Origin of the sequence: Streptomyces sp. NPDC032472, from assembly GCF_040636955.1 — a bacterium.
Taxonomy (GTDB): domain Bacteria; phylum Actinomycetota; class Actinomycetes; order Streptomycetales; family Streptomycetaceae; genus Streptomyces.
The window spans coordinates 1-45,268 of record NZ_JBEZVK010000053.1 but is presented as its reverse complement, the minus strand read 5'-3'; the positions used below and the strand labels follow the sequence as shown (position 1 = coordinate 45,268).

The window sequence follows — 45,268 nt, the reverse complement described above, 5'->3', positions numbered from 1 at the left end:
CGGGCGGGGGGGTAGGGGGGCGCCCCCCCGCCACCGCGCCGCCGGCGCCCAGCGGCCAGCCCCCCCCCCCGCGCCTCAAACGCCGGCGTGGCTGGATCGGCCGGACCCGGCTTCGAATGGCCCGGCTTCGAGGGGAGGGGCGGCTGGATCGGCCGGGGCCCGGCGGCGGGTCAGGTGCGGAGGTAGGAGGCGCCGTTGAGGTCCAGGATGGTGCCCGAGGACCAGGTGGCCTCGGGGGAGGCGAGGTAGAGAACAGCGGAGGCGACTTCCTCCGGCTCCGCGACCCGCCCGAACGGGCTCTGCGCGGTGATCGCCCCGCCCTCGGCGGAGGCGAGCCGGTCCGCGACCCGCTCGGTGGCGACGAAGCCCGGCGCCACCGAGGCGACCGCGATCCCGTGCGGCGCGAGCGAGACGGCCAGCGACTGCCCGAACGCGTGCAGCGCCGCCTTGGTGGCCCCGTACGCGGGATGGTCGGGCTCGCCCCGGAACGCGCCGCGCGACCCGACGTTGACGATGCGGCCCGCCCGCCCCTCGTCGATCATCCGCCGGGCGGCGCAGTAGCTGACGTTCACCGCACCGAAGAGGTTCACCGCCGCCGTGCGCTGCCAGGCCTCCTGCCATGCGGCGTACGAGGTGGTGGGCAGGGGGTGGGGCACCATCACCGCGGCGTTGTTGACCAGCACGTCCACCCCGCCCAGCGCGTCGGCCGCCTCGTCGACCAGGGCCTCGACGCGCACCGGGTCGGTGAGGTCGCCCTCGACGAGCACGTGCCCGTCCCCCTCCAGCGCCGCCAGTGTGTCCAGCGCATCCGCGCGCCGGGTGGAGCAGTGCACGGCCACCCGGTCCCCGCGCCGGGCGAACGCGGTGGCGATCGCCCGCCCGATGCCCCGGGACGCACCGGTCACCAGGACGCCCCGGTGCGGGGGTCCGACGTCGTCGGGTCGGCTCGTCGCGGCCATCGCGGTCTCCTTCCGCTCGCTGAACCGACTTTGACCGCACCAGCCGAGGAATGTCAACATTCGACATATGGACATCAACACGGCCGGCATGGGCCGCGCCCGCCGCCGCGGCCTGGCCGAGGAGGCTGCCGACCGGATCCGCGAGGCGATCCTCGCCGGGCACTTCCCGCCCGGCGCCCCGCTGCGCGAGGTCGAGCTCGCCCAGTCGCTGGACATCAGCCGGGGCTCGGTGCGCGAGGGCCTGGCCGTCCTCGCGCGCGAGGGGCTCACCCGCAGCGCCTGGCACCGCGGTACCAACGTCATCGAGGTCACCGCCCAGGAGGCGGAGGAGCTCTACGCGGTCCGTGCCGCCCTGGAACGCCTCGCCGCCCGCCTCGCCGCGGAGCGGGCTGGGGCGCAGGACACCGCCGAACTCGACGCGCGGGTCGACGAGATGGCGGCGGAGCTCGCCCGCGGCGCGGACGGCCCCCGGTTGCTCGCCCTCGACCTGGACTTCCACGACCGGATCCACCGCCTCGCCGGCAACCGCCGCCTGTACGACGGCTGGGCGGGCATCCGCTCGCAGGTCCACCTCTACCAGCTCACCCGCGTCCGCCTCGGCCACGAGGACTACCGCGCGGCCGTGGTCGAGGAGCACCGCGAGCTCGTACGGCTCCTGCGCGCCGGCGACGGGCAGGCGGCCCAGGAGGCCGCCGAGGAGCACGTGCTGTCGGCCTGCCGGGTGCTGTGCCGGCAGCTCGCCGGAACCGAGGCCGGAACCGAGGCCGGAACCGAGACCGGGCGGGAGGCCGGGACCGAGGCCGGGCGGGAGGCCGGGCGGGAGGTCTGAACACCGCCCGCCGGCCCGCCCGTGCAACGTCAGCGGCCGCCGCGCAGCCCCTTGCCGGCCACGGTGTTGCCGGTGACCGTGCCGTCCTCACCGGACAGCGTGACCGCGTGCCGCACCCCGTCGGGTCCGATCACCACGGCCAGCCAGCCGCTCTTGCCGCCCTCCTGGGGTATCGGCCGCAGCGCCTCGACCTTGCCGCCCTCCACGGCTGCGGCCGCCTTCTCCAGGGCCTGGGCCGCCGGCAGGGACGGAAGCGGCGCCGGGGCCTTCAGGCCGCCGCCGCCCGGCCGCTGCCCCGGAGCGGCCGGCGCCGGCCAGCCGCGCTTGCCGTCGACGATCGCCGGCTTGCCGCTCTTGTGCCGCTTGCCCGCGAACGGGCCGTCCCCCGGCTTCCCGCCGTGGCCGTGCTCCCGGCCCTCGGCCGCGAACCGGGCGGGGCCGCGCCCGCCGTGGTGGTGCTCGGCCACCGCCACCGCGGCGGCCCCGCCGCCGACCGCGACGACCAGCCCGAGCGCAACCCAGCGGGTACGGCCCTCGCGGACCAGCCGCACCACGCGGGCACGGCCCTGGCCCGCCGGAGCGGCGGCCTTCGTCTCCTCCGCGTCCGTCGCGGATTCCGAGGGCTGGGGACTGGACTGAGTCATGTGACTCCTCCTCGCGTTCTCCGGACACCGTGCCCGGCCCGCGCGATCCTGCCCGCCGGAAGCTGAAGCCCCGCTGAAGGCGGCTGAAGACCTCTTCAGCAACCCGGCCGCGCGACCTGAGACCCTGGTCCCCATGCGCGTACTGGTGGTCGAGGACGAGAAGCGGCTCGCCGCAGCCCTGCAGCGGGGGCTGCAGGCGGAGGGCTTCTCGGTGGACGTCGCCCACGACGGCCTGCAGGGCCTGTGGCTGGCCGCCGAGCACGACTACGACGCCATCGTCCTCGACATCATGCTGCCCGGCCTCAACGGCTACCGGGTCTGCGCCCGGCTGCGCGCGAGCGGCTGCGAATCGGGGATCCTGATGCTCACCGCCAAGGACGGGGAGTACGACGAGGCCGAGGCCCTCGACACCGGCGCCGACGACTTCCTGTCCAAACCGTTCTCGTACGTCGTCCTCGTCGCCCGGCTGCGCGCCCTGATCCGGCGCACCGGCCGGCGCAGCCCGCAGGTCATGGAGTTCGGCGACCTGGTGATCGACCCGGCCCGGCAGCTGTGCACCCGCGGCGCCGTCGTGGCCCGGCTCACCTCCCGCGAGTTCGCGGTGCTGGAGTACTTGGCCCGGCGCGCCGGAGAAGTCGTACCGAAACGGGAAATACTGGAGAACGTCTGGGACTCGGCGTACGACGGCGACCTGAACGTGGTCGAGGTCCACGTCAGCGCACTGCGCCGGAAGATCGACACGCCGTTCGGGCGCTCCGCGGTGGAGACCGTCCGCGGCGCGGGCTACCGGCTGGCGGCCGACGGTGGCTGAACCCCGCCCCCGCCCGGCCGCGGCCCTGCGCCGCCTCACGGCCCGGGCCCTGAGGGCACTCCGCCGACTGCGCCCCCGCTCCGTGCGCGCCCGGGCCACGCTCGGCGCCACGACCGTGGTGGCCCTCGCGCTCGGGGCGGCCGCCTTCGCCCTGGTCGGCGCGCTCGACGGCAACCTGGTGCGCGGTGCCCAGGCCGATGCCGAACAGCAGGCCCTCGCCACCGCCGCCCTGGCCGCTTCGGGCCGGCTCGAACCCGTACTGACCCCGGGGCGCGGCGCCGACTTCCTCCAGGTCGTCGACGCCAAGGGCCGCGTCCTGGCGGCCAGTCCCGACCTGCTCGGCCGGCCCGCCCTCACCCCCGTCCGCCCGGGCAAACCGGGCACCGTACGCGGCACCTGGAAGGCCGCACCCGCCCGCGGCGAGCACCGCCACCGCGTCGTGCAGGTCACCACCGTCACCGGACAGGGGCTGGTCACCGTCTACGCGGGCACCTCGCTGCGGCAGGCCGACACCGCGGACGAGACCATCACCGCCGCGCTGGCCGTCGTCGTACCGCTGCTCGTCCTCACGGTGGGCTTCGTCACCTGGCGGGTCACGGGCTGGGCGCTGCGCCCCGTCGAGGCGATCCGCGCCGAGGTCGCCGAGATCAGCGAACGCGACCTGCACCGGCGCGTGCCCGTCCCGCGCAGCCAGGACGAGATCGCCCGGCTCGCCGCCACGATGAACGCCACCCTGGACCGGCTGGAGGCCGCCGGGATCCGCCAGCGCCGGTTCATCGCCGACGCCTCGCACGAGCTGCGCAGCCCGATCACCGTGCTGCGCACCCAGCTGGAGGTCGCCCAGGCCCACCCCGATCCCGCCCTGTGGGGCGAACTGGTGGGCGGCGCCCTGGAGGACACCGTCCGGCTCCAGGACCTCGCCTCCGACCTGCTCCTGCTGGCCCGCCTCGACACCTCGGAGCCCGCGCCCGCCGAGGCGGTCGACCTCGCCGACGTGGCCCGGGAGGCCGCCCGGGCCCGGCGCGGCGACCGGATCCCCGTCGAGCTGGAGATAGCCGACGAGGCCACCGTACGCGGCAGCACCCTCTGGCTCTCCCGTCTCGTCACCAACCTCCTGGACAACGCCCAGCGCCACGCCGCGCAGCGCGTCCGGCTCTCGCTGCGTGCCGACGCCGCGCGGGGCACGGCCGTCCTGGAGGTCCGCGACGACGGCCCCGGCATCGCCCCCGAGGACCGCGAGCGCGTCTTCGAACGCTTCACCCGCCTCGACGACGCCCGCAGCCGCGACGAGGGCGGCACCGGCCTGGGCCTCGCCATAGCCCGCGACATCGCCACCCGCCTCGGCGGCACCCTCGACGTCGCGGACTCCCCGCAGGGCGCCCGCCTGGTGGCCCGGCTCCCGCTGGACGCCTGAGCCGGCACCGGCAGGCCGTTCCCCCCTCGTCACCTCGTCACCTCGTCACCTCGTCACCTCGTCACCCGGTCAACTCGTCACCCGGTCACCTCGGCATGCCTCGATTTGACGTACCCTCACCCATCGCTGCACCATTCCACTAACACATTAGTGGAATGGTGCAGGAGTAGGGCGGGCGATGATCGAGTTTCAGGTGGACCGGCACAGCGGGGTCGCCACGTACCTGCAGCTCGTCAACCAGGTCAAACAGGCGCTCAGGCTGGGCGTGCTGGAACCGGGGGACCGGCTGCCCACGGCCCGGGCCGTCGTCGAGGCGACCGCGATCAACCCCAACACCGTGCTGAAGGCCTACCGCGAGCTGGAGCGCGAGGGACTCGTCGAACCGCGCCCCGGCCGGGGCACGTTCGTCACCCGTTCCCTGTCGCGCCCCGAAGCCGCGGCCGACTCGCCCCTGCGCGCCGAGCTCCTCGCCTGGACGGCCAGAGCCCATGCGGCAGGACTGGGGCGCGCCGACATCCTGGCCCTCGTCGAGGCGGCACTCGCCGAGACGACGGCCCCCGCGCCCGCGCCCCGACCAGGCGCGGACGCACCGTCACGAGAGGACACCACGTGAACGACCCGACCGCCGTTCCGGCGCTCCGGGCAACGGCGACCGAACACGCCTACCGGGGGAAGAAGGCCCTGAGCGACTGCACGTTCGAGCTCCCGCCGGGCCGCATCGCCGCGCTCGTCGGCCCCAACGGAGCGGGCAAGAGCACCCTGTTCCACCTGATGACCGGTCTGCTGCGGCCCACCGGCGGCGAGATACGGGTCTTCGGCGCCGCCCCCGGCAGCCGTGAGGCCCGCGACCGTACGGCCTTCGTCGCCCAGGACCGGCCCCTCTACCCGACGTTCACCGTCGAGGACACCCTCGCCGTGGGCCGCAGGCTCGGCGGTCGCCGCTGGGACCAGGACAAGGCCGAACGCCTCGTCCGCGACGGCGGCATCCCGCTGACCGCCCGCGTCGGCACCCTCTCCGGGGGCAAGCGCACCCGCGTCGCCCTCGCCCTCGCCCTCGGCAAGCAGGCCGACCTCCTCCTGCTCGACGAGCCGCTCGCCGACCTGGACCCGCTGGCGCGCCACGAGGTGATGGGCCTGCTCATGGCCGAGGTCGCCGACCGCGGCATCACCGCCGTGATCTCCTCGCACGTGCTGCCCGAGCTGGAGCACGTCTGCGACCACGTCCTGCTCCTCCAGGACGGCCGCATCCGGCTCGCGGGCGACACCCAGGACCTCCGGGAGGCCTACACCCGCCTCACCGGCCGCGCCGACCCCGACACGTCCGACGGCCTGCCCCCCGGCGCCGACCGCTCCGCCGTCGTCCAGGCGACCACCACCGGCCGCCAGGTGACCGCCGTCATCCGCAACGCACCCGGCTCCGCCCTCCCCGCCGGCGCCGACGGGCGCTGGGTCACCGCCACCCCCTCGCTCGAGGAACTCCTCCTCGCCCACCTGCGCTCCACACCCCGTACGGACCCACCACCGTCGGCCGCGGCCCAGGCCCGGCCCACTGCGCAGACGGGAGCCGCGGCATGAACGGCACCCTCTGGCTCGCCTGGCGCCAGCAGCGCCTGCTGATCCTGGCCGGCCTCCTGCTCGTCGCGGGCTGCGCGGTCTGGGTCGTCCTGGAACGCGCGGACCTCATGGCGGCGGTCGGCGGCTACGACCTCTCCTCCTGCAAGGGCTGGAACGGCGCCTGCCGCTCCTCCACCGAGGTGGCCGTCTTCGAGCACACCCCGGGCATCCGGGTCCTGGGCACCGCCTCCGTGCTCCTGCCCGCCGTCATCGGCATGTTCGGGGGCGCCCCGCTGATCGGCCGCGAACTGGAACGGGGCACCGTCAAGGTCGCCCTCACCCAGGGCGTCGGCGCCCGCAGCTGGTTCGCCGCCCGCTTCGGCCTCGCCGCCCTCTGCGCCGCCGTCGTCTCCGCCGCCGTCGCCGCCCTCCTCGCCTGGTGGTGGGCGCCGATCTCCAACATGCAGAACGGCGTCTACTGGCACGACCCGTACATCCTCAACGGGTCCGGCCCCGCCGCCGTGGCCTGCTCCCTCTTCGCGCTGTCCGCCGGCACCGCGATCGGCCTGCTCGTCCGCCGCACCCTGCCGGCCATGGGCCTGACCGCCGTCGCGGTCCTGGGCACCACCGCCTTCCTGACCCTCTTCCGCCGCGACTTCGTCAGCCCCACCGACCGGGTAACCCCCGGCACGACGCCCAAGCAGCTCATCGGCAGCGCCTGGTCCGCCGGCTACCGCTACCTCACCCCCGACGGCGTCCAGCACCCGCTGGAGAACTGCACGTTCTCGGGTGAGGAACTGCGCGCCTGCATGGCCGAGCACGGCTACGTCGGCCGCGTCCACAAGGTCTACCCGAGCTCCGACTTCTGGACCTTCCAGGCGCTCGACACCGTGGTCTACCTCGGCCTCGCCGCAGCCCTGGTCGCCCTGACGGCCGTTCTGCTGCACCGCCGCCGTCACCTCGTCTGAGACCCGCCGCCCGACCGGCGCCCCACCCCCGTGGAGGCGCCGGCCGTCAGGCCCGTGCGGCGGGGTGCCTCAGCCGCGTTCCGGCAGGTCCGGCTCCGCCCGGACCGCGAAGCCGCGCCCGGCTGCCGGGGCCGCCGCGGCCCGAGTCCCGCAGAACGCCGCCTCCAGCGTGCCGCCCAGGGCGGTGTTGGCCTCACCCCGGTTGGAGGTGTTGGCCATCGCGGCCAGCGAGCGCCGGCCGTCCCGGGTGGCGAAGGCGTAGGTGTAGTAGCCCTGCACCGTGCCCGTGTGGCCGTACACCGACACCCCGCACGACAGGTCGTACCGGCGCAGGCCGAGTCCGTAGAACCGGGTGCCGGCGGCATCGGTCGGGCTCATGGCGAGCATCGCGTCCATCAGGCGCGCCGGCAGCAGCCGGCCGCCGAGCAGCGCGGACACGAAGGTGTTCAGGTCGGCGGGGTTGGAGATCATCGCTCCGGCGGCCTGCGCCCAGGACGCCGTCTGCTCGGTCGAGTCCACCAGCGGGGCCCCGGCCTCGTCGGGGTGGAGGTAGCCGCGCACGTGCCGGCCCCGCACGGCGGTGGCCGGGTGCACGTACGAGGTGTCGCGCAGCTTCAAGGGCCTGATGATGCGGTCCTCGTACTCCCGGCCCACCGGGTGCCCCGTGACCTTCTCGATGAGCATGCCGACCACCATGAAGTTGGTGTTCGAGTACCCGTACGCGGCGCCCGGCTCGGAGGTCCTCGGCTCGCGCAGCGCGAGGTCCACGAGCTCGCGCGGGGCGAACACCCTGGTGCGGACGGCCTCGAAGCCGGGAACGGTGCGCGCGAACATCGCCTCCGTGTAGTCCGCGAGCCCGCTGCGGTGGGTCAGCAGGTGGCGCACCGTGATCCGGTCGTCGCGCAGCAGCCCGGGCAGGTGGCGCACCACCGGGTCGTCCAGCCCCAGCCGGCCCTCGGCCACCAGCTGGAGCAGGACGACGGTGGAGAAGGTCTTGGTGACGCTGCCGATCCGGAAGCGGGCCTGCGGGTCCATGGGGGCGCCCGTGGACCGGTCCCGTACGCCCACCGTCCGGGCCAGCACCCGGCCCGGACCGGTGAAGCGGGCCATGGCGCCGGGCGCCCCGGCCGCGGTCGTGCTGCGCAACGCCCGGACGAGGGCCTCGGCATCGGGCGCCGGGGCCGGCACCGGGGCCGTGGCCGCGGCGGGTGGGGCGACGGCGTGGGCGGTGGCCGCCGGCGCCAGGGCGGCCGTCACGGCCAGCAGGACGGCGCCGATGGTCGGACGGCGGTGGGGGGACGGGCGCAACGGTGCTCCTCGACTGCGGTGAACTATGGGGAAAGGGGCAGAAGGTGGGGGAGGAGGGCGAAGTGGGGAGAAGGACAAGAGAGGGGAAGAGAGGGGGAGAAGGGGGATCGTACGGCCTGCCCGGCGGCCGCCCGGGCATCCGCGCCGGGTCAGAAGGTGCAGGTGGGTACGCCGTCCAGCCAGGCCGGCCCCTGGATGTAGATGTTCGTCACCCAGGCCCGGTAGTCGGGCAGGTACGACCAGGCGTCGTTGGTGTAGCCGTCCGAGGTCACGGTTTCCGCGTGCTTCTGGCACTGCACCCGGATCGTGGTCGGCCCCGGGAAGGCGTACACCCGCGCCGCCGCGGTCGACGGCAGGGCCTTGGTCCACACGCCCGTGCCCCACGTCCGGAAGAGGGACCCGGTCACGGGACCGGTGTTGACGCGCACCGCCCCGTAGTAGTCGCCGCCCAGCCGGACGTCACTGACCATCAGCTTCGTCCCGGACTGCCGGGCCTCCGCCATCCGGCCCGCCCCCAGGTAGAGGGCGATGTGGTGCAGGTCCTGGGAGGTGCCCCACACCAGCAGGTCGCCCGGCAGCAGCGGGGCGAGCCCCCGGTCGGCCGTGAAGCGTTCGGCCGCGCGGTGCGTGTAGTACTGGGCCGAGGCCGTCCCGTCGAGGAGGTCCGAGCCGGCGGCCTGCGCGTAGGCGTACCGGATCAGGCCCGAGCAGTCGAAGCCGAGCCGTTCGGGATCGTGCTCGCTGGCCGGGTCGGTAGGGTCCACCTGACCGTAGGTGGCGCCGGGTTGGGGGCCGTGGCCTCCGCCCCAGGTGTACCAGATGCCGGCCGCGACCTGCTCGCACGCGGCGGCGACGGCTCGTTCGGCCGCCGCGGAGGCGCCCGGCGCCAGGACCCGGCACGAGCCGTCGGCCGCCGCCGGGGCCGAGGCGGGCGCCGACGGCGCGCACAGCAGGAGGGCCAGGAGGGCGATGAGCGTGCCGAGGACACTGGATCGGCGCAGCATGGAGAACCCCGTTTCGTTCGCGCGGCGGTGACGCGCCGTCACCGCCCGTGCAACGAGAGCCTGGCGCGGCGGCGCCCGGCGCGTCGAGATCCCGAAGGCGCACCACTCGTACGGGCAACGGGAAACCCTGCGGGAAACCCCCGCAGATCAGGACCGCTCGCCACACTCCGCCGCCGGCGACGCAGGCACCGTCGGCGTGCGCAGCCGGCAGATCTGCGCGAGCCGGGCCCCCGGATCGGTGTTCCACAGCCGTACCGTGCCGTCGCCGGCGCTGCTGGCCACCGTCCGGCCGTCGGGGGAGAAGGCCACACCCCACACCGCGTTCCCGTGGCCCGCGAGCGCGGCCCACAGCCGCCGCCCGGGCACGTCCCACAGCCGTACCGTGCGGTCGTTGCCGCCGGCGGCCAGCATCCGCCCGTCGGGGGAGAAGGCCAGGGCGCGTACGGAGCCGGCGGGGCCGGCCAGCACCGCGAGGGCCCCGTGCCGCCGGGCGTCCCACAGCCGTACGGTGCCGTCGTTGCCGCTGCTGGCCAGCGTCCGCCCGTCCGGGCCGAAGGCGACGGCCCGGACCGCGCCCGCGTGGCCGGTGAGCGTGGCCAGCGGCCGGCGCCCCGCCACGTCCCACAGCCGTACGGTCAGATCGTCGCCCGCGCTGGCCAGGGTGGTCCCGTCGGGGCTGAACGCGACGTCGTTGGCGAAGTCCGTGTGGCCGGTGAGCGTGGCCAGCGGGGCGCGTGCGGCCACGTCCCACAGCCGTACCGTGCGGTCGGAGGCGGCCGAGGCCAGGGTCCGGCCGTCCGGGGAGAACGCCACCGCGAACACGATGCCGCCGTGGCCCGGCAGCGTGGCCAGCGCCCGGTGCGCGGCGACGTCCCACAGCCGGACCGTGCCGTCCGAGCCCGCCGAGGCCAGCACCCGCCCGTCCGGCCCGAACGCCACCGAGTAGACCGTGCCCGTATGGCCCTCCAGCGCCGCGGCCGGCCGCCGCCCGGCCACGTCCCACAGCCGCACCGTGCGGTCGCCGCCGGCCGTGGCCAGCAGCCCGCCGTCCGGGCTGTACGCGGCGTGCCGGACCTCGGTGAAGGGGCGGGCGGTCAGCGCCGCACCGCGCAGGTCCCACAGCACCACCGACTGGTCGAAGGCGGCGGTGGCGAGCGTCGTGCCCGTCGCGTCCACGGTGAGGGCGAGCACGTAGTCGGTGTGGCCGGACAGCGTCGACACCAGGCGGCCGCTCGGGACGTCCCACAGCCGGGTGGTGCCGTCGCCGCCGGCGCTGAGCACCATGGTGCCGTCCGGGGTCCAGGCGACGGCGTTGACGTCGTCGTTGTGCCCCGTCAGCGTGGCCGTCGTACGCCGCCCGGCCACGTCCCACAGCCGCACGGTCCGGTCGCCGCCGCCGCTGGCCAGGCTCCGCCCGTCCGGCGAGAACGCCACGCCCAGCACCTCGCCGGCATGGCCCCGCAGGACCGCGAGCTCCTCGGCCGTGGCCGGGTCCCACAGCCGGACGGTGCCGTCGGAGCCCGCCGAGGCGAGGGTGCGGCCGTCCGGCGCGTACGCCAGCGCGTCGATCCTGCCGGTGTGGCCGGCCAGGACCGTGGCCGGGGCGGGCCCGCCCTGCCCCGCTGTGCTGCCCGCGCCGCCCGTCGGATCGTGCAGCCGTACGGTGCCGTCGGCGGCCGCGACGGCGAGGGTGCGCCCGTCGGGCGAGAACGCCACGGCCCGGGCGTCGGCGGTGTCCGGCGCCGGCACGGCCGCGGGGCGCCCGGCGGTGTCCCACAGCTGTACGGGACCCTCGGTGGACGTCGTCGCCAGGGTGCGCCCGTCGGGGGCGAAGGCGACCGCGCGGACCCGGCCCGGGACCGACAGCGTCGCCGTCGTCCGGCGGTCGGAGACCCGGCGCAGCAGGACCTTCCCGTCGGAGCCGGCCGTCGCCAGCAGCCCGTTGCCGGGGCCGAAGGCCACCGCGTTGACCGGGCCGCTGTGACCGCCGAGGCGGGTGAGGAAGGGCTGTGCCTGTGTGCTCAGCAGGGCCCCGCGCGCCGCCGCCGTGGTCTGGGTGCGGTACGCCTCCTGCGCGAGCCGCATCGACTCCTCGGGCCGGCCGGCCGCCAGGGACGCCGACTGCGCGGCCAGCGCCTCCGAACGGGCGGCGCGCTCCTGGCCGAGCGCCCCCGCCCGCTGCCGGTACGCGACGGCGCCCGCGGTCACCGCGAGGGCCAGCAGGACCAGGAGCATGGCCAGCATCCGCTGCCGGATGCGGACCTGCCGTCGGGCCTGCGCCCGCCGGGCGTCCTCCGCGGCCCGCCCGGCCCGCAGGAACGAGGCCTCCAGCGGCGTGAGCGGGCTGCGGCCGCCGAGGCCGTCCGCCCAGGAGCGGGCGTTCTCCAGCCGGGTCCCGCGGTACAGGACCGACGGGTCGCGGCCCTCCCGCTCCCATTCCTCGGCGGCCTCGGCCAGGTGGCGGTGGACCAGCAGCCCGGCCCTGTCGGCGTCGATCCAGCCGCGCAGCCGGGGCCAGGCGTGCAGCAGGGCCTCGTGCGCGATCTCCACGGTGTCGCGGTCCGCGGTGATCAGCCGGGCCTGCACGAACGCGTCGAGGGCGTGTGCGGCGGGGGCCGCGTCGGAGAGCTGTTCCAGCAGGGCGGCCCGTTCCAGCCGGCGCCGGGTCGCCGCCGCGCCGTCGGCGACGTGGACCAGCGCCACCAGGATCCGGCGGAGCATCCGCTGCTCCGCCGGGTACAGCCGGGCGAACACGCTCTCGGCGCTCTGCGCGACGGCGCCCCGGATGCCGCCGGTGTGCTCGTAGCCCGCGACGGTCAGGGCTGCCCCCTCGCGGCGCTCCCAGGTCGCCTGCAGCGCGTGCGACACCAGCGGCAGCGCGCCGGCGGGTGCGGAGCCGGATCCGGGCGCGCCGTCGGGGCCGACCCCGGCATCGCGCAGCAGCAGCGGGACCAGGCCCGGTTCGAGGGTGAGCCCGGCGAGCTCGGCCGGGCGCGTGACGGCCTCCCGCAGCTCCGCCACGGACATCGGCGGCAGGACGAAGAGCCCGTCGGTGAAGGCGGGGACCAGCTCGGGCAGGTCCAGGCAGCTCCCGGAGAAGTCGGCCCGTACGCCGATCACGACGACGGCCGGATCGTGCCGGGGCGCCGGATCGTGCCGGGGCCCCGGAGCGTCCCCCGGCCGGGCCGCGGCCAGGGCGCAGAGCACCCGGACGAACGCGCACCGCTCGTCCTCGTCACCGCAGAGGGTGAAAACCTCCTCGAACTGGTCGACGAGCAGTACCGGCCGCACGCCGGGCCCCCGCGGATGCCCGGCGCCGGCGGGCGTACCGTCCGACAGGCGGTGTACGGCCTCCAGGAGCCGCTCCGGCCGCTCTCGTACCTCCTCGGCGGTGAGGCCGAGGTCGCCGCCCAGCGCCTTCGCGGTGCAGTCCAGCAGCTCCTGGAGCGGATGCGCCGTCGGGGTGAACCGTACGACCGGCCAGCCGTCCGCGCCGGCCATCGGGAAGCCGCCGCCGCGCCGCAGCGCCGGTACCAGGCCCGCGCTCAGCAGCGAGGACTTGCCGGCGCCGGACCTGCCGACCAGGACCAGCGGGCCGCTGCCGATCCGTTCGAAGACCCGCTCCACGAGCGCGGCCGTGGCCCGCTCCCGCCCGAAGAACCGGCCCGCGTCCTGCGGGGTGAAGGCCGCCAGCCCCCGGTAGGGGCACTCGCCCTCCGCCTGCGGACCGCCGTCCGGCGCCTGCGCCGCGGTCCGGCCCGCCCCGGCGCGGGCGGCCTGCGCCTCCGCCTCCCGGGCCAGCCGCACCAGCGCACCCTCCGCCTCCAGCACCCGGTCGCAGCGCAGCGCCACGTCGAGGGTGACGCGCTTGGCGCCGGTCTCGATCTTGCTGAGGTAGCCCTTGCTGTAATGCGTCTGCCGGGCCAGGGCCGCCAGCGACAGGCCGCGCTGCACCCGCAGCCGCCGTAACCGGGCCGGGAACGAAGGAACTTCGGCCGACGTCGGCTCCGACGGTGGGTCCCCTACGGCATCCCCCACGGCATCCCCCATGGCAGTGCGCGACCGGGTCGTGAGATGGCGGGCCCAGGCTACCGCGGGGGTCGGACGGCGGAACGCGCGCTGCGCACGGCATGGCGGAAAACAGCGCAGGACGGCAGCCTTCCGGACCCCGCCGGGCGGCGGATCCGGAAGGCTGTCCGAACGGGTGGGCGGCTACGGCCGGTTGAGGGTGATCGAGTTGATCGGGCCGAGGTCGGCGTAGACACCGGTCTGCTGGGCTATGGGGGCGCCGCAGCCCGTGCCGTTGGAGCCGGTGCACAGGCTCGCGGTGGCGCCGCCGTACTGGTTGTTGAGGACCCAGTGGTTGCCGTACTGGTCGAAGAGCTTGTGCGCCCCGTAGCTGTAGAAGATCTGGCTCGGAGCCACGGCCGGGTCCTGGTTCTGCGGGTAGATGCACACCGCTCCGTAGGGGCAGCCCGCCCAGTCGTCGGTCGGCCTGGCGTCGGCGGTCCCGGCCAGGGCCACGAGGGCCGCGGCGGCGGTGGCGAGTGCGGCGGCGCCGCGGATCGTCTTGCGCATGGTGTGTCCCCCTGAAGGCTGTGTTCCCGCGGTCGCGGTCACGGTGGTGTGCGCGGGCCGGTGGTGTGCACCGGCAGGTGGTGTGCACCGGCCGGTGCCGTGCCGGCGGTTTCGGGCCCGGCGGCGTCCGGCGGCTTCTTCCGCGGCTTCAGCCTGTCTCCGCCCCCGGCAGCAGGTCGACGGGTTGCCCGTCGCCCGTCGCCGGATCGTCCGGGAAACCGCCCCCGACCTGCCGGAACGCCCCGGGCGGGCAACGGGGCGGGCTGCCGTGCGCCGCCGGAATGTCCGGTCTGGCGGATGCCGGGCAGAATTGAGGGAGTGACCCGCGCCGCGCCTGCCGCGCGGGTACCGGACAGCCACGACAGCCACCCGCAGGGCAGGCGCGCAGAAGGGGGCCGGCGATGCCACCGGACCGGCTGGGGGGCGCGCAGGACCCCGGCCCGATCCGGTCGGAACCGGGCTCCCTGCTGGAACACGTGGTGGTGGCCGTCTTCGGCATCGACGACGAGGACCGCATCCGCTACTGGGGCCCGGGCGCGCAGAACCTCTTCGGGTACCCGGCCGACGCGGCGCTGGACCGGCCCGCGGGCCTGCTCTTCCCCGAGCCTGCGCCGGGCGCCCCGGGCGGCGCCGACCGGCTGGCCGAGCGGGCCCGCACCCTCGGGTACTGGCGCGTGCGCATGCCCGCCCGGCACCGCGACGGCAACGTGTTCGACTGCGGCTTCCGGGTCTTCCCGCTGGCCGACCCCGCGGGGCGCTCCGTGGTCCTGGGCCTGGCCAGCCGGGGGGAGGAGCTGGACCGGGTGAAGACCAACCTCGCCTTCCTCGACGCCCTCTTCGAGACCTGCCCGATCGGCCTGGTCATGCTCGACGAGGAACTGCGCTACGTCCACCTCAACCAGGCCCTGGCCGACATGGACGGGGTCCCCGTCGCCGACCATCTCGGCCGCCCCGTGACCGACGTGATGCTCACCTCGGACGGCGGCGAGTTCCAGCGGATGCTGCGCTCCGTCGCCCGGGAGGACCGGCCCGTCATCGCCGCGCTCGTCGGCCTGCGCACACCGGGCCACCCCGACCGCGACCAGGTCCGCTCGGTCAGCTTCTTCCCGCTGAGCGGCGCGGGCGACACCCGGCGCGGCCTGGGCGGGCTGGTCGTCGACGTCACCGACCGCGAGCGGGCCATCCTCGAGGCGAGCGCCGCCCGCCAGCGCCTCGCCCTGCTGGACCGGGCCGCGGCGCGCATCGGCACCACCCTCGACCTGGAGGTCACCGCGCGCGAGCTCGTCGAGGCGGCCGTACCGGACTTCTGCGACGCCTGCGTCGTCGAACTCGTCGAATGGATGGACGAGACCGCGGACTTCGATCCGCTGCTGCCGCTGTCGACCCGCCGGATCGCCTCGCGCACCACCCTCGCCCAGCCCGCCGTCGAGCTGGTGAGCGGCCTGGAGAAGGTGACGTACCCGCCCGGCTCCAGCATCCACCAGATGCTCAGCACCGGCCGCCCCCTGTCCGTGCCCGTCAACGAGGAGTTCGTGACCCGCACCGTCGCCCACGCCCAGCGCGCGAAGCTGCTCCTGTCCAGCGGGCTGGCCTGCATCCTCATCGCCCCGCTCATCGCCCGCGGCACCGTGCAGGGCATCGCCATGTTCGGCCGCTCGGCGGCCCGCCCCGCCTTCGCCGAGGAAGACCTCAGCCTCGCGGGCGAACTCGCCTCCCGCGCCGCCCTGTGCCTGGACAACGCCCGCCTGTACGGCCGGGTCCAGGACATCGCGCTCACCCTCCAGCGCGCCCTGCTGCCCAGCGCCCCGGCCGCCGGCCCGTACGTCGACATCGCCCACCGCTACCTGCCCGGCAGCCGCGTCACCCAGGTCGGCGGCGACTGGTACGACGCGATCGCCCTGCCCGACGGCCGGGTGGCCCTCGTCGTCGGCGACGTGATGGGCCACGGGGTCCCCGCCGCCGCGGCCATGGGACGGCTGCGGATCACCGCCAAGGCGCTGGCCCGCCACGTCCGGGACCCCGCGGCGCTCCTCGCGGAGCTCGACGACTGCGCCCAGGAGACCGGGATCGACTGGGCGACCTGCCAGATCCTGCTCTACGACCCGTACACCGGCCGCGCCCTCATGGCGAACGCGGGTCACCCCCCGCCCCTGGTCCGGCGCCCGGACGGCACGGTGGATGCCCTCGCCCAGGGGCCCGGGGTGCCGCTGGGGGTCGGCGGCGTGGCGTACCGGACGACCGGGGCCGAGCTCCCCGAGGGCGCCACCGTGGCCCTGTACACCGACGGCCTCGTCGAGGCGCGGGGCCAGGACATCGACACCGGCATCGACGCGCTGCGCAGCCGGCTGGCCGGGCCGGTCGGCTCGCTGGAGGAGGCGGCCGACCGCATCCTCGCCGAGCTGCTGCCCGAGACGGCCACCGACGACACCGTCCTCGTCCTCGCCCGGGTCCGCCGCGCGCCGGCACCCGGGCCCACCGGAGCATGACGGTTACTCAACCCCCGCCTCACCACCGGTTGTTCGGACGGACCGGCGGCGGCTGGACCGGTCTCCCGGGCCACGGCTCACGGCCCCGGCGGACGCTCCCGGCCCTCGGCCAACAGGGCCACGGCCCGCTCGATCCGCGTCCGCCGGGCCTCGGGCGTCAGGGCCTGGAGGACGGGCAGGATCACCAGGTAGCGGCCGGTCCGGTCGAGCGCCTCGAAGGCCTGCTTCGCCTCCGGCCCGGCATCGAGGGCTGCCGCCACGTCCGGCGGCACGGTCGCGGACTTCCGGGAGGCGTACGCCCCGGCCAACCGCCTGTCCTCCTGCGCCTTGCGCACCTCGGCGAGTCCCGGCTCGCGCATCCGGCCGAGCGCGGTCAGTGCCGAGACCCGCTCCACGTTCACCTGCGACCACAGGCTCCGGGGGCGGCGCCCACGGCGTCCGCGAACGCGATCACTTCCACTCCGTCCAGCGCATCCAACTCGTCCATGCCGCCAGGCCATCGGCCGGGTCCGACAGCGCCGCCGCTCAGGAGGCGGGGCAGAGGTTGACCTTCACGGCCGCCAGGATGAGCACGTTCTTCATCGGGCCGAAGCCGTTGGGATGGGTGGGCCCGGTGAAGCGCCCGGCCGCCGATTCGAGGCGTCTGCCGGCGTCCTGCTCGCCCGCCATGAACCGGCACTGCTCCAGGCCCCGGCCCACGGCCTGTTCCTCGTCGCCGCCGACGATCTCCGGGTCGATCTTGTCGAGCGACGCGAGGTACGTGGCGCGCTGCTCGGGCCCGGGGGCGGGGGTTAAACCGGCAGGGGAGGCCGGCGCCGCACCGGGGGAGTCCGAGGAGGCAACCGGAGCCGAGGCCGATGCGAACGCGGCCGCGGGAGGCTCCGTGGCGGGCGGGGCCGACGGTTCCGCGGAGGCGGCGGGGGCGGTGGGGGCCACGGGCGCCGCGGCGGCCGCGGCGGCGCCCTCGGCCCGGGAGTCGGACGCGCCTGGGGCGCTGCCGCAGCCGACGAGGGTGAAGAGCGAGACGGCGGCCACCGCGGCCGCGACGGGTCGTGAGTTCATGCCCGCATGGTGGCAGCCGGGGGTGCCGTCGGCCGCGGAATCACCCTTTCCTCCAAGGGAGTTGACCCGTAACGACCGGGCCCGTCCACACGCCCGTCAGCGGGCCGCTGCCGCGCGGTCGTACACCAGCTCCGCGAAGCGCCGTAGCGCGTCCCCGCCGTGGCCCATGAACAGGTTCGGCTCGACGAGTTCGAGCTCCATCACCACCGGCTCCCCGTCGTCGCCGGTCGCCACGTCGACCCGCGCGTACAGCAGCGGCCGGCCCCCGTCCGGTACGGCGGCCAGCGCCGCCCCGGCCAGGGCCAGTTCGGTGGCCGTCGGCCGGTGCGGTACCAGATCCGGGTGCGGGGCCCGGTCGTTGTCGATGACCCCGACCTCGGTGAGCACCGGCCCCTTGCGGACGGCATGGCTGAAGACGCCGCCGAGGAAGACCAGCGCCCGCTCGCCCTCGTCGATCCGTGCCAGGTACGGCTGCACCATCGCGGTGGCCCCGGCGGCATGCAGTGCGGCGACGTGTCCGGCCGCCGGCCCGTGGTGTTCCTCGGCGTAGCGGGCGGTGTCGTACGCGCCGGCCGAGACGGCCGGCTTGACCACGAACTGGCCGCGCTCCGGCAGCACCACCTCCTCGCCGGGGGCGATGAAGCGGGTCGCGACGACGGGCACGCGCCGCCCGGCGAGGTGCCGCAGGTAGCTCTTGTCGGTGTTCCAGCGCAGGACCGCGGCCGGATTGTCGAGCCGCGTCACGGCCCCGACCGCATCCGCCCAGGCCAGGTACGCCGCCCGCTGCCGGGCGTACCCCCAGGTCGAGCGGACGACCACCGCGTCGTACCGCGACCAGTCGAAGCCCCCGTCGTCCCAGGGCGCGGCCACCGCGTCCAGGCCGCGCGCCCGCAGCGCCTCCAGCATCCCCGGCAGGTCCGTGTCCCAGGCCAGGCCCTCGGCCGAGGTGGCCAGGGCCACCCGGGCGGTGTCGGTCATCCCCGCGCCTCCTGTCGCAGCCGGCGGCGACCCGATCGTCCCCGCCCGGCCGGTTGCGCACGCCCCGGCCCCGCCCAGCGTAGAACGCGGCCCCACAGGCGCGTGACGCGCGGACCGCTGTGCCACTGGGGTGAACCGCGACCTCCGTCTGCGCCTGGCGCCCCGGCGACGGACCCCGTCGCCTGCGGAATGGATCCTCCGTTCCGCCACCCGCGACCCACCGGCAACACCCCGCCACAGCCGCCCCTGCCGCCGCATCCGCGGCCGCCGTCGTCCGGGAACTGGTGAACAGGGACCGCCCCGCCTCCCCGGTCCAGGCCGCGCGCCAGGTCTGCGGATTCTTCACCCAGCACTCCGACCCGTACCGCAGCGACCCGTACGAGTTCGTGCCCAAGACCGGAACTGCACGGGCGGCCCGACCGAACGGGCCAGCAGCAGAAATTCTCCGGCCGAGCACAATCCGCCGGTCTGCTCGAATCACTGACACAGGGAGACGGGCCGCGAGAGCCTCTAGAGGAGGGGCAGGACAGGGCACGACGGGCAGGGCCGGAAGCGACGACCGGCTCGTCGGAGAGGGGGACGACCATGAGGACACGCCGCAAGGAGTCCGGCGCGCCCGAGCCGCCGGAGGCTTCCTGGAACGAGATCGTTCCGGGGCTCTGGATGGGCGGTCACTACTGGGTGGACGGCCTGGGGCGGACCCGCCAGGCGGTCGTGGGCAGGGAGTTCGACCTGGTCGTCAGCCTGTTCACCCGGCCGGGACACGGGCCTGGGCCGGACGTCGAGCACCGGCTCGCCGAGATCCCCGACGGCCCGCTCACCGCGGCGCAGCTCCGGGTGGTCCAGCAGCTGGCCGACGAGGTCGGCCGGGCTGTGCGCGCCGAGCGGACCACGCTGGTCCGCTGCCATTCCGGCTACAACCGGTCCGGCCTGGTCGTGGCGCAGGCGCTGATCGGGTACGGGCAGGAGGCCGCGGCGGCCATCGGCACCGTACGGCGGCGGCGGTCCCCCCTGGGCGCTGAACAACCGGGTGTTCGAGGAGTACCTCGCCACGGGCCTCGACGTCGCGGGCCTCCTGGTCGGTCTGGAGGCGCCGCCTGCCTGACCGGTTACGGAGCCCGGTCGTCCTGCGCCGCCGCCGCGGCCTTGGCGGCCAGGCGGCGGCGGAGGATGGCGCGGGCGTACAGGAGGTGGGCCACGGCTTCCGCGGCGAGGAGGAGGACCACCAGCCACGGGGTGAGGCGCCCCGCCGCCCACAGGACGAGCAGGGGGATCCCGATGCCGGGAACCGCCCACACCGCGACCGAGCCCAGCGGGCGGCCGTAGCGCAGGGCGATGCCAGCGTGGGCCGCGTGGTACAGGGCCAGACCGCCGGCCAGGGCCCAGACGGCACCGGACGGCAGGTGCGGGTGCGCGGCGTCCTCGACGGCGGTGGCCAGGCCCGCGGCCATCGACAGCACGCCCGCGGTCACGAAGAAGTGCAGGAAGCCGCCCATGTCGCGGGCCAGGAGATAGGCGCGGCGGTCATCGGCGGCGGCGAGGACGATCTCCGCCGAGGTCGAGCCGAAGTCGAAGTACGACCACCACAGCGCGGCGAGCAGCACGAATCCGAGGCCGCCGACGAGTCCGGCCTGCAGCGTCCAGGCGTGGTCCGCGGAGGTGACCAGCGCGATGACGGACTCGCCCAGCACGATGATGACGACCAGCCCGACGCGTTCGACGAGGTGCCCGGTGTCCACGCGGCCGGGCATCCCGGCGCCCCGCGCGGTGAGCAGCAGCGCCATCTCGGCGGCGATGAGCCCGCCCCAGACGGCGTACTGCCAGGGCGTGGGCACGGCGGCGGAGGCGGCCCACAGCACGCCGGAGCCCAGGCAGTACGACAGCGGGCGCCAGCGCGGTACCCGCCGCGGCGGCGGGTAACGGGTGGCGGGCCACCACAGCCCGAGGAGGACCAGCCGGGTCCCGGCGTAGCCGAGGGCGTACACGGATCCGCGGCCCGCGTCGGCCTCGGGCACGGCGGCGGCCATGACGGCGATGCAGAACATGGCGGACAGCATCAGGAGCCGGCGGCGCGGGCTGTCGTCGACGAAGAGGTTCGCCGACACGGTGAGGTTGACCCACAGCCACCAGGGCGGGAAGTACAGGCCCAGGAAGACGGCGAAGTCGCGCAGGCCCGGGTCGCCGTGCAGCTGGTGGGAGACCTGGGCGGCGATGGCGACGAAGACCAGGTCGAAGAAGAGCTCGAGCCAGTCGGCGTGCCGGCCTTCGCGCGCCGCCTGCCCGTCGGCAGCCGCCGCCCCGGCGTGCCCGCCGCTCACGGGGTGCCCCCGCTCACGAGGTGCCGCCGCTCACGGGGTGCCTTTCGCCGTCGGCGTGCCCGGCGAAGGGCACCCCGGGCGTTCCGGCCGCCGTCGGCGTGCCGCCGCCCACGGCGTGTCCTTCGCACGCGGCGTGTCCTTCGCCCGCGGCGTCCCCGCCGCGTGCCCCCGCGCCCCACGGTGGTGTCCCCATGCCTGCGCCCTTGCCTCCCGCCTCCTGCCGTCCGCTCCTCGTATGACACCACGCGCAGCCGGGGCCCCGCGTGGCGAAGCGCGCTACCCGACGGTGGCGAGGGCCGCCGTCACCGCGGCCTCGGCGTGGATGCGGGCCGTCGGGAAGACCGGGACGGGGCTGTCGTCGGGCCCGATGAGCAGTTCGATCTCGGTGCAGCCGAGGACGACCCCCTCGGCGCCGTCGGCCGCGAGCGCCTCGATGACGGCGCGGTAGGCGGCGCGCGACTCCTCGCGGACGACGCCCCGGCACAGCTCCTCGTAGATCACCCGGTGCACCAGGGCGCGCCCGCCGGCGTCGGGCACCCGGACGTCGAGTCCGGCCGCCGCCAGCCGCCCGCGGTAGAAGTCCTGCTCCATGGTGAACGCGGTGCCGAGCAGGCCCACCCGGCCGATGCCCGCCGCCCTCACGGCGTCCGCGGTGGCGTCGGCGAGGTGCAGCAGCGGCACGCTGATGCCCGCCTGGACCCGGTCGGCGACCTTGTGCATCGTGTTGGTGCACAGGAGGACGAGGTCGGCTCCGGCCGCCTCCAGGGCTCCGGCGGCCGCCGCCAGCAGCTCGCCGGCCTCGCTCCAGCGGCCCTCGGACTGGAGGCGTTCGACCTCCGCGAAGTCCACCGAGTACACGACGCAGCGCGCGGAGTGCAGGCCGCCGAGCCGGTCGCGGGTGAACTCGTTCAGCAGGCGGTAGTACTCGGCGGTCGACTCCCAGCTCATTCCGCCCAGCAGTCCGATCGTCTTCACGTCGGCCGTCCCTCCTCCTCGACCACTTCGATAAGGGAAGGAGGGTAACAAAGCCTCGATCCATAAGGATCACTTTGGTTTGCTAGGGCCTCCCGGGCGGGCTTGCGTATGGCGGCTGCGGACCCACAGCGGGAGCGCGAACCAGCACAGCACGTACCAGGCCAGCACCCCGATCACGAGCCACGGGACGATGGAGTGGTCCGCGGCGACGCGCAGGATGAGGAACAGGGCCGCGACCAGGGTCGCCAGCAGCAGCACGATGCCCGCGAAGGTGAGCCGCGAGGCCCAGCGCACCGCCTCGGGCTTGATCCGGCGGCCCGCGACGATGCGGTGGAAGGCGACGGGGCCGATCAGGGCCCCGGTCGCCAGTGACCCCAGGACGACGGTGACCACGTAGATCGTCCGGTCCGCCGCCGCGAGGTCCTTGAACTGCGCGGTGAACGCGACGGTCAGCAGGAAGCCGAAGAGGATCTGTACGCCCGTCTGGGCCACGCGGATCTCCTGGACCAGTTCCTGCCACTGGCGGTCGGCCCGCTCGTTGGGTGACTCGTGCCTGCCGTTCGTGCGGTACGGGTCCGACTCGTGGCTCGGGTCCCGCTCCGGGCTCGGGTCCTGATCCGGGCTCGGATCGGGGCTCGGATCGGGGCTCGGATCGGGGCTCGGATCCGGGCTCGGGTCCTGCGCCGAGCCCGGATCCTGCTCCGGGGGAGGGTTCGGGCCGGGTGTCATTGCTCCCCAGTGCCCCGGCGGCCCATGACGTCGCGGAAGGCCGTCATGCAGGGCATGCAGTGGTGGTCGGTCTCGACGTTGTCGGCCGGCAGGAGGGGGCGGCCGCACAGGGTGGTCGAGCGGTCGTGGGTGACGACGTGCCAGACCGGCCCCTGCCCGGTGACCGCCTCACCGAGGTGCATTTCGTACATGTGAGCTCCCCGTATGGTCGACGGCTTGTCCCTCCACCACAGCAGGGCCGGGTGCGGAAGGCCTGACAAGTGGGCCGTACGGGTGACGCCTGCCCCGAGAGCACGGCGGCATGCGGGGATACAAAAAAGCCCCGGAACGAATTGACGTCCGGGGTGATCCACCGCGTATATTTGATGTTTCGCACGCCGCTTTACGGCATGCTTCAAAAAAGCCTTACGGTGACACTGTATCGGGTCGGGAGTGAAATTGTCAACCGAGGAATTCCGTCATGAGCAGCAATTCATCGACGGGCTCTACGCGCGCCTCGACGACCTGCGCGACCAGGCCGAACGCACCATGCGCGAGGCGCTGTCCGCCGCCGGCACCGGCCTCCAGGCCCGCCTGGAGCGCGACGTGCTCGTCGCCGAGCAGTCGGGCCTGCTGTCCGCGCTGAACACCGGCGAGAACGGCCTGTGTTTCGGCCGCCTCGAGTTCTCCGACGGCCGCGACCACCACATCGGCAGGATCGGCATCCGGCGCGATGACGCCGAGCGCACGCCCCTCGTCCTCGATTGGCGGGCCGACGTGGCGCGCCCGTTCTACCTCGCCACCGGCCACCACCCCATGGGCCTGCGCCGGCGCCGCCACATCACCACCAAGGGCCGCGAGGTCACGGCCCTGCACGACGAGATCCTCGACCTCACCGACCCCGAGCGCACCGGGCTCGAAGGCGCCGACGCGGACGCCGTGCTGCTCGCCGCGCTCGACGCCGCCCGCACCGGCCGGATGCACGACATCGTCCAGACCATCCAGGCCGAGCAGGACCGGATCATCCGCTCCCCGCACCGCGGCGTCCTCGTCGTGGAAGGCGGCCCCGGCACCGGCAAGACGGCCGTCGCCCTGCACCGGGCCGCCTACCTCCTCTACGCCCACCGGGAACTCCTCGCCAAGCGCGGCGTGCTGATCGTGGGTCCGAACCCGGCGTTCCTCGGCTACATCGGCGAGGTGCTCCCCTCCCTCGGCGAGACCGGCGTACTGCTCGCCACCATGGGCGAGCTGTTCCCCGGCATCCGCGCGACCGGCACCGACCGGCCCGGCGCCGCGGCCGTGAAGGGCCGCGCAGGGATGGCCGAGGTCCTCGCCCGGGTCGTACGCGACCGGCAGACCCTCCCGGAGACCGTGCCCGCCGACACCGGCGAGGACAGCTCCGTGGTCCCCGAACCGGCCCTGGAGATCGACCACGACGAGTACGGGACCCTGCTGCTGGACCGCACCATGGCGCACGCGGCCCGGGACCGGGCGCGCGCCACCGGGCTGCCCCACAACCTGGCCCGCCCCACCTTCGCGTTCGCCGTCATCGACGCCCTCACCGAGCAGCTCGCCGACCGGCTCGGCGCCGACCCGTACGGCGGCCCCAACCTGCTGGGGCCCGACGACATCGCCCAGCTCGGCAAGGAGATCGCGACCAGCGCCGAGGTGCACTCCGCGATCGACTTCCTGTGGCCGCCGCTCACCCCGCAGGGCCTGGTCGCGGACTTCCTCGCCGATCCCACCCACCTCCCGGAGGCGGACGCGGAGTTGATCCGCCGCACCGGCGGCGACTGGACGCCCGCCGACATCCCGCTGCTCGACGAGGCCGCCGAACTGCTCGGCGTCGACGACAGCGCGCAGCGCATCGCCGAGGAGCGCGCCCGCCAGGAGCGCATCGCGTACGCGCAGGGCGTGCTGGACCTGTCGGCCGGCTCGGAGTCGTACGAGTTCGAGGACATGGAGAACGAGTTCCTCGCCGCGCACGACATCATCGACGCCGAGCGGATGGCGGAGCGGCACGAGGAGGCCGACCACCGCAGCACCGCGGAGCGGGCCGCCGCCGACCGCACCTGGGCCTTCGGGCACGTCATCGTCGACGAGGCGCAGGAGCTGTCCGCCATGGCGTGGCGGCTGCTGATGCGGCGCTGCCCGACCCGGTCGATGACCCTGGTGGGCGACCCGGCCCAGACGGGCGAGGAGGCGGGCTGCGGATCCTGGAAGGAGATCCTGGACCCGTACGTCGGGGACCGCTGGGAGCTCGTCCGACTCGGCGTCAACTACCGTACGCCCGCCGAGATCATGGACGTCGCGGCCGCCGTGCTGCGGGCCCGCCACCCCAGGTTCGAGCCGCCGAGCTCGGTGCGCTCCACCGGGCGGCGGCCCTGGGTGCGGGCCGCGGACGACGTCGCCGCCGCGGTCGCCGAGGCCGTCGGAGGGATGGCCGGCGGGGCCGCGCCCGCCGAGGGCCGGCTCGCGGTGATCGCCCCGCGGAACCTGCACGGGGCGCTGGCCGGCGTACTGCCCGACGTACGGGCGGGCGCGGAGCCCGACCTGACCCGGGCGGTGGTCCTGCTGGACCCGCGGCAGGCCAAGGGCCTGGAGTTCGACTCGGTGGTCGTCGTCGAGCCGGCCGACCTCCTGCCGAGCGACCTGTACGTGGCCCTGACCCGGGCCACCCAGTCCCTCGGGGTGGTGCACTCGGGCCGCCTGCCCGAGGGCCTGGAAGCCGACGGGGACGGGAGGACGGAGACCCGGTAGGCCAGGCGGGGCCCGGTAGGCCAGGCGGGGCCCGGCTGGCCAGGCGGGGCGCGGTAGGCCAGGCGGCGCCGGCAGGTCCGGGGCAGCCGGCCGTCAGACGAGGGCCGGCTCGTCGACCAACGTCTGGAGCTGCTCCAGGCGTTGGCGGGTCTCCTCGTCCAGCGGCACGTACGTCACCAGGCGCGGCCCCGCCGCCGGGCCGAGCCACATGTTGGTGTGCTCCAGGTGCAGCAGCCCGACGTGCGCATTGCGGATGTACTTCGCCCGCGAGCCCTGGCCGACCACCTCGTGCCGCGCCCACAGCTCCCGGAACTCGGCCGACTCCGCCTCCAGCCTGGCCACCAGGTGCTTCCAGGCGGGGTCGGCGAGGTACTCGGCCATCGAGGCCCGGAACTTGGCCACCATGGTCCGCATCAGCTCCTCGGGGTCGGCCACGGCCGCCCGCCAGCCCGCGTTGGTGAACGACAGCCACAGGCAGTTGCGGTCCTCCGGCGCCAGGGCGTCCAGGTCGCACAGCAGCCGGCCGTACGTGGCGTTGTACGCGAGGATGTCGTACCGGCTGTTCTGCACGCACGCCGGGAACGGCGCCAGCTGGTCCAGCATCGCCTGCACGGCCGGGGTCACGCTCGAACACGGCGTGTGGGCCGCGGGGTCCGTGCCGCCGGCCAGCGCGAACAGGTGCGCCCGCTCGCTGGAGTCCATCTGCAGGGCGCGTGCCAGGGCGTCCAGGACCTGCGCGGAGACCTGGATCTCGCGGGCCTGCTCCAGCCAGGTGTACCAGGTCACGCCGACCGCGGAGAGCTGTGCGACCTCCTCGCGGCGCAGCCCCGGGGTGCGCCGGCGCCGGCCGCGCGGCAGCCCGACCTGCTCGGGGGTGATCCGCTCGCGGCGGCTGCGCAGGAAGTCGGCCAGCTCGTGCCGGCGTACGTCGCTCTCGGGTGCCACAGTGGTCATGACACCAGCCTGCCGCACCGCTCATCCGGTTGCCAGGTACTGCCGGTACCAGGATAAAGACACTCTGGTACCAGGCTGAGCGGGCGGTGATCGTTTCCCGTGTGACTGAGACAACGATCCGCAGGCCCCACCCCGCCCCCGCCCACCCGGGCTCCACCCGTGCCGCCCCCTCTGCCGCTTCCTCCGCTGGTGCTTTGATCGGCCCGCTCGGGCTGTTCACCGTGCTGCTCGGCGCGGCCCTGCCGCTGATCGACTTCTTCATCGTCAACGTCGCCCTCCCCGCCATCGACCACGACCTCGCCGCCGGCCCCGCCGTGCTGGAGCTGATCGTCGGCGGCTACGGCGTCACCTACGCCGTGCTCCTCGTCCTCGGCGGCCGCCTCGGCGACACCGCCGGCCGCCGTCGGCTCTTCCTGGCCGGCATGGCCGCCTTCGGCCTCACCTCGCTGGCCTGCGGCCTCGCCCCGACCGCGTGGACCCTCGTTGCGGCCCGGGTGGCCCAGGGCGGTGCGGCCGCGCTGATGCTGCCCCAGGTGCTCGCCACCATCCAGGCCACCACCCAAGGGGCCCGCCGCGCCCGGGCGATGAGCCTGTACGGGGCCACCGGCGGGCTGTCCATGGTCGCCGGGCAGGTGCTGGGCGGCGTCCTGGTGGCCGCCGACGTGGCCGGCCTCGGCTGGCGCTCGGTGTTCCTGGTCAACGTGCCGGTGGCCGTACTGGGCCTGGTGCTCGCCGTCCGCTGCGTCCCGGAGACCCGCTCGGACCGGCCCGCCTCCGTCGACGTCCCCGGCACGCTGCTCCTGGCGCTGTCGCTCGTCTCGCTGCTGCTGCCGCTGACCGAGGGGCGGGCCACGGGCTGGCCGCTGTGGACGTGGCTGCTGCTCGGCGTCTTCCCGTGCGCCGCCGCCGGGTTCTTCGTGGTGGAGCGACGCGCCGACCGCCTCGGCCGCACCCCGCTCGTGCCGCCGAGCCTGCTGCGGCTGCCCTCGCTGCGGCGGGGCCTGGTGATGACGGTGCCGTTCTCCATCGGCTTCAGCGGGTTCATGTTCGTCGTCGCCGTGGTCCTCCAGCAGGGCCTGCGCATGGGCCCGGTCGCGGCCGGGCTGGCCCTGGCGCCGATGGCCGTGGCCTTCTTCGGGGCCTCGCTCGCCGGGCCGCGGCTGACCGGCCGGTTCGGCAGCCGCGTGGTGACCGCGGGCGGGGTGCTCCAGGCCGTCGGCATCGGCACGCTGCTGCTCACGCTGCGGTACGGCTGGCCGCACCTCGGCCTCGCCGAGCTCGCCCCCGGCGTGGCGGTCGCGGGACTCGGGCAGGGGCTCCAACTGCCCGTGCTGATGCGGCTGATGCTCTCGGACGTACCGGCGGACCGGGCCGGCGTGGGCAGCGGGGTCGTCACCACGACCCAGCAGTCCGCGCTCGCCCTCGGCGTCGCCACCCTGGGCAGCCTCTTCCTCGCCCTGACCGCGTCGACGGGCTTCCGCGACGCCGCCACTGCAACGCTGCTGGCCCAACTGGCCCTGATCGCCCTCACCACCGCCCTGAGCCTCCGCCTCCCCCGAACCCTCCACTGACCCCACCGCCCGGGCCGGAAGGCGAGGCGATCCGAAGGAAGCGCCATGCGTACGGGCTGCCGCGGACGTACACGCTGCGGTGGTGGCGCGGGCGGTCGCCGCGTTCGTGGGCCGCGTCGGAGCGGTCGGCGGGGGCCGAGAGCCCGGCGAGGGCCCGGAGGGCCGCGAGCCCGGCCGGCACCTCGTCACGGTGCGACGCAGCCGTCATCCAGGCCGGCAGCCGGGCACCCGCGTACGCGGCGAGGGCATCGACGTGCTCCTCGTCGCAGGCCCACAGAATCCCCCCGGTACAGCGGGTCTGAAGCCAGAGCGGCCGCCGGAAGAAGGGGTGTCCTCGGTGCCGCCGGGGACCGCGCCGACCAGACCGGCACCCCGCTGCTCGGCCGTCCGGTCGGCCACCGCACCGCATCCGGCGCAGGTGAGGCGGCGTGGCCGGAAGAGCAGGTCGCCGGGGTACACCGGTGCCGGGAGGCCAGGCCGAGGCACGACGACTGCGCGGCCACCCCACCGCACCCCGGGCAAAGCTGGACCTGTTGGTATGGGTCACCGCAACCACCCGCGACGCACCGCGTGCCGATGGCTGGTCGTACTCGACGACCTCACCGACCCTGCCGACCTGCGCAACCTGTGGCCCCCGCCAGCGCCCACGGTCGCACCTTGATCACCATCCGCCGCCGCGACGCCGCCCTCACCGGACATGGCCGCCAACTGGTGCCCGTGGGCCTGTTCACCGCAGACGAGGCGACCGACCGCCTACCTCACCAGCGCCTTGGCCGCACGCGGCCGCCACGAGCCCGCCGACCAGCTCGCCGGTCTCGCCGACGACCTCGGACACCTGCGCTTGGCGCTGTCTCAGGCCGCTGCCTACCTGGTCGACGTCGGCTTGGACTGCGCCACGTATCGACACTGGCTGGCCGACCGCGCCCGCATACTCACCGACGTGCTGCCCGACCCCTCCGGGCTGCCCGACGATCAGGCCACCAACGTCGCCGCTGCCTGGTCCCTGTCCATCGACAGCGCCGACGACCTGCCAACGCGGGAGAGCTCACGGCTGCAGACGCGACAGGGGCGCTGCGGGTGCTGCGCCGCTTGAGCCTCATCGACCACACCCCCGACAGCCCACACCAAACGGTCCGCGTCCACCGACTCCTCCAACGCGCCATCCGCGACCCTCTGCCCCCCGACAGGTATGAGCAGCTCGTCCGTACAGCCGCAGACGCCCTCATCGCGGCCTGACCCAGGCCAGTGCCGCCACCGCGTTCGAGCAGGTCCTCGCAGACCGGGAGCGGGTGTTGGGTCCCGACCACCCGCTACACCCTCGCCACCGGGAACGACCTCGCCGACTGGCGGAGACGGGGGGAAACGAGGCTACGGACCAAGCCAAGTCAGGGGAATAGATCAGCCGTCTGCGGGCTGGTATCGCGCAAGACGCACCGGGCCGAACATGTGGCAGCCCAGCAACTGCTCCGAGCCAGGTTCGGAGCAGGGGTGGGAACGCGTCACCGCGGTCCGGGCGGGGTGTTACGGAGTGACTTCAGTCCCGTACAGTCCGTGATGTCGGTGGGTTCGCCCGGGGGCGGCGTGGGTGTTGTTGGGCGGGAGATGAGCGTGGACGTCGGAGGTCGTGGCGGGTCGGTTTCGCGGGCCTCGGGCGGTGGGGGGCGGCCGGTTCCCGTGTTGGGGTCTGGGGTCGTGGCGCGGCGGCGGGCGGAGGGGGATGGGCTGGTCGAGCTGCTTGCGCTGGCTCGGGAACGGCTTGGCGGGGTCGCCGGGTTGCCCCTTGACCCGGAGGCGGGGGCGGCGCCTACCGTGCTGGTCACCGACCCCGGTGCGGTCCGGCACGTCCTCGCCCTGCGGCCCGACCGGTACGTCAAGCGCTCGCACCGCGCCCGCCTGCTGATCGGCGACGGGGTCCTCGCCGCGACCGGCGAAGCCTGGAAGAGCCAGCGGCGGCTGCTGCAGTCCCAGTTCACCGGCACCGGCATGCGGCGCTACGAGCAGCGCATCGCCCGGGCCGCCCGGGTCACCGCGCAGCGCTGGGCCGCGTACGCGCGCACCGGCGAGCGGTTCGACGTCGGCGCGGAGATGCGCCGCTTCGCCCTCGACACCATCTGGCGCTCCCTGACCGGGCATCCCCTCGACGCCGGGACCGACCGTGAACTGGGCGCCGTCGCCGCCGTGGTGGCCGCCCTGCCGACGCTGCCCGCCGACGCGGTCGACGCCCGGGAGGCCGTCGCCGCCGACCTCGCCCGGATCGACGCCGTCGCCCGCGCCGCCATCGAGGCCGCCCGCAGCGGCCCCGCCGGCGCCGGGCCCGACGGGCCGGGCCTGCTGCACGTGCTGGTCGAGGCGGCCGCCGAGCGCCCCGAGTACACCGACCGCCTGATCCGCGACGAGTTGGTCACCTTGCTCGTCGCCGGGCACGAGACCACCGCCACCACCCTGACCTGGCTGTACCTGCTGCTCGACCGGCACCCCGAGGCCTGCGAAGGGGCCCTCGCGGCCGGTCCCGAGGGTTCCGCCGAGCGCCGGCAGGCCGTCCAGGCCGTGGTCCACGAGACGCTGCGGCTCTACCCCTCCGCCTGGATCCTGCCCCGCCATGCGGCCGAGGACGACGTCCTCGCCGGCCACGCCGTCGCGGCGGGCACCGACGTGCTGGTCTGCCCGTACCTCACCCACCGCGACCCGGACCTGTGGCCGCAGCCGGAGCGGTTCGACCCGCGGCGCTTCACCACCCCGCAGGGCCGGCCCGCCGCGCAGGGTGCCTATCTGCCCTTCGGGATGGGCCCGCGGGCCTGCCTCGGCCTGCAGTTCGCCCTGCGCGAGTCCACCGCGCTCCTCGAACAGCTGCTGGCCGCGCACACCGTCGTCTTCCACTCCGTCCCCGAGCGGACCGCTTACGGCATCACCGTCCGGCCCGACGGCCCCACTCCGGCCACCTTGGCTCGCTAAGGGGCCCGGAGGGGTGATAGGCCACCCTCCCGGTCTGGTGTGAAGCAATGAATCAGTGCTTCAATCCTTCCATGCCCTACCGCCGCCCCCCTGCCGTGCAGGCACGCCTCGACGCCCGCCGCGACCGGGTCCTGGAAGCCGCCGTCCGCCTGCTCTCCCGGGAGGGGTACGGCGGCTGCTCCGTCGCCGCGATCGCCGCCGAGGCCGGCATCTCCACCGGCAGCGTCTACCAGTCCTTCTCCGGGAAGTCCGAACTGGCCGCCGCCCTCTTCCGCACCCTCGTGGCCCGCGAACTGGAGGCGGTCGCCGCCGCAGCCGAACGCCCCGGGACCGCCGCCCAGCGCGTCGCCGCGGCCGTGGAGACCTTCGCCTCCCGCGCCCTCCAGGCGCCCCGGCGGGCCTTCGCCCTCCTGGCGGAGCCCGCGGACCCGGCCGTGGACACCGAACGCCTCGTCTTCCGCCGCGCCTTCCGCGACGTGTACGCCCAGCGGATCGCCGAGGGCGTGGCCGGCGGCGAACTGCCCCCGCAGACACCCGAGCTGACCGCCGCCGCACTCGTCGGCGCCATCGCCGAGGCACTCGTCGGACCGCTCGCCGACGGCGACGCCGCCCCCGGCGACGTCATCCCGGGCCTGATCACCTTCACCCTGCGTGCCCTTGGAGGACACGATGCCCCAGACGCATGAGGTCACCAACCAGGTGCCGCCGCACCACGGCTACGACGCGGCGGCCGACCCGGCCCTGCTGGAGGCGCTCGCCCGCGAGGGCGCCGCCTGGGCCGCGCCCGAGCTCCACCGCCTCGGCGTCCTCGCCGGCTCCGAACAGGCCGCGGAATGGGGGCGCCTGGCCAACGAGAACCCGCCCGTGCTGCGCACCCACGACCGCTACGGACACCGCATCGACGAGGTCGAGTTCCACCCGCACTGGCACGAGCTGATGCGCACCGCCGTCGGCCACGGCCTGCACGCCGCGCCCTGGGCGCAGGACCAGGACACCCCGGGCGCGCACGTCGCCCGCGCCGCGAAGTTCCTCGTGTGGAGCCAGGTCGAGGCGGGCCACACCTGCCCCGTCTCCATGACGTACGCCGCCGTGCCGGCGCTGCGGGCCGCGCCCGACCTGGCCGCCTGGCTGGAGCCCCTGCTCGCCTCCCGTACGTACGACTTCGGGCTGCGCCGGCCCGACACCAAGCGCGGGCTGATCGCCGGCATGTCGATGACCGAGAAGCAGGGTGGCTCGGACGTCCGCGCCAACACCACGACCGCCGTCCCCGCCGGCGACGGCACGTACCGGCTGACCGGCCACAAGTGGTTCACCTCGGCCCCGATGTCCGACGTCTTCCTGACCCTGGCGCAGGCTCCCGGCGGGCTGTCCTGCTTCCTGCTGCCGCGCGTGCTGCCGGACGGCAGCCGCAACCGCCTGCTCCTGCAGCGGCTCAAGGACAAGCTGGGAAACAAGTCCAACGCCTCCGCCGAGATCGAGTACGACGAGGCCTTCGGCTGGCTGGTCGGCGAGGAGGGGCGCGGCGTCGCCACCATCATCGAGATGGTCAACATGACCCGCCTGGACTGCGTCCTCGGCGGCGCCTCCGGCATGCGCCTGGGGCTGATCCGGGCCGTCCACCACGCCACCCACCGGCGCGCGTTCGGCAAGGCCCTGGTCGACCAGCCCCTGATGCGCAACGTCCTGGCCGACCTGGCCCTGGAATCCGAGGCCGCCACAGCCGTCGCGCTGCGCCTCGCCGGTGCCACGGACCGGGTCGCACGCGGCGACGGCGACGAGGCGCTGCTGCGCCGGATCGGGCTCGCCGTGACCAAGTACTGGGTCTGCAAGCGCGCACCCGGCCACGCCGCCGAGGCCCTCGAATGCCTGGGCGGCAACGGCTACATCGAGGACTCGGGCATGCCCCGCCTCTACCGGGAGGCCCCGCTGTCCTCCATCTGGGAGGGCTCCGGGAACGTGGCCGCCCTGGACTCGCTGCGGGCGATGGCCCGGCAGCCGGATACCGTCGAGGCCTTCTTCGCCGAGGTGGGCCGCGCCGGGGGCGCCGACCGGCACCTGGACGCCGCGGTGGCCGGCCTGCACAAGCAGCTCGCCGACCCCGCCGAGGCCGAGTACCGGGCCCGGCAGCTCACCGAGACCATGGCGCTCGTCCTGCAGGCCGCGCTGCTCCAGCAGCACGCCCCGGCGGCGGTCGCCGACGCCTTCTGCGCCTCCCGGCTGGGCGGTGAGCACGGCGGCGCGTACGGGACCCTGCCGACCGGGGTGGACACCGAGGCGATCCTCGGCCGGGCCCGTACCGTCACGGTCTGACGCCACGGCACAAGAGTACGGCCCGGCGGCACTTGCGCCGCCGGGCCGTGGCCGGCACACCCGCGGGATCCGGTCGGATCAGGGGTGCCAGACCTCCTTGATGGTCTTGATCTTGCCCTCGCCGTCGACCGTGATGTCGTAGATGTTCCCCGAGCAGCTGTACGGGGCCTTCACGGCGGCCTGGTTCGTCATGCAGTCGCCGGCGTGCATCCACAACTCGCCCACGGGGACGGACTTGGTGGAGCCCGAGCCGGTGGCCAGCTCGGCCGTCACCTCCTCGGCGAAGAGGTAGTACTTCGCCTCGCCCTTGCCGTGGTAGATCCAGTCGTTGGGGGTGCAGGTCGGCTGCGCGTCCTTGGCGGACATCGAACCCTTCGACGGCGGCACCGCGGGCTCGACCATCTTGTGGCCGGCCGGCGGCTTCGGCGGCTGCCCGCAGTCGTTGCCGGGCTCGCCCGTGGACCCGCCGCCCGGCTTGCCCGAAGGCTTGGCCGACGGCTGGGCGGCGGAGCCGACGGACGAGCCGGCCGAGGCGCCGGCGGACGAGCCGGACGGGCTGCCCGAGCCGCCCGCCGAGGCCTCCTCGGGCCCGCAGGCCGCTATGGTGCCCAGCGCCGCGACGACAGCAAAGGCGCTGATGGTGCGTCGAATTGACTTCACGTCAAATCCCCCGATGGCTGAAAAAATGTCGTGATCATGGCCGATCGGGATGTGTTTCTACACCAGGAAATGTTGAAGATCCAATCGCCGAGCCGCGGCGGGAGAGCGGCCCCAGGAGGCGAGGTGGAACGGCGCCGATGCCGCCGGCCCCGTCCAGCTCGTCGATGAAGCAGTGGGCGTCGGTCAGGGCCACCGGCCTCCCGTCCCGGTTGCGGCCGACGGCGGTGGGCATGCAGATGCAGAAGCCCGTGGGCGCCTCGGGGGAGGGGTGGGAACACGGCCGAATCCGGTACGGGCGAAACCCGTACGGGCCGGACGAACACGGTCGGACTTCGCCAGCCGCGGCCCGCGGTGCGCCGGTCGGAACGCTGCAACCGGTACCCCGCCGTCCGCGTCTGTGCCGTCGACGGCAGGAAGCCGCAGGGGCGACGGGGGACGGACATGAGAAGCGCGCGCAGCAACGCGATGCTGGCCACGGCGGTGGCGGTGGTGGTCCTGGGCCTCTCCGCCTGCTCCCCGACCGAGGACCCCGGCCCGGGGTCGCCGGCGCACCCCTCGGCCGGATCCGGTTCCGCGCACCCCGCCCCGTCCGGCTCGGCAGCCCCGGGCGCCCCGTCCGGAGCCCCGCACCCGAGCGGCGCCTCCTCGGGCGGCCCGGCCCCGTCCGGGCACGCTGCCCCGGGCTCCGTGTCCCGTACGGGGGCCCCGTGGAACCTGGACCGGATCGACCAGCGCAGCCGGCCCCTCGACGGCAAGTACGCCGCGGCCGCCGACGGCAGCGGGGTGCACGTGTACGTGCTCGACACCGGCATGGAGGTCAAGCACGCGGAGTTCGGCGGCCGCGCCTCCCTCGGCGCCGACTTCGTCGGGGACCCGGACGCCGGCGACTGCCTCGACGGCGGCGGGCTTGGCCACGGCACCTTCGTCGCGGGCATCATCGGCGGCCGCACCTACGGCGTCGCCCCGAAGGCCGAACTCGTCCGCGTCCAGGCCATCGGCTGCGAGGAGGGCGGCAGTTCGGCGCAGGCCAAGGACACCTCGGCGTCCGGCGACGCGTCCGTCATCCAGGCCGTGGAGTGGGTGACCGCGCACGCCCGCCGCCCCGCCGTGGTCAACATGTCCCTCAACCTCAAGACCCGGTCCGCCGCCCTCGACACCGCCGTCCAGCACATGATCGAGTCGGGCATCACCACCGTCGTCGCCGCGGGCAACTTCGGTGACGACGCCTGCGGGCACTCCCCGGCCGGGGCGCACGGCGCGATCGTGGTCGCCGCGGCCACCGACGAGGACCGCCACTGGAGCGACACCGAGACCTTCGGCTCCGGGCACGGGTCCTGCGTGGACCTCTACGCACCGGCCGCGAGGATCACCTCCGCGGCGGCGGGCGGGGGCACCGTCACGAGCGACGAGTCCGCCACCTCGTGGGCCGCCCCCCACGTCGCCGGAGCGGCCGCCCTCTACCTCTCGGCGCACCCCGCCGCGACCCCCGCCCAGGTCCGCACCTGGGTCACCGGCCAGGCCTCGCGGGACGTCCTGACGGGAGTCCCGGCAAAGACCCCGAACCGCCTGCTGAACGTCGGCGGCCTCTGACCGGCCGGCCGTTCGGCAGGAGCTGCTCGGCCGCCGGCTCAGCGGACAGCGGCGCCGAACCACTCGCGCAGCCGGCCGAGCAGCTCCTGCGGGTCCTCCCCGACCCACGCCACGTGACCGTCCGGCCGCAGGAGCACGCCGGACACGCCGAGTTCCTGCAGTTCCTCGCCGGCGTCGACGACGTGGTCGACCCGGTCGGCCCAGCCCTCCACCGAGAGCCGGCCGGCCCGGTCGAGCAGCAGTCCGCGCCCGCCGCGCATCAGCTCGTAGAGGCGACCCTGCTTCAACTGCACGTCCCGCAGCCGCCGACCGAGCAGTTGGTGGCCCTCGCCGAGGTCGTAGCGGACGTCGACCGCCGTGATCATCCCGGTGACGTAACGGTTCACCTCCTCGAAGTCCATCAGCCTCGACAGCAGTTCCCGCAGCGCGGTCGCCCCCGCGCCGGTCCCCAGCAGCGTGATCTGCGCGCGGGTGTTCTCCAGGACCCGGGCGCCCACCGGGTGGCGTTCGGCGTGGTAGCTGTCGAGCAGCCCTTCCGGCGCCCAGCCGGCCACCGCGGCGGCCAGCTTCCAGCCCAGGTTGAACGCGTCCTGCACCCCGAGGTTGAGGCCCTGCCCGCCGGTCGGCGGGTGGATGTGCGCCGCGTCGCCGGCCAGCAGCACCCGGCCGACGCGGTAGCGCTCGGCCTGCCGGGTGGCGTCCCCGAACCGGGAGAGCCGGCGCGGCGAGTGCACGCCGAAGTCGGTGCCGGCCACCTCCCGCAGCTGCTGCCGGAACTCCTCGAGGGTCGGCGCGACCGTACGGTCCTCGGCCACCCCCGCGGCGGGCACGACGATCCGGTGCAGCCCGTCCCCGAGGGGGATGACGCCGAACCGCAGCTGGGCCTTGCGGACCTCCTCGACGACGGCGGCGACCGTCTCCGGATCCGCGGTCAGCTCCATCTCGCCGAGCAGCGTCTCCACCCTGGACGGCTCGCCGGGGAAGCCGACGCCGAGCTGCCTGCGCACCGTACTGCGGGCGCCGTCGCACCCGACGAGGTAGCGCGAGCGCAGCCGAGTGCCGTCCGCCAGCTCGACGTCCACGCCGTCCTCGTCCTGGCTCAGCGCGACCACCTCGCAGCCGCGCCGGATCTCGGTGCCGAGCTCGCGGGCGCGCTCGTCGAGCAGCCGCTCGGTGGCCGGCTGCGGAACGGACAGGCCGTACGGGTGCGCCGTGTCCAGCCGCTCCGGCCACGGCTTGAGGATGCCGCCGAAGAAGCCGCCCACCTCGAACTTCTCGCCCGCCGCGAGGAACCGGTCCAGCAGTCCGCGCTGGTCCATGATCTCCACGCTGCGCGTGTGCAGGCCGCGCCCCCGGGACTGCCCGGTCTGCTCGGCCAGCCGCTCCAGCACCACCACGTGCACCCCGTGCAGCCGCAGCTCCGCGGCGAGCATCAGCCCCGTCGGCCCCCCGCCGACGACGATCACGTCCACCGCATCCACCACATCCCCCACGTCCGCCATGACAAGGCCCCCCTCCACGATCGGATTCCGGCCGGCCGCGATCGGCTCATTCGCGCAGGTACTTCGCGAATCACCGATTTCCGCAGTTTCCGGCTTCGGCAGGAGATTCTGCGGCACCACCCGGCCCTTGCCGCAAGGCCCCCCGTGCGCTATATGTTGAAAAGGGCAAGGAGTGGACCACTCCTCGCCTTTTCTTTTTTTCGCGTTTTCCGCCAAAAGCGAGCTATGTCCGGGAAAGACGCTTCGGCGCGGCGCGGCGCCACCGGCCCCGCCTGGCTCTACTGTCTCCGCATGGCTGAGATGTTCGATCACAACCCACAGGTATGGACCGCCGGCCGGCTGCGCGAGGTGCTGGCCGCGCTGCCCGAGGAGACTCCGATCCACATCGGCGTCGCCGACGGCCCCGGGGACTTCGAGAGCTACGGCGAGTACGTGCTCGTGGACGCCGAGCCGGTGGAGCTCGACGTGGAGGGCGAGGGGGGCGGCGCCGCGGGCGGGCCCCAGGTGCAGTTCACGCTCTTCGCCGACGTCGCGGCCGGCGCCTACCACCTCGACCTGGACTGACGGGCGAAGACCGACCGGAGCGGCCCCCGCAGCCCGGGGGCCGGCCGTCCCGCGCCGTCCCCGCCGTCGCGGCGTAGCCTGGTCTGAACGCCGGATCCGCCCCGTGAGCGAGGGAGGCGGCGCATGACCGACCCGTACGGCTTCCTCCGCACCCCGCGAAGCCCCGTCCCGGCCCGCCCCGCCGACCAGCGGCTCGGCGACTGGCGCGAGGTCCACGCCGGGCAGGCGCTGCTGCCGCTGGTGTCCGCCCAGGCCAACCGGTGCATGGACTGCGGACTCCCCTTCTGCCACGGCGGCTGCCCGCTCGGCAACCTCATACCCGAGTGGAACGCGTACGCCGCCCACGGCCACTGGCAGGCGGCCTCGGACCGGCTGCACGCGACGAACAACTTCCCCGAGTTCACCGGCCGGCTCTGCCCCGCCCCCTGCGAGGACGCCTGCGTCCTGACGATCAACGCCGACCCGGTCACCATCAAGAACGTCGAGCAGACCATCGCCGACCAGGCCTGGGAGCACGGCTGGACCCCGCCGCTGCCGCCCGCCCGGCTCAGCGGCAGGACGGTCGCCGTCATCGGCTCGGGCCCCGCGGGCCTCGCCACCGCCCAGCAGCTGACCCGGGCCGGGCACACCGTCGTCGTCTACGAGCGCGACGACCGCATCGGCGGACTCCTGCGCTACGGCATCCCCGCGTTCAAGATGGAGAAGACGCACCTGGACCGCCGCATAGCCCAGATGCGGGCCGAGGGCACCGTCTTCCGCACGGACTGCGACGTCGGCGGCAGCCTCGACGCCGCCGGTCTGCGCAGCCGCCACGACGCGGTCGTGGTCGCCGTCGGGGCCACCGAACCCCGCGAACTGCCCGTACCCGGCCGCGAACTGCACGGCATCCACCAGGCCATGGAGTACCTGACCTGCTCGAACCGGGTCGGCGAGGGCGACACCGCGGCCCCGGGGATCACGGCGGCCGGACGGCACGTGGTGGTCATCGGCGGCGGGGACACCGGATCGGACTGCGTGGGCACCGCCCTGCGGCAGGGCGCGCTGTCGGTGGTCCAGCTCGACATCAACCCCGAGCCGGGCGCCGGCCGGCGCGACACCGAGCCCTGGCCCGTCTACCCCAAGGTGTACCGGATCTCCCACGCGCACGAGGAGGCTCGGGGCCGCGACGGCACCGACCCGCGGGTCTTCTCCAGCGCGACCGTGCACTTCGAGGGGGATGCGGCGGGCCGCGTACGGGCCCTGCACCTGACCGCGGTGGAGCCGGCCGCCCGCAGGCCCCTGCCCGGGACCGAGCGCGTACTGGAGGCCGGGCTGGTGCTGCTGGCGCTCGGCTTCTCCGGCCCGGCGCGGGCCTCGCACCTCGACGAGCAGCTCGGACTCGTCCGCGACACCCGCGGAGGCTTCGCCCGCACCCCGGACTTCGCCGCCCGGGGCCCCTCCGCACCGGGCCCGGCGACCTCCGCCCCCACCCCGGCCCACGCCCCCGACGGGGTGTTCGTCGCCGGCGACGCCGGACGCGGCCAGTCCCTGGTGGTGTGGGCCCTCGCGGAGGGCCGGGCCGCGGCCGCCGCCGTCGACCGCTACCTGACGGGGACGACCGAGCTGCCGGCCCCCATCCGGGCGGACGACCGCCCCCTGACGGCCTGACCCCCGGATCGGGGGGAGCCGCTGCAGGCCAGGTCCCCGGGACGGCACAATCGTGAGGTGACTGCTGAAGATCGTTTCCTGTGGCTGGAAGACGTGACGGGCGAGGCCGCACTGGCCTGGGTGGGCGAGCGCAACGCCGAGACCGCCGCCGCGCTGACCGGCGACCCCCGCTTCGGGGAGCTCCGCGGCGAGCTGCGCGAAGTCCTCGACGACGCCGACCGGATCCCCTACACCGTGCGCCGCGGCGCGTACCTCTACAACTTCTGGCGGGACGCGGACCGGCCCAAGGGCCTGTGGCGGCGCACCACGCCCGAGCAGTACCGCAAGGACGAGCCCGCCTGGGAGGTCCTCCTCGACGTCGACGCCCTCGCTGCGTCCGAGGGCGAGGAGTGGGTGTGGGCCGGTGCCGCCGTGCGCTACCCGGACTACCGGCGCGCCCTGGTCATGCTGTCCCGGGACGGTTCGGACGCGGTCGTGGTCCGCGAGTTCGACGTCGACGCCCACGCCTTCGTCGAAGGCGGCTTCACGCTGCCCGAGGCGAAGACCCGGATCGCCTGGCTCGACGAGGACACCGTGTTCGTCGGCACCGACTCCGGACCCGGCTCGCTCACCGCCTCCGGCTACCCGCGCACGGTCCTGCGCTGGCGCCGCGGCACCGGCCTCGCGGACGCCGAGCCCGTCTTCGAGGCCGAGCACGGCGACGTCTCGGCCGTCGGCTGGCACGACGCCACGCCCGGCCACGAGCGGTCCTTCGTCTCCCGCAGCACCGACTTCTTCCACGACGAGCTCCACCTGCTGGCCGACGGCGACCGGCTGGTCAAGATCGACGTGCCGGACGACGCCGGCAAGTACGCGTACCGCCAGTGGCTGGTCGTCACCCCCAAGAGCCCGTGGCTCGGCCACCCCGCCGGCTCCCTCCTCGCCTTCGACTTCGAGGCCTTCCTCGCCGGGGACCGCACGGCGCACGCGCTGTTCACCCCGGACGGGCGCACCGCCCTCGCCGGGCACAGCTGGACCCGCCACCACCTGATCGTGGAGTCCCTCGGCGACGTCGCCACCCGGATCGAGGTCCTCACCCCCGGCCCGGACGGCTGGAGCCGCCGCCCGCTGGCCGACGTCCCGCCGCTGTCCTCGGCGTGCATCACCGACACCGACCCGGACACCAGCGACGAGTACTTCCTCGACGTCTCCGGCTTCCTCCAGCCCTCCACCCTCAGCTTCGGCCACGTCGGCGCCGACGCGGAGGTCCTCAAGCAGGCCCCGACCCGCTTCGACGCCGCGGGACTGGACGTACGCCAGTACTTCGCCCGGTCCGCGGACGGCACCGCCGTGCCCTACTTCGTCGTCGGCCCCGCCGACCGGGACCGCCCGGGCCCCGCCCTGCTCTACGGCTACGGCGGCTTCCGCGACCAGGAGACGCCCGGCTACGACGCGCTCACCGGCCGCGCCTGGCTCGCCCGCGGCGGCACGTACGTGGTCGCGAACATCCGCGGCGGAGCCGAGTACGGCCCCGCCTGGCACCAGGCCGCCCTCGGCGCCAACCGGGGCCGGGCCTTCGAGGACTTCGCCGCCGTCGCCGCGGACCTCGTCGAACGGGGCATCACCACGCCCGACCGGCTCGGCATCACCGGCGCCAGCAACGGGGGCCTGCTCATGGGCGCCATGCTCGTGCGCCACCCCGAGCTCTTCGGGGCGGTCGTCGCCCGGGTCCCGCTCCTCGACATGCTCCGCTACCACCGCCTCCTCGCCGGCGCGTCCTGGATCGCCGAGTACGGAGACCCGGACAGCGAGGCCGACCGCCCCCACCTCCAGGCCCTCTCGCCGTACCACAACCTCGCCGCCGACCGGCCCTACCCGCCCGTGCTGCTGATGACCTCCACCCGCGACGACCGGGTCCACCCCGGCCACGCCCGCAAGGCAGCCGCCCGGCTGCGCGAACTCGGCCACCGGGTGCTGTTCCACGAGAACACCGGCGGCGGCCACGGCGGAGCCTCCGACAACGAGCAGGCCGCCCACAACGAGGCCCTCGCCTACACGTTCCTCTGGCAGCACCTGGTGCTGTGACCCTCCCGACCCCCGCGGCAGGTCCGGAAAATGCTTTGCCGCGCGTCGGGGCGGTCACCGACGATGAACCGCTGTGAGTACCACCCGACGTCTTTCCGGCCTGCTGCCCGACCTCTCGCCGTGGCGTTCCAGCCGCGACTTCCGCACCCTCTTCTTCCAGGGCGCGGTGACGTTCTTCACCTCCTTCATGGCGATGATCGCGCTGCCGCTCCAGATCAAGGAGCTGACGGACTCGCCGCTCGCGGTCGGCGCGATGGGCGCGGTGGAACTCGTACCGCTCGTCGTCTTCGGCCTGTACGGCGGGGCGCTCGCCGACGCCCTCGACCGGCGGCGCCTGATCCTGCTGAGCGAGGCCGGACTCGGCGTGCTCGCGCTGCTCCTGCTGGTCAACGCGCTGCTCCCGGAACCCCTGTTGTGGCCGCTGTACGTGGTCGCGGCCGGGGTCTCCGCGCTGTCGGGCCTGCAGCGCCCCGCCCTGGACTCGCTGATGGCGCGGATCGTGCCGCACGAGCAGATGACCGCGGCCGCCGCACTCAACGCACTGCGCTACCAGATCGGCGCGATCGCGGGACCTGCCCTCGCCGGACTCGTGGTCGCCTACGCCGGCTACGCCGCGGCCTACGCCGCCACCGTCGCCGGGTTCGCCGTGTCCGTGGCGCTGTGCGCCCGGCTGTCCCCGGCGCCGCCCTCGCCCGGAGCGGAGCGGCCCTCGCTGCGCGGGATCGCGGAGGGGGCGCGCTACGCGTGGAGCCGGCCGGTGCTGCTGGGGACGTACGCCGTGGACCTGGCGGCGATGTTCTTCGCCTTCCCGAACACGATCTTCCCCTTCCTCGCGGACGAGCTCGACGCCGTCTGGGCGCTGGGCCTGATGTACTCCGCGGGCGCCGTGGGCTCCCTGCTCCTCGGCGTCACCAGCGGCTGGACCTCCGGGGTGCGCCGCCACGGCCTGTTCGTGGTGTGCGGCGCGGCGGCCTGGGGCCTGGCCATCGCGGGCGCGGGCTGGTTCACGAACATCTGGCTGGTGCTGGTGTGCCTGGCGGCCGCGGGCGCCGGTGACATGCTCAGCGGCCTGGGCCGGGCCACGATCTGGAACCAGACCATCCCCGAGGGGCTGCGCGGCCGACTGGCCGGCATCGAGGTGCTGTCGTACAGCGTGGGCCCGCAGCTGGGCCAGGTCCGCGCCGGCACCATGGCCGGCTGGACCGGCACCCGCCCGGCGTTCTGGGGCGGCGGCCTGATGTGCCTGGCCGCGGTGGCCGCGCTGTCGGCGCTCCTGCCGTCGCTGGTGACGTACGACGCGGAGACCGACCGGGACGCCCTGCTCCGCCGCGAGGCACGCGAGACCCGCGAGGCACGCGAGGCCTGCGAGGCGACAGGGGCGCAGGAGACACACGAGGCGCGCGAGGCCGGCACCTCGGCCTGACCCGGCCCGCCGGCCACTCCGCCCCGCCCGAGCGCTACCCCTTGCACCGGCGCACGCCCGGTGCGAGGGGGCGCGTGCGGGAGCGGATGCGCCATTTCCGAAGAAATTCGTGAGACGCGCGTGCACAAACGGGCGCCCTTTGCGATGGGCTGACGATGGGGGGCCCTTGGTGCTCTCCGGGTGCCGGAGCGGGGACAGGCACCCCGACCGTTGCCGCACCTCTCACCGGAAGGGTTCACGCCGCCGTGAATGCCGCCCAGACAGTTGCCCTCGTGCTGATAGAGGCCACCGCCGCCGAGCCGGTCCGCCCCGTCACCGTGAGGTACCCGCCGCACCCGTCCGCGGCGACGAGCAACCGTGGGGGAGTGCATGAACGAGGGTGAGTTCGACCCATCCGGCGACCAGGCGGTCTCCAGCGAACTGGCCGGCGTCCTGCCGGTGGACTTCACGGCCTTCCATTCCCAGCACCACCGCGCCTACCTGCGCTACGCCGACCTCCAACTGGGCAACCGCAGAGACGCCGAGGACACCGTCGACGACGTGTTCACCTTCCTGCTGAAGGTCTGGCAGCACGCCCTGCGCCAGGAGAGCCTGCACGGATTCGCCTGGGCCGTCCTGCGCGAGCACGTCGAGCGCCGCCTCGCCGTCCTCGGCCGCCCGGTGGCGATGGTCGAAACGGCCTGGTTCGCCGCCCTGCGCCGCGCGTCGCGCGAGCGGCTGGAACTGCTGGAGTCCAAGCTCGGCCTGTACGCGGCCATCGCCGAACTGACCGAACGGCACTACGACGTGGTGCTCCTGGCCTTCCTGCTGGGAAACGACTACGACACCGTCGCCCGGATGATGGGGATCTCCCCGGCCACGGTCCGCTCGCACATCCGCGGCGCCCGCCGGACCCTGTCCCGCAAGCTCGGACTGGACTGGGCCCCCGGAGAGGAGAAGAGCCAGTGGGCGACATGACCCGAGACCGTGACGCCATGGGCTGCGAGCTGGACGCCGCCCTGGAAGACGCCCAGGTGCTGGCGGAGGAGTACGCCGGATACGACGAGTACGCGGCCCGGCGCCGCATCGCCCGCCGCGTCGCGGCCGACCGCGCCCGCGCCCAGCCCCGGCGGGGCGCGGCCGCGGCGCCGGGGCAGGCCGTACCGGCGCCGGGCCCGCCCGGGCCGGCCGAGTCCGACCACCTCGTCCTGGACGCCGCCTGCCACGTACGGGCCGCACGGGCGCTGGACAGCCTGGCCGGGCACCTGGTGGACAGCCGGGCCTTCGCCGAGCTGGCCCTCGCCCCGAACTCCTGGCCGCACAGCCCGCGGTCGGCGCTGCTGTTCGGCTGCCTGCTGCACTTGGCGGGCCGGCCCGAGGGCGCGCAGTTCTGGTTCCAGTACGCGGCGGGCGCCGACTCGCAGGCCGCCGCGCACTGCCTGTACCTGTACCACCTGGCCCGCGCCGAGGTGGCCACCGCCCGGCACTGGAAGCTGCAGGCCGACGCCCTGGCCCCGGACCCCGGCCTGCCGGCCCTGCTGCCGCTGCCCGACAACCTGGAGGGGGCGCTGGCGGCCTCGGTCATCTGGACCTCGCCGCCCATCACCACGCAGGACCTCACGGCCCTGTCGGCTCCGGGGTGCCTGGGCGCGGACCGCTACCGGCTGGGCGCCCGGCTGCGGCGGGCCGTCACCGGCCTCGTACCGGAGGAGGACCCGGACCTCGGGGAGGTGTTCGCGCCCGGCCCGCAGGTCGCGGTGGCCGTCGCCCGCCACGCCCGGCTCGACACCTCGTACCTGACGGACGAGGCGAACGGCTGGGCGCTGGCCCCGCCGCGGCCCGCCCCGCTGCCGCCCGCCCCGCGCCGCTCACCGCAGGAGCGGCCGACGGCGGCCGCGCTGGAGTCCGCGCACCAGGCGCTGCGGGTGCTGGAGCTCGTGAACCGGTTCTCGGGCGGTGTCAGCCTGACCCAGATCGCCCGGTGCACGGGGCTGCCACAGCTGGCGCTGGCGCGGGTGATGGAGCGGCTCGTACGGGCGAAGCTCGCCACCCCGGCCGGCCCGGGAGCCTACGTCGCGGGCACGGCGCTAGCGCTGACCGGAGCCGTCGACGGCCCGGGCCGGCTGAGCCAGACCCTGGCCTGGGTCCGTGACGCGGTCGGCGCCGCCGTGTACGTCGCCCGCTACACCGACGGCGAGGTCTCCATCACCGAGTACGCAGACTCGCCCACGGCGCCGCCCGTGGAGGAGTGGGTGGACTTCCGTGCGGCCGCGCACGCCTCCGCAGTGGGCAAGGCCCTGCTGACGCAGCTCGCGGACGACGGGCGCAAGGACCACCTGGCGCGGCACAGGCTCGCCCGGCTCACCCCGCACACGGTCACCAGCGAGCGCGAGCTCTTCCACCAGCTCGACGACCGGCTGCCGGACGAACCCCTGCTGGACCTGCAGGAGTACGCCCTCGGCACGGTGTGCGCGGCCGTCCCGATCACGGCCGGCCCGAACGCCGAGTGCCTGGCGCTGTCGATGCCGGCCGGCCCCGACCCGGGGCTGCTGCTCCGGGCGGCCCGGATCCTGCAGAGCGAGGCGGCGGCCGTGCTGCTGGCGCTCCTCGTCTCCGGAGGTGCCGACCGGCCCGAGAGGTGCGGTACGGGCGTGTAGCGCGGGCCGCCGAGGCCGGCCGCGGCCGGGCGCCCGCCC

At 74.9% G+C, this 45,268-nt stretch carries 36 protein-coding genes; 20 read left to right on the top strand and 16 right to left on the bottom strand.

The genetic code is table 11. The features are described from left to right. Positions 1 to 170: 170 nt before the first annotated feature. Entirely contained in the window at positions 171 to 959 is a 789-nt protein-coding gene (locus AB0F11_RS28355) for an SDR family oxidoreductase (RefSeq protein ID WP_362179451.1), read from the bottom strand. Positions 960 to 1,026: 67 nt separating this feature from the next. Here AB0F11_RS28355 and AB0F11_RS28350 point away from each other — a divergent pair, with 67 nt between their 5' ends. After that, positions 1,027 to 1,788, top strand: a complete 762-nt coding sequence (locus AB0F11_RS28350) for a GntR family transcriptional regulator (protein ID WP_362179448.1) — start codon at positions 1,027 to 1,029, stop codon at positions 1,786 to 1,788. A gap of 29 nt (positions 1,789 to 1,817) precedes the next feature. Here AB0F11_RS28350 and AB0F11_RS28345 read toward each other — a convergent pair whose 3' ends face one another. Continuing rightward, positions 1,818 to 2,432, bottom strand: a complete 615-nt coding sequence (locus tag AB0F11_RS28345; RefSeq protein WP_362179446.1) for a hypothetical protein — start codon at positions 2,430 to 2,432, stop codon at positions 1,818 to 1,820. A gap of 133 nt (positions 2,433 to 2,565) precedes the next feature. Here AB0F11_RS28345 and AB0F11_RS28340 point away from each other — a divergent pair, with 133 nt between their 5' ends. The 5 genes from AB0F11_RS28340 (at position 2,566) to AB0F11_RS28320 (ending at position 7,179) form a co-directional block, all read left to right on the top strand. Next, positions 2,566 to 3,243, top strand: coding sequence for a response regulator transcription factor (locus AB0F11_RS28340; protein ID WP_362179443.1), 678 nt, complete (start codon positions 2,566 to 2,568; stop codon positions 3,241 to 3,243). Then, entirely contained in the window at positions 3,236 to 4,657 is a 1,422-nt protein-coding gene (locus AB0F11_RS28335; RefSeq protein ID WP_362179439.1) for a HAMP domain-containing sensor histidine kinase, read from the top strand. Before AB0F11_RS28340 ends, AB0F11_RS28335 begins: the two co-directional genes overlap by 8 nt. A gap of 178 nt (positions 4,658 to 4,835) precedes the next feature. Then, the gene (locus AB0F11_RS28330) at positions 4,836 to 5,270 is read left to right on the top strand and encodes a GntR family transcriptional regulator (RefSeq protein WP_362179436.1); all 435 of its coding nucleotides are present in this window, start codon (positions 4,836 to 4,838) and stop codon (positions 5,268 to 5,270) included. After that, a complete protein-coding gene (locus AB0F11_RS28325) occupies positions 5,267 to 6,232 on the top strand; it encodes an ABC transporter ATP-binding protein (RefSeq protein ID WP_362179433.1) in 966 nt (321 codons plus the stop codon). Before AB0F11_RS28330 ends, AB0F11_RS28325 begins: the two co-directional genes overlap by 4 nt. Beyond that, positions 6,229 to 7,179, top strand: a complete 951-nt coding sequence (locus tag AB0F11_RS28320; protein ID WP_362179431.1) for an ABC transporter permease subunit — start codon at positions 6,229 to 6,231, stop codon at positions 7,177 to 7,179. The genes AB0F11_RS28325 and AB0F11_RS28320 overlap by 4 nt, the downstream gene beginning before the upstream one ends. Before the next feature lie 69 nt (positions 7,180 to 7,248). Here AB0F11_RS28320 and AB0F11_RS28315 read toward each other — a convergent pair whose 3' ends face one another. From AB0F11_RS28315 to AB0F11_RS28300, 4 genes are all read right to left on the bottom strand, one after another. After that, positions 7,249 to 8,487, bottom strand: coding sequence for a serine hydrolase domain-containing protein (locus AB0F11_RS28315; protein ID WP_362179428.1), 1,239 nt, complete (start codon positions 8,485 to 8,487; stop codon positions 7,249 to 7,251). A 149-nt stretch (positions 8,488 to 8,636) separates the two neighbouring features. Next, entirely contained in the window at positions 8,637 to 9,491 is an 855-nt protein-coding gene (locus AB0F11_RS28310; protein WP_362179426.1) for an NlpC/P60 family protein, read from the bottom strand. A gap of 147 nt (positions 9,492 to 9,638) precedes the next feature. Next, a complete protein-coding gene (locus AB0F11_RS28305) occupies positions 9,639 to 13,541 on the bottom strand; it encodes a helix-turn-helix domain-containing protein (protein ID WP_362179423.1) in 3,903 nt (1,300 codons plus the stop codon). A 162-nt stretch (positions 13,542 to 13,703) separates the two neighbouring features. Further along, on the bottom strand, positions 13,704 to 14,069 hold the full coding sequence (locus tag AB0F11_RS28300; RefSeq protein ID WP_362179421.1) for a hypothetical protein: 366 nt from the start codon (positions 14,067 to 14,069) through the stop codon (positions 13,704 to 13,706). Between the two features lie 401 nt (positions 14,070 to 14,470). Between AB0F11_RS28300 and AB0F11_RS28295 the strand changes: the two genes are divergently transcribed. After that, on the top strand, positions 14,471 to 16,555 hold the full coding sequence (locus tag AB0F11_RS28295; protein ID WP_362179418.1) for a SpoIIE family protein phosphatase: 2,085 nt from the start codon (positions 14,471 to 14,473) through the stop codon (positions 16,553 to 16,555). 77 nt (positions 16,556 to 16,632) lie between these two features. On the opposite strand, the gene AB0F11_RS28290 is transcribed toward AB0F11_RS28295, so the two are convergent. The 7 genes from AB0F11_RS28290 to AB0F11_RS28260 all read right to left on the bottom strand — a co-directional run bounded on the left by AB0F11_RS28290 (position 16,633) and on the right by AB0F11_RS28260 (position 22,808). Next, positions 16,633 to 16,956, bottom strand: a complete 324-nt coding sequence (locus tag AB0F11_RS28290) for a YdeI/OmpD-associated family protein (protein WP_362179415.1) — start codon at positions 16,954 to 16,956, stop codon at positions 16,633 to 16,635. A 124-nt stretch (positions 16,957 to 17,080) separates the two neighbouring features. After that, a complete protein-coding gene (locus AB0F11_RS28285; RefSeq protein WP_362179412.1) occupies positions 17,081 to 17,617 on the bottom strand; it encodes a hypothetical protein in 537 nt (178 codons plus the stop codon). A gap of 96 nt (positions 17,618 to 17,713) precedes the next feature. Further along, positions 17,714 to 18,595, bottom strand: a complete 882-nt coding sequence (locus AB0F11_RS28280) for a hypothetical protein (RefSeq protein ID WP_362179409.1) — start codon at positions 18,593 to 18,595, stop codon at positions 17,714 to 17,716. Positions 18,596 to 19,704: 1,109 nt separating this feature from the next. After that, positions 19,705 to 20,913, bottom strand: coding sequence for a low temperature requirement protein A (locus AB0F11_RS28275; protein ID WP_362179407.1), 1,209 nt, complete (start codon positions 20,911 to 20,913; stop codon positions 19,705 to 19,707). Positions 20,914 to 21,189: 276 nt separating this feature from the next. Next, positions 21,190 to 21,888: an aspartate/glutamate racemase family protein gene (locus AB0F11_RS28270; protein WP_362179404.1), complete on the bottom strand. Its 699-nt coding sequence runs from the start codon at positions 21,886 to 21,888 to the stop codon at positions 21,190 to 21,192. Positions 21,889 to 21,957: 69 nt separating this feature from the next. Then, positions 21,958 to 22,617 carry a DUF6328 family protein gene (locus tag AB0F11_RS28265; protein ID WP_362179401.1) on the bottom strand — a complete coding sequence of 220 codons (660 nt, stop codon included), beginning with the start codon at positions 22,615 to 22,617 and terminating at the stop codon, positions 21,958 to 21,960. After that, positions 22,614 to 22,808, bottom strand: a complete 195-nt coding sequence (locus AB0F11_RS28260) for a hypothetical protein (RefSeq protein ID WP_362179399.1) — start codon at positions 22,806 to 22,808, stop codon at positions 22,614 to 22,616. The genes AB0F11_RS28265 and AB0F11_RS28260 overlap by 4 nt, the downstream gene beginning before the upstream one ends. 247 nt (positions 22,809 to 23,055) lie before the next feature. On the opposite strand from AB0F11_RS28260, the gene AB0F11_RS28255 reads away from it, so the two are divergent. Beyond that, complete coding sequence (locus tag AB0F11_RS28255) at positions 23,056 to 25,356, top strand: helicase (RefSeq protein ID WP_362179396.1); 2,301 nt, start codon at positions 23,056 to 23,058, stop codon at positions 25,354 to 25,356. Between the two features lie 93 nt (positions 25,357 to 25,449). On the opposite strand, the gene AB0F11_RS28250 is transcribed toward AB0F11_RS28255, so the two are convergent. Then, positions 25,450 to 26,310, bottom strand: coding sequence for a helix-turn-helix transcriptional regulator (locus tag AB0F11_RS28250; protein WP_362179393.1), 861 nt, complete (start codon positions 26,308 to 26,310; stop codon positions 25,450 to 25,452). Between the two features lie 194 nt (positions 26,311 to 26,504). On the opposite strand from AB0F11_RS28250, the gene AB0F11_RS28245 reads away from it, so the two are divergent. The 5 genes from AB0F11_RS28245 (at position 26,505) to AB0F11_RS28225 (ending at position 33,143) form a co-directional block, all read left to right on the top strand. Further along, positions 26,505 to 27,881, top strand: a complete 1,377-nt coding sequence (locus tag AB0F11_RS28245) for an MFS transporter (protein ID WP_362179454.1) — start codon at positions 26,505 to 26,507, stop codon at positions 27,879 to 27,881. Between the two features lie 697 nt (positions 27,882 to 28,578). Continuing rightward, a complete protein-coding gene (locus AB0F11_RS28240) occupies positions 28,579 to 28,974 on the top strand; it encodes a hypothetical protein (protein WP_362179390.1) in 396 nt (131 codons plus the stop codon). 509 nt (positions 28,975 to 29,483) lie between these two features. After that, entirely contained in the window at positions 29,484 to 30,833 is a 1,350-nt protein-coding gene (locus AB0F11_RS28235) for a cytochrome P450 (protein WP_362179388.1), read from the top strand. Positions 30,834 to 30,904: 71 nt separating this feature from the next. Beyond that, complete coding sequence (locus tag AB0F11_RS28230) at positions 30,905 to 31,519, top strand: TetR/AcrR family transcriptional regulator (RefSeq protein WP_362179384.1); 615 nt, start codon at positions 30,905 to 30,907, stop codon at positions 31,517 to 31,519. Continuing rightward, positions 31,503 to 33,143, top strand: a complete 1,641-nt coding sequence (locus AB0F11_RS28225) for an isovaleryl-CoA dehydrogenase (RefSeq protein WP_362179381.1) — start codon at positions 31,503 to 31,505, stop codon at positions 33,141 to 33,143. The genes AB0F11_RS28230 and AB0F11_RS28225 overlap by 17 nt, the downstream gene beginning before the upstream one ends. Before the next feature lie 78 nt (positions 33,144 to 33,221). Here AB0F11_RS28225 and AB0F11_RS28220 read toward each other — a convergent pair whose 3' ends face one another. Next, positions 33,222 to 33,803: a hypothetical protein gene (locus AB0F11_RS28220; protein WP_362179378.1), complete on the bottom strand. Its 582-nt coding sequence runs from the start codon at positions 33,801 to 33,803 to the stop codon at positions 33,222 to 33,224. A 441-nt stretch (positions 33,804 to 34,244) separates the two neighbouring features. Here AB0F11_RS28220 and AB0F11_RS28215 point away from each other — a divergent pair, with 441 nt between their 5' ends. Beyond that, entirely contained in the window at positions 34,245 to 35,393 is a 1,149-nt protein-coding gene (locus AB0F11_RS28215; protein WP_362179375.1) for a S8 family serine peptidase, read from the top strand. 38 nt (positions 35,394 to 35,431) lie between these two features. Here AB0F11_RS28215 and rox read toward each other — a convergent pair whose 3' ends face one another. After that, entirely contained in the window at positions 35,432 to 36,895 is a 1,464-nt protein-coding gene (rox, locus tag AB0F11_RS28210) for a rifampin monooxygenase (RefSeq protein WP_362179373.1), read from the bottom strand. Positions 36,896 to 37,186: 291 nt separating this feature from the next. On the opposite strand from rox, the gene AB0F11_RS28205 reads away from it, so the two are divergent. From AB0F11_RS28205 to AB0F11_RS28180, 6 genes are all read left to right on the top strand, one after another. Then, complete coding sequence (locus AB0F11_RS28205; protein ID WP_362179370.1) at positions 37,187 to 37,459, top strand: DUF6225 family protein; 273 nt, start codon at positions 37,187 to 37,189, stop codon at positions 37,457 to 37,459. Between the two features lie 123 nt (positions 37,460 to 37,582). Next, positions 37,583 to 39,106: a glutamate synthase subunit beta gene (locus AB0F11_RS28200; RefSeq protein ID WP_362179367.1), complete on the top strand. Its 1,524-nt coding sequence runs from the start codon at positions 37,583 to 37,585 to the stop codon at positions 39,104 to 39,106. Positions 39,107 to 39,163: 57 nt separating this feature from the next. Beyond that, a complete protein-coding gene (locus AB0F11_RS28195; RefSeq protein WP_362179364.1) occupies positions 39,164 to 41,170 on the top strand; it encodes a prolyl oligopeptidase family serine peptidase in 2,007 nt (668 codons plus the stop codon). Between the two features lie 73 nt (positions 41,171 to 41,243). Beyond that, on the top strand, positions 41,244 to 42,593 hold the full coding sequence (locus tag AB0F11_RS28190; protein WP_362179361.1) for an MFS transporter: 1,350 nt from the start codon (positions 41,244 to 41,246) through the stop codon (positions 42,591 to 42,593). A 369-nt stretch (positions 42,594 to 42,962) separates the two neighbouring features. Further along, entirely contained in the window at positions 42,963 to 43,550 is a 588-nt protein-coding gene (locus tag AB0F11_RS28185; protein ID WP_362179359.1) for a sigma-70 family RNA polymerase sigma factor, read from the top strand. Further along, a complete protein-coding gene (locus AB0F11_RS28180; RefSeq protein WP_362179356.1) occupies positions 43,547 to 45,229 on the top strand; it encodes an IclR family transcriptional regulator C-terminal domain-containing protein in 1,683 nt (560 codons plus the stop codon). Before AB0F11_RS28185 ends, AB0F11_RS28180 begins: the two co-directional genes overlap by 4 nt. The last annotated feature ends 39 nt before the right edge of the window (positions 45,230 to 45,268 follow it).

Excerpts from the sequence above, each read along its gene's own strand:
- AB0F11_RS28355 (WP_362179451.1), bottom strand. The coding sequence starts at position 959 with ATGGCCGCGACGAGCCGACCCGACGACGTCGGACCCCCGCACCGGGGC.
- AB0F11_RS28350 (WP_362179448.1), top strand. The coding sequence starts at position 1,027 with ATGGACATCAACACGGCCGGCATGGGCCGCGCCCGCCGCCGCGGCCTG.
- AB0F11_RS28345 (WP_362179446.1), bottom strand. The coding sequence starts at position 2,432 with ATGACTCAGTCCAGTCCCCAGCCCTCGGAATCCGCGACGGACGCGGAG.
- AB0F11_RS28340 (WP_362179443.1), top strand. The coding sequence starts at position 2,566 with ATGCGCGTACTGGTGGTCGAGGACGAGAAGCGGCTCGCCGCAGCCCTG.
- AB0F11_RS28330 (WP_362179436.1), top strand. The coding sequence starts at position 4,836 with ATGATCGAGTTTCAGGTGGACCGGCACAGCGGGGTCGCCACGTACCTG.
- AB0F11_RS28320 (WP_362179431.1), top strand. The coding sequence starts at position 6,229 with ATGAACGGCACCCTCTGGCTCGCCTGGCGCCAGCAGCGCCTGCTGATC.
- AB0F11_RS28310 (WP_362179426.1), bottom strand. The coding sequence starts at position 9,491 with ATGCTGCGCCGATCCAGTGTCCTCGGCACGCTCATCGCCCTCCTGGCC.
- AB0F11_RS28305 (WP_362179423.1), bottom strand. The coding sequence starts at position 13,541 with ATGGGGGATGCCGTGGGGGATGCCGTAGGGGACCCACCGTCGGAGCCG.
- AB0F11_RS28300 (WP_362179421.1), bottom strand. The coding sequence starts at position 14,069 with ATGCGCAAGACGATCCGCGGCGCCGCCGCACTCGCCACCGCCGCCGCG.
- AB0F11_RS28295 (WP_362179418.1), top strand. The coding sequence starts at position 14,471 with ATGCCACCGGACCGGCTGGGGGGCGCGCAGGACCCCGGCCCGATCCGG.
- AB0F11_RS28285 (WP_362179412.1), bottom strand. The coding sequence starts at position 17,617 with ATGAACTCACGACCCGTCGCGGCCGCGGTGGCCGCCGTCTCGCTCTTC.
- AB0F11_RS28280 (WP_362179409.1), bottom strand. The coding sequence starts at position 18,595 with ATGACCGACACCGCCCGGGTGGCCCTGGCCACCTCGGCCGAGGGCCTG.
- AB0F11_RS28265 (WP_362179401.1), bottom strand. The coding sequence starts at position 22,617 with ATGACACCCGGCCCGAACCCTCCCCCGGAGCAGGATCCGGGCTCGGCG.
- AB0F11_RS28260 (WP_362179399.1), bottom strand. The coding sequence starts at position 22,808 with ATGTACGAAATGCACCTCGGTGAGGCGGTCACCGGGCAGGGGCCGGTC.
- AB0F11_RS28250 (WP_362179393.1), bottom strand. The coding sequence starts at position 26,310 with ATGACCACTGTGGCACCCGAGAGCGACGTACGCCGGCACGAGCTGGCC.
- AB0F11_RS28240 (WP_362179390.1), top strand. The coding sequence starts at position 28,579 with ATGGCCGCCAACTGGTGCCCGTGGGCCTGTTCACCGCAGACGAGGCGA.
- AB0F11_RS28235 (WP_362179388.1), top strand. The coding sequence starts at position 29,484 with ATGAGCGTGGACGTCGGAGGTCGTGGCGGGTCGGTTTCGCGGGCCTCG.
- AB0F11_RS28230 (WP_362179384.1), top strand. The coding sequence starts at position 30,905 with ATGCCCTACCGCCGCCCCCCTGCCGTGCAGGCACGCCTCGACGCCCGC.
- AB0F11_RS28225 (WP_362179381.1), top strand. The coding sequence starts at position 31,503 with ATGCCCCAGACGCATGAGGTCACCAACCAGGTGCCGCCGCACCACGGC.
- AB0F11_RS28215 (WP_362179375.1), top strand. The coding sequence starts at position 34,245 with ATGAGAAGCGCGCGCAGCAACGCGATGCTGGCCACGGCGGTGGCGGTG.
- rox (WP_362179373.1), bottom strand. The coding sequence starts at position 36,895 with ATGGCGGACGTGGGGGATGTGGTGGATGCGGTGGACGTGATCGTCGTC.
- AB0F11_RS28205 (WP_362179370.1), top strand. The coding sequence starts at position 37,187 with ATGGCTGAGATGTTCGATCACAACCCACAGGTATGGACCGCCGGCCGG.
- AB0F11_RS28200 (WP_362179367.1), top strand. The coding sequence starts at position 37,583 with ATGACCGACCCGTACGGCTTCCTCCGCACCCCGCGAAGCCCCGTCCCG.
- AB0F11_RS28185 (WP_362179359.1), top strand. The coding sequence starts at position 42,963 with ATGAACGAGGGTGAGTTCGACCCATCCGGCGACCAGGCGGTCTCCAGC.
- AB0F11_RS28180 (WP_362179356.1), top strand. The coding sequence starts at position 43,547 with ATGACCCGAGACCGTGACGCCATGGGCTGCGAGCTGGACGCCGCCCTG.